Origin of the sequence: Nostoc parmelioides FACHB-3921 (assembly GCF_014696625.1) — a bacterium.
In the GTDB taxonomy this organism is placed as follows: domain Bacteria; phylum Cyanobacteriota; class Cyanobacteriia; order Cyanobacteriales; family Nostocaceae; genus Trichormus; species Trichormus parmelioides.
In genome coordinates, this window is record NZ_JACJQL010000004.1 from 115,343 (window position 1) to 173,013 (window position 57,671).

The window sequence follows — 57,671 nt, forward strand, 5'->3', positions numbered from 1 at the left end:
CTAATGGTGACTTATCGAAGAAAATTACTGTAGATGTGAAGGGGGAAATTCTGGAGTTGAAAAACACCGTCAATACAATGGTGGATCAACTGAACTCCTTTGCATCAGAAGTTACACGGGTGGCGCGGGAAGTAGGGACGGAAGGGAAGTTAGGCGTACAAGCAGAAGTCAGAGGGGTGGCGGGGACTTGGAAGGATTTGACTGATAATGTCAACCTGATGGCGGGGAACCTGACAGCCCAGGTAAGGAATATTGCCGAGGTGACAACGGCTGTAGCTAATGGCGACTTGTCGAAGAAAATTACAGTCAATGTCAAAGGTGAAATTTTGGAGTTGAAAAACACCGTCAATATCATGGTGGATCAACTTAATTCCTTTGCATCAGAAGTTACCAGGGTAGCGCGGGAGGTGGGCGCAGAAGGAAAATTAGGCGGTCAAGCAGAAGTCCGAGGCGTGGCGGGTACGTGGAAGGACTTGACTGATAGCGTCAATTTCATGGCGGGGAGTTTGACAGCGCAGGTAAGAAATATTGCGGAAGTGACGACGGCGGTAGCTACTGGCGATTTGTCGAAGAAAATCACTGTGGATGTGAAGGGCGAAATTTTGGAGTTGAAAAACACCATCAATACAATGGTGGATCAACTTAATTCTTTTGCCTCAGAAGTTACAAGAGTGGCGCGGGAAGTAGGGACGGAGGGGAAACTAGGCGTACAGGCAGAAGTCCGAGGGGTGGCGGGTACGTGGAAAGACTTGACTGATAATGTGAATTTGATGGCGGGGAATCTGACGGGACAGGTGCGGAATATTGCGGAAGTTGCGACAGCGATCGCCAATGGTGACTTATCGAAGAAAATCACTGTGGATGTGAAGGGCGAAATTTTTGAGTTGAAAAACACCATCAATATCATGGTGGATCAACTGAGTTCCTTTGCATCGGAAGTTACACGAGTGGCGCGGGAAGTAGGCAGCGAAGGGAAGTTGGGTGTACAAGCCGATGTTAGGGGTGTGGCGGGTACGTGGAAGGACTTGACTGATAGCGTCAATTTTATGGCGGGGAGTTTGACGGCGCAGGTAAGAAATATTGCCGAAGTGACGACGGCGGTAGCGACTGGCGACTTATCGAAAAAAATCACCGTCGATGTGAAGGGCGAAATTCTCGAATTAAAAAACACCGTCAACACGATGGTAGATCAACTCAACTCCTTTGCTTCGGAAGTCACCAGGGTAGCGCGGGAGGTGGGAACAGAAGGGAAATTGGGTGTACAAGCAGAGGTGAAGGGTGTAGCGGGGACGTGGAAGGACTTGACTGATAGCGTCAATTTTATGGCGGGGAGTTTGACAGCCCAGGTAAGAAACATTGCGGAAGTGACGACGGCGGTAGCCAATGGCGACTTGTCGAAGAAAATTACCGTGGATGTGAAAGGGGAAATTTTAGAGTTGAAAAACACTATTAATACAATGGTGGATCAACTCAATTCCTTCGCCTCAGAAGTGACAAGGGTAGCGCGGGAGGTAGGTAGCGAGGGGAAATTGGGTGTACAAGCCTACGTCCGGGGTGTGGGCGGCACGTGGAAAGATTTGACAGATAACGTCAACTCAATGGCAGGGAACCTCACCGCCCAGGTCAGAAATATTGCGGAAGTCACGAAGGCGGTAGCCAATGGCGATCTGTCGAAGAAAATCACCGTGGATGTGAAAGGGGAAATCCTCGACTTAAAGAACACTATTAATACAATGGTGGATCAACTCAGTTCTTTTGCCTCAGAGGTGACGCGGGTAGCGCGGGAGGTGGGAACCGAGGGCAAATTAGGCGGTCAAGCCTTGGTGCAAGGTGTGGCGGGGACGTGGAAGGATTTGACAGATAATGTCAACTCAATGGCGGGGAATCTCACAGCCCAAGTCCGGGGTATTGCCAGAGTGGTGACGGCGGTGGCGAATGGCGACTTGAAACGTAAACTGATGTTAGATGCTAAGGGAGAAATTGAAACCTTGGCGGAGACAATTAACGAAATGATTGATACCCTAGCCACCTTTGCCAATCAGGTAACAACAGTGGCGCGGGAAGTGGGGATAGAAGGAAAATTGGGCGGTCAAGCCAAGGTTCCAGGGGCGGCGGGGACGTGGAAAGATTTGACCGACAACGTAAATGAACTAGCGGCTACCCTCACCACCCAATTAAGAGCGATCGCCGAAGTGGCTACAGCCGTCACCAAGGGCGATTTAACTCGTTCCATTGCTGTAGAAGCCCAAGGAGAAGTGGCAATTCTCAAAGACAACATCAACCAGATGATTGCCAATCTGCGGGAAACAACCCAGAAAAACACCGAACAAGATTGGTTAAAGACCAACCTTGCCAAATTCACCCGAATGCTGCAAGGTCAGCGCGACTTAGAAACCGTATCCAAACTAATTCTCTCCGAACTTGCACCACTGGTAGGCGCACAACACGGCGTATTCTACTTAATGGAAGGGGCAGAAAATCAAAGCTACCTACAACTACTCAGCACCTATGCTTACCGAGAACGCAAACATCTAGCTAACCGCTTCCAATTAGGTGAGGGTTTAGTTGGACAATGTGCTTTAGAAAAAGAGCGAATTTTGCTAACAGAAGTACCGAGTGATTATGTGAAAATTAGTTCTGGTTTAGGCGAAGCCAACCCCCTCAATGCAGTAGTGTTACCAGTATTATTTGAAGGACAAGTCACGGCGGTGATTGAACTAGCCTCCTTCCGCCGCTTTAGTGAGATTCATTTGACATTCTTCGACCAACTCACCGAAAGTATTGCGATCGTCCTCAACACCATCGCCGCCTCGATGCGTACCGAAGAATTACTCAAACAATCCCAATCCCTCGCCGAGGAACTACAAACCCAGCAAAGCGAACTCCGCGAAACCAACAAGCGACTAGAACAACAAGCCCAATCACTCAAAGCTTCGGAAGATTTACTACGGGGACAGCAAGAAGAACTACAGCAAACCAACGCTGAGTTAGAAGAGAAAGCAGAATTGTTAGCTATACAGAAAAAAGAAGTTGAACGGAAGAATCGAGAAATTGAACAAGCGAGACGGTCTTTAGAAGAGAAAGCCGAACAACTCGCCCTGTCATCCCGATATAAATCCGAATTTTTGGCGAATATGTCCCATGAACTGCGGACACCTTTAAATAGCTTATTAATATTGGCGAAATTGTTGACTGATAACGTCGATGGTAATTTGACAGCTAAACAAGTCGAATATAGCCAAACAATTTACTCAGCCGGCAATGAACTATTAGCCTTAATTAACGATATTTTGGATCTAGCCAAAATCGAATCGGGAACTATGTCCATCCATGCGACCCCAATTCCCTTGTCAGAGTTGGCTGAACAAATTGAACGCGGCTTTGGGCAAATAGCGCAAAATAAAGGACTGACTTTTGCAGTCGAATTAGCCCCTGAGTTACCAACCACTGTTAATACAGATATCAAACGCCTACAACAGGTGTTAAAGAATCTCCTCTCCAACGCCTTTAAATTTACAGAACGTGGAGAAGTCCGCCTCAGAATTGAAGTAGCCAAGCCAGGATGGAATTCCAACCAACAACCTTTTAACTCTGCTCAAAATGTCATTGCTTTTGCTGTGAGTGATACAGGTATTGGTATTGCAGCCGATAAGCAAAAGATTATCTTTGAAGCATTCCAGCAAGCTGATGGTACAACTAGCCGCAAATACGGCGGAACAGGTCTAGGGTTATCTATTAGTCGAGAAATTGCTCATCTTTTGGGTGGTGAAATCAAACTTACTAGCCATCCTGGTCAAGGTAGTACATTTACCTTCTATTTACCGCAATTTAGTGCTGAATCTACGCAGATTCACGCAGGCGCAATGAATCGGTTTGGTGGTGAATCTACGCTGACCAATGCAGACGCGATGAATCGCGTCTCTACAGGGTACGGGTCAATGCTTCTTGACGATCGCACTACAATTACCAATCCATCCGCAGATAATAACATTCTCCTAATTATTGAGGATGATGTTAATTTTGCCCGTATCTTAGTAGATATGGCACGACAACATGGTTTCCAGGTACTAAGCGCTCAAAGTGGTACAGCCGGACTGAAACTAGCCAAGGACTTTCAGCCAATGGCGATTTTACTCGATATCCGCTTACCAGAAATGGATGGTTGGACAGTCCTAGACCGTTTGAAACATGACCCCACAACCCGCCATATTCCCGTACACATCATGACCGTGGAGGAAGGAAGGCAACGGGGTTTACAATTAGGAGCGATCGCCTATTTACAAAAACCAGTCACCAGTGAAGCTATATCCGAAGCCTTAGACAAAATTAGAGGTTTCGTAGAACGTCGGGTGAAGAATTTGTTGGTGGTTGAAGATGACGAACTACAACGCCAAAGCATTGTGGAACTTATTGGTAATAGCGATGTAGCCACAGTTGCCGTCGGTACAGGTGCAGCAGCCTTAGAAGCCATTCGTACTCAGCAATTTGATTGCTTAGTCCTCGATTTAGGTTTACCTGACATGACAGGTTTTGAACTCATGGAACAGATTAAGCGAGAAGCCAATGGCGCAACCTTACCAATTATTGTGTACACCGGCAGAGAAATTAGTAAAACCCAAGAAACAGAACTCAGACGGATTGCTGAGACGATTATCGTCAAAGATGTGCGATCGCCCGAACGTCTCCTAGATGAAACCGCCTTATTCCTCCACCGCGTCCAAGCAAACTTACCCACACCTAAACGCCAAATCCTCGAACAACTGCATTCTCAAGATTATTCCTTAGTTGGTAAAAAAGTCCTGATTGTAGACGACGATGTCCGCAACATCTTCGCCCTCACCAGTATGCTGGAACGCTACCAAATGCAGGTAATATATGCTGAAAATGGCAGAGAAGGAATTAGCTTATTAGAGAATACGCCAGATATTGACGTGGTGTTAATGGATGTAATGATGCCCGAAATGGACGGTTACGAAACCATGCAGCTAATTCGCCAACAAGAGCAATTTAGAGCCTTGCCAATTATTGCCCTCACCGCCAAAGCCATGCAAGGCGATCGCGATCAGTGCATCGAGGCCGGTGCTTCTGACTACATTGCTAAACCAGTAGATACAGAACAGCTACTGTCTCTATTGCGAGTTTGGTTATACCGTTGACGACAGAGTTTGTCCCTGTATAACTAAAACTGAGCAATGAGCATGATGTAATACGTAATTACTCACACTACCTAATAAAAACTCACTAAGTCCAGCACGGCCACGCCGACCAACCATAATTAGGTCAGCCGACCAGCTACGGGCTATTTCACATATTGTCCGACCTGGGTCACCCATCTTTTGGGTAAATCCAGCTTTCACACCTATATTAATAGCTGCGTCGGTGAGCGATCGCAACCACTCTAGTTTTTCCTGTTTAAGTTTTTCCCAATGCTGGATATAGTTATCCATTGATTCTGTTTGCCAACCTGGATAAGTAGTATCTGGTTGCAAAAATATCGGAGTAATATAGGGGTCTTCCACAGGAGATATAACGTGCAGCAACATGATTTCAGCGTTGCTTGCTTTGGCTAAATTTACACCCTGCTCAAAAATATATTGCCCTATCTCAGAGTTTTCTACTGCTACCAAAATTTTCTGATACATAATATATAGCTGTTGACCGAACAAAAAAAGGATACAAGCCCCCGGATTTATCTGTGGGATCTTTAATTTTGAATTTTGAATTTTAAATTTTGAATTTTGAATTGGAGCGACTTGACAGACTAGAAAGCCTTGTGTGGTCAGTACGTAGGGTGGGCAATACCCACCACCATAATAAGGTGGGCATTGCTACGTGTATTTCAAAAAGTATGAACCCTATCGGAAAACCCTAAATTTCCGCACCCGCTTTTGCTTCAGCACCCATTGGGGAAACGTAATCGCGGAAAAGAGTAATCTGCTGTTCAAAACCTAAGCCTTTGATTCCTTCCAACAGTTCTTGGGATTCTGAAGACAGTGTATAACCGGCAGGAAAAGGAACTATAGTTGCATTTTCCATACCTTGAGATAAAAGATACCAAAACAGCAGCTTAGTGGTATCACCCAGAGAGCCGTATTCGCGGCTGAGTTGGTTATCTACACGCCGAATTAAGTCGCGTTGTAGTTGCAATTGCTGTTCATGATTCAATTCTTTGACTTGATTAAATAAACCTTCGGCAATTGCTGGGGAAACGGTGCTAGCGCCAGGGGCTGCTGGTGTAATTGCGCCGCCCATTTCCTTGTAGATAAACCAAAACAAAGCCAATTGTTCGTCTACATCCAATTTTTGCCATGATTGGACATACTTACGAATAGTGGGATCGCCTGTTTGTGTAAAAGTCATAATGATTACGATTGCTATGAACGAATGTCATTAGCAACCGTAACAAACACAAATTAGGTGTTTAACCCTACTCAGGACATAAGTAACTCGACCAAAAAGAAGAATAATTCAGGAAACTATCAAATTTTCCTCATACTTCAGCGCTGAATAGTGTTGGCTGACTGGTTAAATAACAAGTTTCGAGACTTTTCAATATCTAACGCCTGATTTTTAAAGGCTTCGGCTTTTTCATAGGCGCGAATGACCGCCGGACGTATTTGAATTGTCTCGAACCAACGTTTGAGATGGGGAAAATTTTCTAAGTTTTGGCTTTGGCGTTCATAAGGCACAATCCAAGGATAAGCGGCGATATCGGCAATAGAGTATTCACCAGCGACAAACTCTCTATCTGCAAGGCGTTTATCCAACACTGCATATAAGCGCCCTGTTTCATTGACGTAGCGGTTAATGGCATACTCAATTTTTTCAGGTGCATAACTACTAAAGTGGTGGTTTTGTCCGGCCATTGGGCCTAGTCCTGCCATTTGCCAGAATAGCCATTGTAGAACCTCTGTACGTCCCCTGATACTTTGGGGAATTAATTTTCCGGTTTTTTCTGCCAAATACAACAAGATAGCGCCAGACTCAAACACAGAAATCCCTGCACCCCCATCTGCTGGTTCATTGTCAACAATGGCGGGAATGCGATTATTCGGGGAGATTTTGAGAAATTCTGGCTGGAACTGGTCGCCAGCACCGATATTTATGGGGATGATGTTGTAGGGTAAACCGACTTCTTCTAAGAAGATAGTGATTTTGTGACCGTTGGGAGTTGTCCAATAGTAAAGGTCAATCATGGTTGTGTCTTTAATTTTGTTAGTTTCTGCACCGATATTTTAAGTGTTTTACTCCTGACTATGGCTTTGTCAGGCTGTTATCTTTGATCAGATCAATTACAAGCTAATGAGAACTTGATGATGAGACTGCATTACAACAAAACTTTCAGTTATATGTTCATTCCCTTAGGGTTATTAAATTTAACTTTCGGTAGCATTCTCCTAGTTAGAGGTCAATTTAGCATTAGCATCATCATTGGAATTATCATTATCTTCTTAGGGTGGGCATATTGGCATAGGCCTTATATCACTGTCGAAGATAAACAGTTTATTATTCACACACCTTTAGGATGGCCACAACGCGTCTACGGTTACAATGCTCCTGAAGACGTAAAAATAGCGCACAAGCAGATATTACTCAAACAAGACGGTGAGTGGAAACGCTTACCTATTTCCAAATTAATTATGCAGCCAAAAGATTGGTTAACGTTGCAAAAGCGATTTGGTGAGGACAGAGGCTAAAGAAGGGAAATATTTTTATCAATGCGATCGCTTCTCATGGATAATTAGGCGATCGCATATTTTATATCAATAAGTGTAGGGTTGTACAAGTGTACAACCCTACGACGGAATTAATCATGGAACAACTAGACATTTAGTGGCTGTCTATTGCTGGCTAATGCGTAATTACTTGTAGCGTTGCTATCTTCAAAATTGTTGGCAAATGCTAGCGATTCTTCACCAGTAATCAATCTTGAACCACGTTTGCGGGTGAAGTAGTTCCACGCCCACTGAATCATGACTAATAGTTTGCTGTCAAACTCAATGAGGAAGTAGATGTGAATTAATAGCCAGAATGCCCATGCAGAGAAGCCTTGCAACTTGACTAAGCCTAAGTCTACAACGGCTGCATTTTGCCCAATCATCGCTAGGCTACCGTGATCATTATATTTAAAGACTGGCAGAGTTTTACCTTGCAAGCGTTTTTTAATCAACTTGGCGACGTATTCACCTTCTTGGATGGCGACTGGTGCAACACTAGGAAGAGGTTGACCGTTTTGGTGCGAGAAGTTGGCTAAGTCTCCCACAACAAAAATATTTTTGTGTCCTTTAATACTTAAGTCTGGTTCTACCATGACTCGTCCGGCGTGATCGCATTCTACCCCGGTTCGTTCGGCTAAAACTTTCCCCATCGCCGATGCTTTCACACCTGCTGCCCATAATATAGTCTTGGAGGTTATTGTTTGCAATTCATCGCCTTGCTTAAAGGTAACGATGTCGTTTTCAATACTTGTCACTCTTGTTTTTGTCTGGACAACCACACCGAACTCTCGCAGAGATGTTGTGGCTGCTTGGGATAATTCTGGTGCAATGTGTGGGAGGATGCGATCGCCACCTTGCAATAGTAATATTTTGGTTTCTGAGGTGTCGATGTTGCGGAAATCGTCTTGCAGAGTCTTATATGCTAACTCAGCGATCGCCCCTGCTAATTCTACTCCTGTAGGGCCACCGCCCACAATTACAAAAGTCAATAAAGCCCGACGTTTTTCGGGGTCAGTTTCTTTTTCTGCGGCTTCAAAGGCTGTAAAGATGCGGCGACGCATTTCGATAGCATCTTCCACAGTTTTCAAGCCAGGCGCTAATTCTTGCCAATTATCTTTACCAAAATAGGAATGCTTTGCACCTGTGGCGACAATTAACGTATCATAATTTACTACTTTATCACTCAGAATAACTTGTTGTGCTTCTGGATTAATATCATTTACTTCTCCTAGCAGCACTCTTGTATTCTTGCTTTTGCTGAGTACAGATCGCAATGGTGCGGAAATATCAGCAGGTGATAGCGTGCCTGTTGCAACTTGATATAAAAGTGGCTGAAATAAGTGAAAGTTACGTTTATCGATGAGAGTAACATTTACATTAGCTTTCGCCAGTGCTTTTGCTGCATACAGTCCACCAAAGCCACCACCAACGATTACAACCTGATGTGGTTCAAGTGAAGCTACCATAATAAAAATTTCCTTGCGTTCAGAGAAATGTAACTATTCTTAATTGATTTGTAACAAAGTTATGAGATTTGTTACCGCTTGTTTTGAACAATTGTAAAAATAATTAAATTAATCAAATTTACTATTTACAAGACCTTATGGTCTATCTGTTATATTGAAACTCTTATTTTGTAGTAATTCTAAAGTTTATCTATTGGGTATACTTGACAAAATCATGTTTAATATTCTTGCCAAAAATATGTTTTTGTTGAGAATAAATCTCTAACTAATTATGTTGATTAATTGTGAGCGAATACTCTCAAATATATTAAGAAACATATGTAAACGTATAAGCTAAAAATAATTGTGGAATAAGTATTTTGCCTCCATCAAGCAAGATACCTATTCCACAAATTTCAGGCTAATAAGTAATTAGAAAGAATGAATTACATCTGGGGACTGGGGAATGGGTTAAAAGTTTTATTGTGTCTAGATTGTATCATCTATTGATGTCCTAACACTACTGGCGATAGCTATAAAAAGTTATACCAATTTGAAAAAAAATGCGACAAATAAACCATTTGTAGAGACGCGATTCATCGCGTCTTCTTCATCCAAAGGATTCATCGCATCTTCACCTAAGGATGTTTTGCAATCATTAATTGAATTGGTATTAAGTATTTTTAGGATGGGTATTGCCCCACCAAAACCATAGTAAGGTGGGCATTGCCCACCCTACTTTTATCACTTTGGTCACACGGTAACTATTTTAAGCATTACCAATTACCTATTTAATCCTAGACATTAACCGGCAACCTCTTTTCTGTAGCCTGATAATGACCGTTATTGTTGACAGCTTTTACCTCTAAAGCCACTTCTTGGCCTGTAATCAATCTAGCACCACGATTGCGAGTCACATAATTCCATACCCATTGAATCATGACTACTAACTTATTATCAAACTCAATGAGGAAGTAGATGTGAATCACTAACCAGAACAACCATGCAAAGAAGCCTGTAAGTTTGATGAAGCCTAAATCTACAACGGCTGCATTTTGTCCAATCATCGCTAGACTACCCTTATCAGCATAGTTAAAGGCTGGTAGAGTTTGACCTTGGAGGCGTTTTTGAACCAATGCGGCGACGTATTCACCTTCTTGTTTAGCGACGGGTGCAACACCAGGGAGGGGTTTACCATTTTGGTGAGAGAAGTTGGCTAAGTCTCCCACAACAAAAATATTGCTGTGTCCCTTAATGCTTAAGTCTGATTCTACGATGACTCGGCCGGCGCGATCGCATTCTACCCCAGTTCGTTCAGCTAAAACTTTACCCATAGCTGATGCTTTCACACCTGCTGCCCATAATACAGTCTTGGAGGCAATTTGTTTTACTTCTTCACCTTGTTTGAGGGTGACGATATCATTCTCAATATTTGTTACCAAGGTTTTTGTCTGGACAACCACACCCAACTTTTGCAAAGATGCTTCCGCTTCCTGGGATAATTCGGGTGCAAAAGGAGGGAGGACTCTATCTAAACCTTCTAGGAGAATGACTTGGGCTTCTGTGGTATCGATTTTGCGGAAATCTTCTTTAAGGGTTTTGTAGGCTAATTCTGCGATCGCTCCTGCTAACTCTACACCAGTAGGGCCGCCACCGACAACCACAAAGGTCAACCAAGCACGACGCTTTGCTGGGTCTTTTTCTTTCTCGGCTGCTTCAAAAGCTGTAAAGATGCGGCGGCGCATTTCTATCGCGTCTTCTACAGTTTTCAACCCAGGTGCAAACTCTTCCCAGTTATCTTTACCAAAATAGGAATGCTTTGCACCAGTGGCGACAATTAAGGTATCGTAGGGGATTTTTTCATCACCCATCACTAATTCTTGTGCTTCTGGGTCAATATCGCTCACTTCTCCCAGCAATACTTGGGTATTCTTGCTTTTACTTAATACTGCGCGTAAAGGCGAGGAAATATCTGCTGGTGATAGCGTCCCTGTTGCAACTTGATAAAGTAGTGGCTGAAATAGGTGAAAGTTCCGCTTGTCGATGAGAGTCACGTCTACTTTAGCTTTAGCCAGGGCTTTTGCTGCATACAATCCACCAAAACCGCCACCGACAATCACAACTTTATGTGGTGGGTTGTTATCAAGTGCTTCAACCATAAGAATTATTTCCTTGTGTTACGACTGCTGTAACTATTCTTAACAAATTTGTATCAAAAATGTCACAATTATTTCTGTTTATTTTGAACATATAAAAAATTGCTTAAAGTTACCAAAAAGACAAACATTAAGTAATTTAAGTTACATAGTTGTATTAGTTATCATTTTGGGTGATAAGCTTTATGCAGTTGACGGGTAAGAATCCCCGCTTTGTTATAGGCAAAGGTAATTAGGTTTTGATACTCGTTATCAAAAAGTTCTTCCGTAATTAAAATTAGTTCATCAATATTCTGCTGTTCAGGGGAAATTAGAATATTTTCTCCCAAGAAATTCGGGAATAGTAGACGAATGGTTCATCAAATCACATCTAACAACCGTTAGCAAACCAGTCAATAACAGCGTGAAAAAATGATGGTTGACAATTTTGGTAACTAAAATCTCAGCTGACTCAGCTGATTGAAACTATACCAATTGTGGCAATTCGCTGTTAAACTCTCTTTACCTACCCTGGGTTCTGGGAATATTCTAAATTTTCCCTGAGACTACTTGAGAATTTTTCATTAATTGATACACTTGTTCTTCATTAACATTCAGTTAACTAGCACTGCATGGTGCATATTAAGCGCGTAGAACTTACCAATTTCAAATCCTTCGGCGGTACTACCTCCGTCCCATTGCTGTCGGGGTTCACTGTCGTATCTGGGCCTAATGGTTCGGGTAAGTCTAATATTTTGGATGCGCTGTTGTTTTGTTTGGGATTAGCCAGTTCTAAGGGGATGCGAGCAGACCGCCTACCCGATTTGGTTAATAATACTCAAACGGCGAAAAGTCGCTCGGCGGTGGAAGCTGTGGTGACGGTGACGTTTGATTTGTCTGATTTGGTGGATGTCAGTAGTCAGTTGTCCGTAGTCAGTGGTGAAGAAGAATCACAGGATGAAACGCCTAGTGTAAATGGGAATGGTCATAAAGCTACAGAATGGAGTGTAACCCGGAAACTGCGGGTAACGCATCAAGGTAGTTATACGTCGAATTACTACATCAATGGGGTTTCGGCGACGCAGACAGAGTTACATGAGGAGTTGGAGAGGCTGCGGATTTACCCTGAAGGTTATAACGTGGTGTTGCAAGGGGATGTCACCAGCATTATTTCCATGAAGGGGAAGGAACGGCGGGAAATTATTGATGAGTTGGCGGGGGTGGCGGCTTTTGATAGGAAGATTCACCAAGCCAAGGGAACTTTGGATGAGGTGAAGGATAAGGAAGACAGTTGTCGGATTATTGAGTCTGAGTTAACTTTACAACGCGATCGCCTCTCCCAAGACCGAGCGAAGGCGGAGAGGTATCAAAAGTTACGCACGGAGTTTTTAGAAAAGCAATGTTGGGAAGCGGTATTATCTTGGCGTTCCCTACAAGCACAGCAAGAGAAGTTAGTTACAGATATTCAAGCAGGCGATCGCCATTATGGGGAACTGACAACTCAGCTGGCAAGCTTAAATACAGAAATTAACCAAAAAACGGCTGAACTGGAACAGCTAAATGCTCATGTGAAAGCAATGGGGGAAGAGGAACTGCTGGCGGTACAATCTACCCTAGCTACCCAAGAAGCGGAACGGAAGCAACTCCAGCGTCAGCAAACGGAGTTAGAAACGGCTTTGCAAGAAACTACCAGACGTTTGACGCAAACTCAGCAAGATATTCAACAACATCAACAAGGTTTGGGTGAACTGGCGCAAGCACAGGATTTAGAAAGACAGTCCATTGTTTATTGTCAGCAGCAACGGGATGAAGCACAACAAGCTTTGGAAAAGTCCCGTGAAGTAGCCGCAGAAATCGCCTCAGCCTCGGAAGCCTGGGTACAGCAACAAACAGCGTTAAATCGGCAAATTGAGGCTGTACTGCAAACTTTGGAACCACAGCGCACGGAACAAGCGCAACTGCGGGAACGGAATCATCAGTTACAGCAGTTAATTGGGGAGCAAACCGAGTTAATTGCTAATTTAGAACCGCAATTAGCTGAGAAACAAGCTGATTGTGAGCGCATAGAAACAGAATTTAACGCTTCTGGTGAACCCATCCAAGATTTAGCCCAAAATCTTGCAGCCACAGAACAAGAATTACAAATCCAGCAAGATACCCAAAAGCGGTTATTGCAAGAACAACGGGACAAACAACGTCAACTAGATAGAATTGAGGCGCAAGCACAAGCACAGCAAGAGGTACAAGGAACCCAAGCCAGTAAAGTGATTATCCAGTCAGGAATGCCTGGGGTCTGCGGCTTGGTGGTACATTTGGGACGGGTAGAACCCAAGTTTCAATTAGCGTTAGAAATTGCGGCTGGGGCGCGGTTGGGACACATTGTGGTAGAAGATGATGGTATAGCAGCAGCCGGGATTGAACTACTCAAACAAAAACGGGCTGGGAAAGCAACGTTTTTACCGTTGAATAAAATTCAGTCTCACAAATTTACCCAGGATGCGACGCTGCGTTTAGCCAATGGCTTTATTAACTATGCTGTAAATTTGGTAGACTGCGATCGCCGTTATAAAGACATCTTCAATTACGTCTTTGGTAATACTGTAGTCTTCGCCAACTTGGATACGGCGCGGAAAAATCTCGGCTTATATCGCATCGTCACCTTGGATGGGGAATTACTAGAAACTAGTGGCGCGATGACTGGGGGAAGTAGTAACCAGCGTTCCTCCCTCCGGTTTGGTAACACCGAAGCCGCAGAATCAGATGAAGCGATTGGTTTAAAACAGCGTTTAGCCGATATTGATCGGATTTTAAACCGTTGTGGTGATGCGATCACCAATTTATCTATCAAAACCAAACAACTATCCCAAGAACTCACGGAAACTCGACAAGCACGGCGAGAACAGCAGTTACAGCTGGAACAGTTGCAAAAAGATATTAAAACTTTAACAGCCCAATTAGCAGGGACGCGATCGCAACTCACCCAAAACAGCGAGAAATTTACCACAGCCCAATCTCGCCTGGAAATTCTGGATAGGGAGTTACCAGGACAAGAAAGCCAATTACAACAACTACGCCACACCTTAGCCGAGTTAGAAGCCTCCCAAACCCCCAGCGAATGGCAACAAATTCAGGCGACAATTAAAACCCAAGAACAACAAATACAACAACGGGAAACCGCCTTTAGGGAAGCCGAACAACGCTTAAAAAATCTAGAAAATCAACAACAGCGTTTACAAGAACGCATCCAAGAAGCCCAACAACGCATCACCGAATATCAAACTCAACAAACCACTTCTACAGACGCAATTCATCGCGTCTCCCAACAAACCACAACCATAAACGCACAAATCACCCAAACCCGCGCCAAACTCAGCGAACTAGAACAACACCTGGGCGTAGAAAAACAAAAACGCGACACAATTGAACAAGAAGTGAGATCGCACCTCCTGCGTCAGCAACAATTAGAATGGGAAATTCAAAAGCTGGAAGAAACCCAACTCAAACGCCGGGAAGACTTAACCGCCTTACAAAGCCAGTTACAGGAACTAGTACCAGAACTCCCCAACCCTTTGCCAGAAGTCCCAGACAAGGTAGACTTAGAAGAATTGCAGAAAGAATTGCGATCGCTCACCAAACGTCTCCAAGCGATGGAACCTGTGAATATGTTGGCGTTAGAAGAATACGAACGCACCCAAAAACGCCTAGAAGAACTCACCCAAAAATTACAAACCTTAGAAGGAGAACGCACCGAACTACTCCTACGCATTGAAAACTTCACCACCTTGCGCCAAATCGCCTTTAAAGAAGCCTTCGACGCTGTAAATGAAAATTTCCAATCCATCTTCGCTACCCTGTCCGACGGCGACGGCTACCTGCAACTAGATAACCCAGAAGACCCCTTTAACAGTGGCTTAAACTTAGTCGCCCACCCCAAAGGAAAACCAGTCCAAAGACTCGCCTCCATGTCCGGTGGTGAAAAATCCCTCACCGCCTTAAGCTTTATCTTTGCCCTGCAACGCTATCGCCCCTCACCCTTTTACGCCTTTGATGAAGTAGATATGTTTTTGGATGGGGCAAACGTAGAACGATTGTCAAGAATGATTAAACAACAAGCCCAGCAAGCCCAGTTCATAGTTGTGAGTTTGCGCCGTCCGATGATAGAATCAGCCGAACGCACAATCGGCGTTACTCAAGCACGAGGAGCTTATACTCAAGTTTTGGGAATTAAGTTATCATCCTCGAATACATCTGCTTGAGTTTTTGTTAATAATAGTGTATAGATAAACCGGATTCGAGATCAGGACTCCGTATAGAATGACCTCTGAACAAATAATTAGGCGTTCCGACATATTAAATACGCAGGTAATTACCCGCGACAACGGCAAACGGTTAGGAATCGTCAGTCAAGTTTGGGTGGATATTGATCAAAGAGAGGTTGTGGCTCTTGGTTTGCGAGACAGCCTGATCTCCATCTCTGGTCTGCCCCGCTATATGTACCTTAGCAGCATCCACCAATATGGCGATGTGATCTTAGTTGATAACGAAGATGTCATCGAAGATATTGAAGTTGAAGCCTTCAGTAACTTAATTAACTGGGAAGTAATCACCGAAACTGGCGAAGTTTTAGGTAGAGTGCGGGGCTTTAGGTTTGAAGCCGAAACAGGTAAGCTCAACACCATAGTCATCGCCTCCTTGGGACTCCCCCAAATTCCCGACCAATTCTTAAGCACCTACGAAATATCCATAGAAGAAGTAGTCAGCACCGGCCCCAACCGATTAATCGTGTTTGAAGGAGCTGAAGAACGGGTAAATCAGTTAACAGTTGGTGTCCTCGAACGCCTGGGTATTGGTAAAGCGCCTTGGGAAAGAGACGCAGACGAAGAATACGGCTATTCTGCACCCCGCGCCGTTGCACCATCAAATCAGCTACCTAGCGGCGTACCCTTACAGCCACCAAAACCCAAAGTCCGCACCCCCGAACCCGTAGCCGAGGAAGAATGGACTGAGGACTACATCGAAGAAGAAAGACCACAGCGCCAAGTCATGAAGGCGCGCCAATACGAGTCAATTCAATACGAAGAAGACGAAGAAGAAGACAACTGGAGTGAAGCCACAGGTAGAGACAGGTATCAGCCCCCGGCTCAACCCTACAGCAAACCCTACACCGAAGATTACGACGATTATGATGATGATGTAGAAAGTGATGCTTGGGAAGACACACCACCCCAACCAGTGAACATTCCCAAAAAAGTCAAAGAAAGACAACCAGAATACGAAGAAGAAGGCGGATATTAATTTATTGGTGATTTCACAAGACCAAAATAACGCCAAATAACCATGTAGAGACGCGATTCATCGCGTCTTCTTCTGTATTAGTTTTAATGGCTAATGCAACGTTAAGGATTAATAGCAGAATTAGCCATTTTAATGAGAGAATTGCGATCGCCTGCCTTCAGTCCAAAACTATACTGCACTCCTTGTTGTCGCCAAGTCAAAGTCGCATCAGAACAATTAGCCCCACAACGAAAATCCACAAAATAGCCAGCAACACCCTTAGCTAAAGCCACCCGTTTCCCCGTAAGGCGCGGTGTTGAACGCGTGACAGCCTCCGCCGAAACCACACCCAAACGACAAGCCGTCCCACCAGTACAGTCAGGACTGAAACCCAAGAGAATGTCATATTTCTTCGGTGTAGAAGTTTCAAGAATGGCGTAAATCGGATTTGTCCCATCGGACTCAGGAATATACTTAGGCAATAAAATCTTAATTTGACTCTTTTGCTTTAACTTCGGCAGAATCGGCTGAAAAACTTTATGTGGCTGAGAATTAACAGTTCTAGCTGGTCGTTGTGCTAATAGCTGCGGTTGACTCGTATTAGCTATAGCCGAAGGATTGAGATTATTAATACCGACTAATACCAGTAATATCGATAAATTAGTCAGACTTTTTAAGCCAAAAATCATAAAGTAAGACCTATTTCAACGGGTGTATTTAACTTATATTTCCCATTTTTTTAGACTAAACGGTGTTCATACTCACCTTCAGTATTCTTAATCTCAGCCCCAGCAGTACCTATTTCTACTTCCAATGATATAAGTTTATGTAATTCTGAAATATTAAAGTGAAAGATTAATTCAGATAGAAAATTATGACAACCGAGCAAGAGCTTCAATCTCTTTTTAATACCTTAGACCGTGATCAAGACGGCAAAATCTCCATTAATGAGCTTTTCTTAAGTCCTGGTTTAAGTGCAGTCATCTCATCAGAAACGAGTACCAGTAGCCCCCAGGAGTTGTTATTACAGTATGATTCGGACGAAGACGGTAGCATTACCTTTGAAGAATTAAAGAAAGCAGTTGAGAAAGCAAGTAATCTAACCTAACACTGATGAGAGTCGATGCCTAGATCGCTCTAGGACTCCTCTCAATACGGTTCGGAGAAGCAGGGGAGGAAAGAGGGAATGAGGATAGGTCGTTTATTTAGGGAGTAGCCAGTAAAGCAACCCCCACTAACAGACGATACAATGGCATTCAGTATCCTGCCGTCCATCCCCTGCCATGTTCCCAGTCATATATTCTGATGAGTTTCTAGATCACAAAACTGGCAAATATCACCCAGAAAGTCCAGAACGTTTGACAGCAATTGTTAATGCAATAAAACAAGCTGCGTTTGCGGAAAAAATTACCTGGGTTGAACCGACACCAGCCCTAGAAAACTCATCTGTAATGCCGCTTCTGGTAAAGGTTCATAGCCCAGGTTATGTGAATAAGGTCAGGGAAATCGCTACTACTGGCGGCGGTTATTTGGATGGCGATACACCAGTCTCACCCCGTAGTTATGATGTGGCTTTATTGGCGGTGAGTGCTTGGTTAAACGGGATGGATGCTGTGTTAGAGACAGGAAATCCGGCTTTTGTGCTGGCGCGTCCACCAGGACACCATGCAGAAGGCGATGCAGGGATGGGATTTTGTTTATTTTCTAATGCAGCGATCGCCGCTTATTATGCCTTAGAACAGCCAGGAATTAACCGTGTCGCCATTATTGATTGGGATGTACATCATGGTAATGGTACACAGGCGATCGTGGAGATTAATCCTCAAATTGCTTACTGTTCTCTCCATCAGTACCCCTGTTATCCTGGGACAGGTAGAGCTACAGAAAAGGGTTTCCATAATAATGTGTTAAATCTGCCCGTACCACCTGGTAGTGATATTTCTGTATATCAGCCATTATGGGAAAAAAAGATAATGCCGTTTTTAGTAGACTTTCAGCCAGATTTACTGATTGTTAGTGCTGGTTATGATGGTAATGCTGACGATCCTCTAGCTAGCGTCAATTTGCAACCAAAAGACTATGCTTTATTCACTAATTATTGTTTAGGAATAACCCGTAAAATGTTATTTGGCTTAGAAGGTGGCTATGATTTACCTACACTTTCTCAGTCTGTTTTAGCAACAATTGCCAGTTGTTTAGCTTAACATTCAATTCTTCAGCCTACATCTTAAACTACGGTTTATCTATCAAGTTTTAGTTGAATACTGGAAATGGATGTAGTATAACTGTGATAGTACCATATACTTCCAGGGATAAATGAGCCATCAAAGTACGCGCCCACATCATACTTGGGTGCAATCTCATCATCCTGTACCCTCAGAGACGAAATCGCTACATCAGTGCCATAAAGAGCCGATGTTTTATTATTTTGCTTATGGAAGTTGTATGTGTCCGGTGGATTTGAAGCGATCGCTTGGTGAGAACACACACCCTTATATTATCGGCCCTGGAGTATTAAAAGGTTATCGTTTGGGATTTTATCTCTATTTACCAAGCCGTAAATGTGGCGTTTTAGATATAGTTAAAGACCCCAAAGCCAGTGTTAAAGGCGTACTCTACCAACTACCCTTACGCTTAAGTGAATACTTAGATCAACGTGAAGGTGTATCCCAAAACCTCTATCGTCATGAATCAGTAGAGATTCACAGCCACAGTCGAGTATATCAAGATGTTCGCACATACGTAGTGGTGAATAAATCAGAGGAAGAAGTTGCACCTAATGACTGGTACTTCAATGTTGTTCTCAGGGGCGCAGTCACCTGCGGACTACCTGAAGAATATTGCTGGCATTTATTCAATCATATGCACAAGTTACAGCAGCGCCATCAAGAACAGAAATTTAGGCGATCGGCATGAAAAGTAACAATAAGACGAAATACTAAAATTTATCATGTTATTGATTGTGTTTATTTTTATTAGTAATACTTTGAGCAATTAGCAAAAATAAAAAGAATATTATTGAGAGTTTTATGTCTATTCATGTGACGTTTTAATGTCTAATTAATTGCCTTTATTTACATACATAAATTTATCTAGATCACATATATTTGTTATTAGTCATCTTTAAATTAAATATCTCTCAATTCAATTCTTGTAAAGAGTAAGCTGTTACGCATTTAAATTGTATATTTCGCACTCAGGTTGTCAAAAGTCCAAAGTCCACAGTCCAAGCTAGCCTTTGATTCTGGACTCTTGACTATGGACAGCCCTGACGCAAGAATATTTGATTTAGGTGCGTATCACCTTATATCCAAATATCTAACAAATCAAGCTCAAACCCTAAAAACATAGGATTTATATGAAATTATTTTCTGGCGCTATTGGCTTGATCTTGAAAGCTAGTCTAGCTCTAACAGGTTTTATTGCTTGCTTAAGCTTGGCATCAACTCCAGCATCAGCCCAAGCAATAATAGAAGACCCAATCTCCGACTTCAGTTCTGGAGAGCCTGCTGTCTTTGCAGGTGCAGCCGTGTATCTTACTCCTGGTGCTTATCTATCAACTATTGCGGCTGAGGCGGTCGCACCGAAAGGAACTTATTTTGCAGGATTTAACGGTGCGTATACAGTTACAGCATTTTCGTATATAGATCCTATTACTCATGCAGCATATCCAGCCCTAACACTGCATACTGGTGGACTAGCCAAACTTCCATACGAAACAGGCGGGTCTATTAGGGCTGCTGTAGTGGAAAGACTCAGATATGGCAATCTCACATTAGATGAATTTACATCACTTGTTAGGGCTGCTGTTGGTAATGATGGTTTGGAATAGGGTTGGGGATTGGGGACAAAAAAGTAAAAAGTAAAAAGGCAAAAGTTAAAACAAAAATCTTTTACCTTTTTACTTTTGCGTTGAACTGGGGATTGGGGGCTAAGCGCAGAGGGGAAAAGGAAATTATTACCAATTACCAATTACTAATTACATATTTTTGATTTCCCATAAAAAAGACGCAAAGTGATTCTTTGCGTCTTTTTGGTGAGTTTAGGGAAATTAGAAACTAAATGTGGTTCTCAACGCACCAATAACAACATCATCATTGTTATCATTGTGGTCTGGTGATGTTAGCCAGATAATGCCTGGTGTGATGGTGATATTGTCACTGACTTTGTATTGATAAAAAGCTTCCACATGATAGGAAGTATCTCTATCTCTGTCTAGTCCAGCAATGCTAGAACTTGTGACTTTTGGTTCCATCCCGGCAATGATACCGGCTAAGTTACCTTTTTTCCCAAGGTCGGGGAAACCAAGAGTAACAGCATAGTTCCAAATATCAACATCTCCACGATCGCCTGTCAAGATGCGGCTATTGGTGTAACCAGCCCATCCACCCAAGACTAATTTTTCACTGAGACCGATAGAAGCTTGGAGACCATAGGAATTGCTGGAGAATCTTTCGCCTAAACCTTGGAAGGTGGTTGCAGCGTTGCTACCAGTGGCTAGAGGTTGGCGATAAGAATTGATATATGTTAAACCAACACTGATGCGATCGCTTGGTCTAACTGTCAGTTGCGCTAATGCACCATAAGCGCCATCAAATAAACCGTTTTGGGGTGATGGGTTATTTGCTGTACCGCTCAAATAACCCAAGCTCAAGGCTAATTTATCACTAAACTGGTGAGTGACACCCAGACCAGTACCACCTATCTGCCCATAAATCGGGTTACGTGTACCAAAGGTAGTTAAAGCACCAAAAGCACCATCTCCATCAAATATGTTGACGGTACTGGTGAGGTCGTCTGCTGCGCCGCCAACAGCAATGAGCTTGGCTTGGGTGTTTTTGCCCAAGGGAAAGCCATACCACAAAGTACCAATAGCAGCATTAGTACTGGGTTCAACGCTAGCGAAGAACAGGTTACCTTCTGGAGTATTAATGTCGGGGCTAGTAATGTTGTTAGCTTCAATTCTGGTGAACAAGGTATCTTGCCCAGTGAAGCTGGAGACAAGTTCTAATCGCGCCCGTACTCCCAGAGTGGTATTTGTATCAACGATATCTGCATTATTGACGCGATCGCCTGATAAGACATCGCTGATAACTGATACTACTTGTCCTTGCAGCTTTGTTGTGGTTGAGAATTGATTGGCTTCTAATTCCGAGGTACGCGCTTCTAAAGCATCAACTCGACCTCTCAATGTGGCTAGTTCCGCAGAAAACTCTTCTTGTAGCTTTTGTAATGTAGCTAAGTCTTCTTTTGTGACTAACTCCGCCGTGGCAGTAGCTATGAGTTCATTGACTCGATCCAGACAAGCGTTCAAGCCTGCGGCAAATTCATACCTTGTGAGGGCGCGATTACCACGATATGTCCCATTGGGATACCCTGCGATACAACCATATCGCTCTACCAGTGATTGCAATGCTTGGAAAGCCCAGTCTGTAGGTTGTACGTCAGAAAATTGAGAAACTGAGGTAACTTGTGACATTACCTCTTGTTGAGTAGCTAGTTCTGCATTAGCTATTTTTGAGGTTTCATTTATTTCTGTTGTGGCAGGGGTTTCTCCTGCAAAGGCCGCAGCGCCAGAAAATAGCATTGTGCTGCAAATTACTGGGTTAACCAGCCAATACTTCCATATTTTCTGCATTTTTCTCCTCACACTTTACTCACACACATCTTCTTCTTGGCAATAGATATACCAAGTTCATTTGAAATAATATTTACTTCAAAAGTATTCCCAAGATATTAGCAGCACTTAGCAATTTTTGTCACATTAAAAGTCAAGAATTCGTAATTCATCCATTTTATGTAAAGAGAACATCTTTCAACCAGTACATTCGGTGGAGTGAGAGATATGTAACACAACACTCGCAAAACACTCCGGTGATTGCTGGCAAGAAATTTATTGTCTTCAGTATATGAGAATGAGAATTATTATAATATAGCAATGTACAATAAGTATCATTTTCAAAATCTGTGTTGATTGTGGCGACAGCCGCGTCAGCATCCTTATGGAGGGTAAAATACAGTGATTTGGACTCACATCAGAAGTAAAATAGGTAAACAGCACAATGGCATGGTGTCCTTAATAGCCTTGCTAATGTTGTCCATGACGGTTGGTTGTGACCAATCGAATAGTAATCAGGGAACAACTGCCCAACAATCGCCAACAGCACAGGAAGCTGCTTCTAGTCCATCAGTGCAGCAGCCAAAAACTAAAGTAGTAGCAACGATTTTGCCAACATATTTATTTACCAAAGCTGTAGCTGGAGAAGCCGCAGATGTATCGCTTTTAATCCCACCTAACACGGAAGTACATGATTACCAAGCAACACCGAGTAATGTGAAAGCGATCGCCACAGCTAATGTTTTAGTCAAAAATGGGTTAGGTTTGGAAGAATTTCTCGACAATACTGTAAAAAATGCCCAAAATCCTCAATTAACCCAAATAGATGCCAGTAAAAATATCAAAGTTTTAAATGAAATTTCACCTGTTGTAGAAACAGGAACGAAAGACCACGATCATGACCATGAACATTCTGAAGGTAATCCCCACGTTTGGCTAGATCCAGTGTTAGCAAAACAGCAAGTAGTGAATATTCGGGATGGCTTAATTGCGGCTGACCCAGCAAATAAAACTACCTATCAAGCTAATGCTGAGGCTTATATGAAAGAGTTAGACAATTTACATAATGAGTTTCAGCAAACTTTGCAGAAAACTCCTAATTGTACATTTATTACTTTCCATGATGCCTTTCCTTATTTAGCTCAACGCTATAATTTGCGGCAAGTTGCTGTCGTGCAAGTTCCTGAAGATCAACTTTCACCAACAGATGTACAAAAAACAGTCAACACAGTTAAAAAATACAAAGTAAAAGCTTTGTTCAGTGAACCAGGTGTAGACAACAAATTACTCACCAGTTTATCCAAAGATTTAAATTTAACTTTGCGTTCTCTCAACTCTTTAGAAAGTGGTGATACCAATCCCCAATATTATTTCCAAGCAATGAAAGATAATTTGCAAACCCTAGAAGCGGGTTGTAAGTAAAATTATGACTTGGGTGTATCTGATTTATATTATTGGTAAATGAAAATTGCTCTGATGCTGATTTTTTATTAATTTGAACCAGTCATATACTCCTGATAATCACCCACAAACGACCATAAAAATATCTTGACTCATCACCTATTTTCCAGCTAGGACTAATGAATTCGCCCATTTTAAAAGTAGAAAACTTGACAGTATATCAAGGTAATTATTTAGCTATTCGAGATGTTTCTTTTAATTTATTAGCAGGAACAGACACAGCGATAGTCGGGCCTAACGGCGCTGGTAAAAGCACTTTGGTAAAAGCAATTTTAGATTTGATTCCTCGCAGCGTCGGTCAAATTGAAATCTTTGGTCGTCCCATAAATAGGTTAGGAAATTTACGCCATCTTTTAGGCTATATGCCACAAAATTTTATTTTTGACCGCAGTTTTCCTATCTCTGTTGAAGAATTGGTGGGACTAGGATGGGTGGCTGAAGCTCGCCATCAGAGATCTGCATTTTTCTCCAAACTAAGAATTCAAAGCCGGGAAAAATCAGCAGCGATCGCCGCCGCTCTCAAAAGAACCGATACTTACCATCTGCGAAATCAAGCGATCGGGACTCTTAGCGGCGGTCAGCTAAAGCGGATTTTATTAGCTTACTGTTTGGTCATACCTCGAAAAATATTGGTTTTAGATGAAGCCTTTGCGGGAGTTGATATGCAGGGTGCAGCCGATTTTTATGCCATGCTGAACGAATTAAAGCAGCAGGAAGGTTGGACTGTTTTGCAAGTTTCCCATGATATTGATATGGTCAGCCGCCACTGCGATCGCGTGCTTTGTCTTAACCAAACCGTTGTTTGTACTGGTCAGCCAGAAATAGCACTTTCACCCCAAAACTTATTAGCAACTTACGGCCCTGGCTTCAGTCGTTACGAACATCACCATTAGGAAAAATCACAATATTCAAGTAGACAAAACTCTTTTATTTATTGATTTATTTATTGATTTAGAGTTAATCTTTCTCGTCCAAATGTTCCGCTACAGCCTGATAAAGCTCCAAAATATGGTTATCATGTAGGCGGTAAAATACATGACGACCTTGCTTACGGTAACTGACTAAACGCATGGCACGTAAGTTTCTTAATTGATGAGAAACAGCAGATTCGCTCATTTCTAGTAGTGTTGCTATATCACTGACACATAGCTCTTTTGTTGCTAAAAAGGAGAGAATGCGTAATCGATTAGCGTCGCCTAAAAAACTAAAAAAATCAGCCATGCGCTGTGATTTTTCAATACTCAAAACTTCTTTTATTAGAGGTGTAACACTACTTGCATTTATTTCCTCTACAGTAAAATTTGTGTGAGTCTTAATCATGTGAATTTGTTAACTACAATTATTTAATTTGGGAATAGTTAAATTTGGAATCGACGTTTAAAAAATTTATTAACAAGAGTAGATGATATATACAATTATATACTTTAATCAAATTAAAAAATTTAGAAATTAAGAGATATTTTGTAGTAATGTGTGGTAAAAGTACCCACTAGCTTGAATATGGATGCAATGAATTTTGATAATAAAAATCAACAACTGATTGTATGCTGACTAAAACCTTCTACCTCCTACCTCATAACTCTTGCTGTTTAATCGCTGTGGCTAGTGTTCCAGATTTGGTGAGTTTACTGCAATTCCCTTTTATGCAACGGGCGATCGCAGGTGCTGTTTTAATGGGAGTATTAGGGGGTTTACTGGGCAGTTTTGTCACCTTACGCCAGCTATCATTTTTTAGTCATGCCGTTGGTCACGCAGCTTTGGTAGGCGTAGTGTTGGGTGTGCTGTTGCAAGTTAACCCTACTTCCATGCTATTGCCCTTTACTTTAGTGTTTGGTGTTGTAGTCCTTTATTTAATCGACCAGACGGATTTAGGTAGTGATAGTGTACTCAGTATAGTTCTCTCTGGTGCATTGGCGATCGGTGTTATTCTCACTAACCTAATTCAAGGATATCGCGGTAACTTAATCGGGGTCTTGTTTGGCGATATTCTGGCTATCGATAGCACAGATTTAATTTTGACATTTCTCGTACTGATCGCCAGCAGTGTATTTTTACTTTCAACCCTACGACAACAAATTTTATTAACCTTGAACTTAGATGTGGCAAAAGTTCAGGGTGTTCCTGTTCAATTGTACCGTTATGGGTTTGTAGTCTTACTTTCATTGGCAGTAGCTGTGGCTATTAAAGCTGTTGGTGTCCTGCTAGTAAACGCCTTTTTAGTGATTCCGGCTGCTACCGCTAAGTTAATGAGTCACCACTTTCAGCACTTTCTTGTCATGTCAATGCTAGTTGGTGCTGCCAGTAGCATCATTGGCATTTTACTATCAGGTGCTTTCAATCTCGCCTCTGGCCCTAGCATTGTTCTTATCCAGGTGTTCCTATTTGTGATTGTATTTATTTGGGTAAAGTTGTACTTCAAGGCTGCATAAATCTTTTTTGCGAAAACTATTGCCAAATCGTTTTATGTTTGCTACATTGATTAATCGTGGTCAAGAAAAAAACAAGCCGGGATAGCTCAGTTGGTAGAGCAGAGGACTGAAAATCCTCGTGTCACGAGTTCAAGTCTCGTTCCTGGCATTTAAACAAACCCCCTGAAATCGTTCGATTTCAAGGGGTTTTTGCTTTATAAAGGCTGATTAATCAAGAAAAAAATTCTACATCTTAGAAAAACTTTGGGTATTTTTTGATGTCTTTAGGCAAAAAATGGGTGTAAATTGTGTGTAAAAGGGATAGAGTAGAGCTTAGGTTGACCGCTATAAACTAAAATATTTAAATCCCAATAATTTTCAAAAATTTGCCCCAACAGCCGTAAGAGATGATTTATCAAGTAAAGCTTAAATCGTAGTGGTGTAGCAAGCTTAAAATGATGTATTAGAAGTAAGGTTGGGTTGTAGCAAGATCCCAGGGAAGGGTATGAAGTTAAACCCAACGTTGGGCTTGGTTTTGGGTTTCCTTACGTCAACCCAACCTACGGTTTTGTTGCCACATTTTAGCCTTGACACACCACTACTCAATACTTACTTTATAAATAGGCTCTCAGACGCTACTGGGTGCGTGAATTGCAGTTCGCGACAACTACCAATTGGTTGTGCAACTTAATTTCAAGCGGGGACAGTTTTGGCTAAATCATCACCAGCAATAATGGTTGACATGAAAGTATATTTGTTATTCAACTGGTAGCGACGGTCTTGTTTAATGATCTGCATAAATTCTCTATGTCCCTGACGAGTTTGTCCTACCAAACAACCAGCACTGGCTTTATCAACGAATTTATTGTCATAACCCCAATGTTGATTAATTCCGAAATGAGAACCAATATCTTCAGGATCTCCAGTCCGAAATCCATCTTTATTACGATCGCGATGTACTTTAACTACACGAGTTTGAACCAGTGCTTCGTGAGGTTCAGAGTTACCATGCGTTCCTACTTGCCAAGATTGATACTGCCCAAATGCAATTCTCGCTGCACCTTGGGGATTCATAGGCTTGACGACTGTGTAATGATGTCCTGGTTCTGTGGTAGCTAGCCAGTTACCCACAATTTGCGGAATTCCCGTAGCGATTTCAATCACAATCCGGCGATCGTTCCATTCATTGAATTTATCAGCATTGGGTACACCATCAGCGTTAGCACCTTCAATATACACAACGTTGTATCTCTGTTTACCTCTAGCAACAAAGTAATCTTTACTTTGCATATACTTAATAATTCTGCTAGCTAAATTATTACTCAACTGCAAAGGAATAACTTCTTTAACTTCCATTAAAGCTTGGATAGTTGCTTTACCTAGAACCGCCTCTTCTATTTTCATGAGTGATTGGAAGTCTTGGAGTGCCTGAGTAGAAAACCGTCCAAATTTACCATCAGCAGGTGGATCTAATAAACCTAAGTCAATTAATTGTTTTTGCACTTCTTTTGCTAGTTCAGAGTTATTTTCTAAATTCTCTAAACTAACATTTTCTTGTGTACCTATTATTTCTGCTAATTGCATGGATGTAATCCTCTAGTTGAATTTCCTTGATATCGCCAACCAATATTTTGAATGGCTGTTATTTTTTAATAGTTGTATTGTTAAGTGACTTATGCACTTATAACTAATTAATCAAAAGATACCAGGACAAAAAGTCCTGGTATCTTTAAAGATTTAAACTAAAGCTATAGGATATTTATTTGATTTCAGGTAACAATAGTTTTAAGATGGCGGCTGCTCCCACTTGCTCAGAAATAGCATCAGCACTCCACTTATTATCAGCAACATATTTACCTTTAGTGTAGTGATGCGTACCACTCCAGAGATAAGGCGTTAGCACATCTGGATGATGCTGTCTATAACCAAAACCATTGTAAAGTTCGAGCCGCCATAACTGAGCAGGAATACTCCAATCTTGCGCTTTATGGAAATCTTTCATAATCAGTGCATCTGCTGCACTTTCTTCCCAAGAATAGCCAATATCCCAACCATTTTTAGGGGGATTTAGTGGGCGTTCTTTGGGAACATTATGAGTCCTAGCTTTCAGCGAATCACCATTATGAAGATGACTGTTAAAGTTTAAAGATGCCTCCATGTTATGGATACAGCCGATAAAATACCAAGGAATATTAGTTGCTGAAGCTACGCTTTCATAGCGATCGCGTTTCGCTTGAATGTTCAAGACAACTTTTTTAGTCCGTTCTAGCCACTCAGGTCTAATCTGACAGCTATTCCACAGGTTTTCATACTCTGGTTTGAGGACAGAAAGTCTCGTAATGTTAATTGATTGCATGGTATCAGTTGATTAATAGAATGAAGATATTTGACAAAATCTTATCGTTCTGAATCAGATTCAGATTCTGCCGAACACTGATTTTATAGGTGTTATCAAAATCAGCTTATGCAGTATTGTTCTGAGAGGATGTCTTAAAAGTTATCTTGTCTGTAGTAAAAAATTTTAGATTACCCTAAATCTAGGGTGTTGACTCTGCGCCTTTTTAGAGGGTCAAAATCCATGCGAAATATAGGTCATTGCGTTGGGGTAGCGTCTTTAATTGTGTCCGACGACTTATGACACTGCATCAGTTGAAATATCTTGTTTGTATTTATGACTGACCCAAAAATCAATATTGTGAAAAACTATGACCGCTAATGTAATCCGAGCTTTAACCCCTATAGTGTTAGCAGCCATTGGCGGAGCAATTGGTTTTATAGTTCTATTAAACTCTGGAGATAAAGATTCTGTTAAAGTGACTGCGGGGATGGGATTGGCGGGAACAGCAATAGCTGCCGCAGCCGGACTAGCTCAACCCAATAAAAATCCAAATAAACCTGAAGAAACACAAGAATCCTAAGCAAGTGGCCAAGGAGTTGAAAACGCCAGGTAATCAGAGAATAGTTCGCCAGCCGAAAACCATCATAGCTAGCCAAATAACCGCAATTTAGCTGCATATGTTCAAAATGCTGACATTTAGTTATTTAATGCAAGTATGTGACTTAACATCTCACCTAATGCGAGGTAAAGCAGTAAATAAATATGAATGCTGCATCAATATCAAGGTACTGGACAATTTGGCGTATTAATCTTGCTAATCAACAAGTAGGATATCAACAGTCTGACCTATCTCAAGCACGGGATTTTTTTCGGCAACAAGTTCATGATTGCCAAAATGATGACATCCAATCTACCCTGCTAGGTAATTTTTATGCCAATCATCTGGCTGAAAAGGATTTGCTCAATCGTGGCCTTGCTGGTTTGTGTCTACGGTGCTATGTTTCCTACCCGATTCTGAAAGCCTGTCAAAAAATTGATAGTCTGTTTAGTGGTGAAAAGTCTTTCAGCTATCAAGATTTATTAAGCTGTGTGCTAGATGATGATGGTAACAGGTTAGTGATTTTGGATAGCGATCGCAAAACTCAATTAGTCTTAGATGAGCATGGTGTTCCTCACACAACAACTTATAAATTGTTTACGGTGGAAGTCTTACGCAAGTTTAAGCATGACTCTCAATCAAGTATGAGTCTAGATAATTGGACTTACTTGCAAACTAGACAAAATCCAGAACTGAGAAAGTTTCTAGCAGAATTTGGTTTTCAGCATCATAGTGATTGGTCATTATTAAACCGAGTTAGATCCAAACAACTAGAACTTTTAGCCAAGCGATCGCGCCAATTAATAACGGTATTTCATGCGGTCTACAGACGAGATAGACGTGAAAGAAAACAGATAGAAGTGGGAAAATGTCCAGATCCCACTATTTCCCAGTTGCAGGAAATGCTGACATATTTGCAAGAACATGACATCATCATCAAGACTACAGATGAGTTAAAAAGAGAACTCAAACAAGTAGCAAGTCAACTGCGACAATATGATATTTGGAGTTATAGAGAACCTCTAGAAATTCCAGATCATGATACTGGCATATATAAACCCAGAAAAGATTTACCCACGGTTTATTACGATGAATCACATTTAGAACAACAAGAAATTATTGAATTTCTACATCAACAATTACAATTAATTTTGTCTGAGGCGATATCCCAAGAAATTAGTCAGTCAATTGCCAAGTTACAAAACAGTAAAAGTTACGCTCCGCTAGCTCAAAAGTATCTTCCTGGGTTACAACTATATTACTGTGATTGTAAGTCTTTAAAGGAAATTCAACTTCTTTTGGGCATGACAAGTTGGGATCAAACACGACGAATATTAAACCCTGGTGAACTTTTGAGTAAAGTACGTATATTAACGGTACAGAAACTACTCGATACTATGTTAAAAAAAGCTCATACTAAAGGTTTAACCTCAATTCCTCCTGAACCCGAATATCTGAAAACCTTGGCTGAACAAATAGAAAATTTTGTTGATGTAGAAGTTTTTATAGAAGCAGGAGAAGAAATTAGAGCCGGCAGAAACCGTTCGCTTGATAGTGTATATGCTCAAAAACTTCAGAATTACTTGGAAACCCAAATAATTGCTATTTAGCCAACAAAATCACAGCAGTTTACAACTACATGATGTACAAGAATGGGAAATAAAAAAACACATTTTTACACCTTCTTTACTTTGATTAAGCTCAATAAAAACCGCCTATCTGCAACCGGATATTTTTGTGCAAAACCTGGATAAAAATTGCTGTATTTTATATCACGTAGATATTTAATTCAATTGAAATTGAGGAGACAACTAATGATTAATAATCATGATAATACCCATAAAATGAGATTATTATTGCCAGAATCAATTTGGTTAGAACCAGAACATTTTGACTCAGCAAAAAACGCCAGTGAGCAGGTAATTGGTGAATTAAAACAGTGGAAAACATATTTAAATGCACTGGCATCATTAGGATTTACTAAATGGCTCAAAGAACACCTACCAGAACAAATTATCAAACAAAACAATCAAATTATTGATAATTTCACTCATATCCAATTAGGTGAATTCAAATTTTGTTTAATCGTTACAGAACATCTACTAGATGAACTAGTAAACATACCTGAAGATAATATTATTAAGCCGGAAGCGACCGCTCATTTATATGTTGTAGTTGAAGTATTAGAAGAGCAAGCAGAATTAGTTCTTCGAGGGATTTTACGTTACGACCAACTAGTTAGTTATAGAGATAGGATGAATTTACAACCAACGACAGGTGGTTATCAACTACCACTAGGGGAATTTGATCCAGAGCCAAATCACATTTTATTTTATTGCCGTTTCTTAGATGCTAATGCGATTCCTTTACCTGTGTTAACGACCGTCAACAACGAAGATAATTTAATACAATTTTTGCCTAAAACTAAAACTAAATTGAGCCAATGGTTAAGGGGTATTTTTCTCGATGAATGGCAGTCAATTGCTGCACTAATTAATCCAGATATTAATTTAGCTTTAAATATCAGAAATAATGCTGATAGCATCAAGCGGGGTAAAATTATTAACTTAGAAATGCAACTTGGCAACTATCCTGTTGTCATGTTGGTCAATATTAAAGAAGAGGCTGAAGAAAAATTACGTGTATTAATCCAGTTGCATCCAAGCGGCGAAACAAAATTTTTACAGCCTAATCTCAAGCTGACTTTACTATCAAAGGCAGGAAAATCGCTGTGTGAAGTTATATCTAGAAGTCAAGATAGTTATATTCAACTTAATCCTTTTCATGGAGAAGTAGGAAAACAGTTTACTATTGAGGTCAGCTTAGACAATATTAGCATTAAAGAAAATTTTGAACTATAGGATAGATTAATATCATCTTTTCAAGTTTAAATAATTAAATTAATATTTTATTATTAATTAACATATGTAATTATCAAGTATTAGCACTGTCACAAGCAGAAAAAAATTAATTTTTTTTGTATTGAGAATGTTAATCCTCTGTTGCTTTGTCCTATGGTGTACACACAAATGATTAAATCACTGCCCATCATTTTTTGTAGGGTGCGTTGTGTGTTGTCGCCTAGCGCAACGCATCATCCAAGATTTTCGGTGCGTTAGGACTAGCGTCCATACAACACCCTACCAGATTAAAACCAATATGGGTAGTGCTTTCGGACTTGCCAGAAGAATTTACCCGAATAGAATCAAGACTTTAGCACTGACGCATCAATTACAATATTTCGTAACAATGACAATATTATTTCTTTAAAGATAAAAAACCTACCAATATTCATTAAGAGAAAAGTATCATTTTTACAAAAAATCTAGCATAAATAGGCAAAAAGTCATAAATTCAGGTTGTATATAAAAGTAGCTTTACTCAACCTATATAATCATCATGAGCAAGATAGTGGTCATAAATTTGGGTAATGGTGATTTGTATACTGGATTTCCCAGCGTGACGACTCAACTTTGGTCAGCAGGTCATCATACGCCAGAACAGTTTCTTGGTAGCTTACCATCTGCACCAAATTTGCTAGAACTCTATAGAAATTGGCGTACAAATTATCAAGCTTTATGTACTCGTCAACCAATGCGTTCTGCATTGTTAGAGGAAGATGACCAACTGGAAATAGAATTAGGCGCGATCACAAACGTGTCTCTACTCGATTTTGATGAATTGTGTAAACAGCTACGAGATAATATTAATACTTGGCTGAAGTCTGTAGAATTTCTGGAAATTGAAAGAAAATTGCGATCGCAACTTAACCGCAATGAAGAAATTCGCGTAATTTTAGAAACCAATGATGACAGCTTACGGCGGCTACCCTGGCATTCCTGGGACTTTTTTCGAGATTATCCCCAAGCCGAACTAGGACTTTCCCGGACAGAGTATCAACGAAGAGATGCGACACAACCCCTATACAACAGAAACAAAGTCAGAATTTTAGCTATTTTGGGCAATAGCCAAGGTATTGACTTGCAAAGAGAAGCCGCTTTTCTGAAAGACTTAAAGCATATCGCCGAAGTTGTCCAGCTAAATCAGCCCTCACGTCAAGAATGCAACAGACACCTTTGGGACTCTTTAGGTTGGGACATCTTATTTTTTGCAGGTCATAGTCAAAGCCAGGGTGACACAGGCGTAATTTATATCAATGACAATCCCATAAACAATAGCCTGACAATTGGAGAATTAGAGGAAGCTCTCACCGCAGCCATTGATAGAGGTTTAAAGTTAGCTATTTTCAACTCCTGTGATGGACTGGGATTGGCCAATGCTTTGGGAAAACTGCATATTCCCCAAGTGATTGTCATGCGAGAACCAGTGCCAAATTATGTCGCCCAGCAGTTTTTCCAAAATTTTCTGGAAGCTTTCGCTATCAAGCGTCAATCTTTATATTTAGCAGTACAACAGGCACGCAGACAGTTACAAGGATTAGAAGATGACTTTCCCTGTGCTTCTTGGTTGCCCGTAATTTTTCAAAACCCATCTGTAGAACCACCAACTTGGTTGCAATTGGGCGGCATACCCCCTTGTCCGTATCGTGGTTTATTTGCCTTCCGAGAAGAAGATGCACACTTATTTTTTGGCAGAGAAGAATTCACAGCTGATTTAGTCAAGGCGGTGAAAAGAAAGCGGTTTGTGGCTGTAGTGGGGGCTAGTGGCAGTGGTAAGTCTAGTTTAGTGTTTGCTGGGTTGACTCCCCAGTTACGACACGACCCGAATGTGCAATGGCAAATCATTTCTTTTCGTCCAGGGAAAAATCCCTTTGAAGCTTTGGCGACTGCATTAGTGAGTTTACAACAGTGTTGTTCCTCTTTTTCCCTAGAAAACATACTGGAGTTACCAGAAGACAGTACCACGACTCGCTTACTAGAATTAGATTTAGCGATCGCCTTAGAGCAAAACAACCAATTACTACACACCATTCTAGAGAAGTTTGTCCAGCATGAATTTGGCACTCGTTTACTACTCATAGCAGATCAGTTTGAGGAACTTTACACCCTTTGTCCAGAACCACAACGTCAGCCTTTTTTAGATTTATTACTCAATGCTTATAGTTTCACTCCCGCCTTCACCATCGTTTTAACTCTGCGGGCTGACTTTTACAGTTATGCTCTTTCTTACCGCCGCTTTAGTGATGCCTTGCAAGAAGCAGTGCAGAACCTTGGCCCCATGAATAGAAATGAATTGCGTCGGGTGATAGAAGAACCTGCCAAAAAAATGCAGATAGGACTAGAAGCAGGATTAACCAATCAATTAATCGACGAGATAGACCAACAGCCAGGACATTTACCTTTACTTGAGTTTGCCCTTACCCAGTTATGGTCAAAACAGCAAAATAGGCTCTTAACTCATCAGGCTTATCAAGAAATTGGTGGTGTAGAAGAAGCCTTGGCTAACCATGCTGAGGCTGTATATGCCCAGTTAAACGAAGCAGACAGGCAAAGGGCGCAACAAATCTTTATCCAATTGGTACGTTTAGGAGATGAGACAGAAGCTACCCGACGGTTGACAACTCGTGAGGAAGTGAGGCCAGAAAACTGGGATTTAGTCACACGTCTAGCTTCTTCACGTCTAGTAGTGACCAACCGTAATGAGTCCACGGCAGAAGAAACAGTAGAAATCGTCCATGAAGCGTTAATTAGAAGCTGGGGACGACTGGAACAGTGGCTAATTGTGGATGGTGACTTTCTACGCTGGCGAGAACAATTACGGTTAGCAATTCGCCAATGGGAAAATAGCGGACGTGATCAAGGGGTGCTATTACGAGGTAAGGCCTTGATAGATGCCCAAGAATGGCAGTTACAACGCGCACAAGAACTCAATACAAATGAAATCAGATTCATTAATCAGAGTACGGAACTGAAAGAACTTGAGGTTAAACAGCAGCAGCACAGACGTAAACTAGCGATATCATGCCTAATCACTGGTATAGTTTTAAGCCTTGGTCTGGCTGGGCTTGCTTTATGGCAAGAACAAAAAGCACGGATTAGTGAAATTAAAGAAACCAGGACATCAGCCGAAGCCTTACTTAATGCAAATCGAGAATTGGATGGGTTAATTGCCAGTATTAGAGCTGGTAGACGCATCAAAGGAACTGAGGGAATTGATGTCAAAACGCGCACTCAAATTACCGAAACTCTGCAACAGGGCATCAACTTTGTCAGAGAAAAAAATCGTTTGGCAGAACATGATGGAATGCTAGAGAGTGTGAGTTTTAGCCCTGATGGTAAATTTATTGCCACCGCCAGCCGAGATAAAACAGTCAAAATTTGGAGTCTTGACGGCAAAAAACAGTCAGTCATACTGCGAGAAAATCAAGGAAAGGGTTTCAATAGTGTCGCCTTCAGCCCAGACGGTACACTCATAGCCACCGGCAGTTGGGACAACACGGCGAAAATTTGGAGTCGAGATGGTAAACTCCTCTCCACTCTTGAGGGGCATAAAGAAGCAGTTTTGGAAGTCGCCTTTAGTCCTGATAGTCAGCTACTTACTACTGCTAGTTGGGACAACACAGTTAAACTCTGGAGTCGGGACGGTAAACTCCTGCACACCCTGGAAAGACATAAAAATAAGGTCAACAGCGTCACCTTTAGCCCAGACGGAAAGCTAATTGCCACTGTCGGTTGGGACAATACCATGAGACTCTGGAATCTTGACGGTAAGGAATTGCGAACTTTTACCGGACATAAAGATATGATTTGGAGCGTCAGCTTTAGCCCAGATGGAAAGCAAATTGCTACAGGCAGTGGTGACAGAACTGTCAAAATTTGGACTTTGGACGGAAAAGAACTGCGAACCCTCATAGGTCATCAAAATGGGGTGAACAGTGTGACATTCAGTCCCGACGGCAAATTGATTGCTACAGCTAGTGGTGACAAAACTGTCAAACTTTGGAACCGCAACGGTCAAGAACTAGAAACCCTTTACGGACACACTGATGCAGTTAATAGCGTCGCCTTTAGTCCTGATGGCACATCCATCGCTACAGCTGGTAATGACAAAACCGCTAAAATCTGGAAACTCAACAGTCCTAACAGCATTATTGTTCGGGGTCATGAAGATGAGGTCTTCGACCTAGTATTTAGCCCAAATGGTAAGTACATTGCTACAACTAGTTGGGATAAAACCGCCAAACTCTGGAGTATTGCAGGAGATAAACTTCAAGAACTGCGAACTTTCAACGGGCATCAAGGCAAGGTAAATAAGCTGAGTTTCAGCCCAGATGGTAAGTACATTGCTACGACGAGTTGGGATAAAACCGCCAAACTCTGGAATCTAGATGGTAAATTACAGAAAACTCTTAAAGGACACAAAGATACAGTTTGGAGTGTCAATTTCAGCCCAGATGGTCAGTTAATTGCTACGGCTAGTGAAGACAAAACTGTCAAACTCTGGAATCGAGACGGTAAATTACGTCAAACTCTTACAGATCATACTGGTGTAGTTAATAGCGCAGTGTTTAGCCCAGACGGTAAATTCATTGCTACGGCTGGTTGGGACAAAACAGTGAAAATATGGAGTATTGATGGTCGATTACAGAAGACTTTAACGGGACATACAAGTGGTATTAACAACGTCACCTTCAGCCCAGATAGTAAACTTATTGCTAGTGCTAGTTGGGATAATACTGTAAAAATCTGGAATCTTGATGGCAAAGAATTGCGAACTCTGCGAGGACATAAAAATGTAGTTCACAATGTTACCTTCAGCCTAGATGGTAAACTGATTGCCACTGCCAGTGGTGATAATACCGTAAAAATGTGGAACCTTGACGGTCAAGAACTGCGTACCTTGCGAGGCTATAAAGATGCGGTTTGGAGTGTGCGCTTTAGTCCTGATGGTAAAACTTTAGCCACAGGTAGTAGATATGATATCGTGGTTTGGCGTTTATATCTAGATAATTTAGATAAACTACTAGTGCGTGGTTGCGATTGGGCGCGAGATTATTTGCAGAATAATCCTGATGTGAACCCTGATGAAAAAAGTTTATGCGACGGGATACGCCCCATCGCCCAACAATGAATGATGAAGTAACATATTTGAGACTCTCAACTCGTGAAAGTCTCAAATATGTTATTCCTATTTCACTAAGATTTGTACTTCCATAGGTTGGAGCGTTACTTTCATGACTCTTACTGGCCAATAATTCTTTTTACCATTAACTTCTGTGATGTTGACACCGTGATGTTCTTCAACTTTTTCCGGTTCAATACTGTTATCCCTAGATTTATTGCTAAATAAAATCTTGAAAGTAGGGTCTTCTGCATGGAGATTGTAATCAACAATTACATAAACAGACTGAGTAAGTTCTGTGTTTGTATTTGCTACCAGAACTACTTCTGTCTCATTCAAGATGCGAGAGAACGCCAGGACACCAGACGGGTAGGGAGAAACGCCATAATCTTTGCCATCGCCAGATACAGGACGGAAATACTGACGACCATAGCGCAGTGCCGGATGGCTCTTGCGGTGTTCCGATAATTTTGCAATTGTTTTATAGAACGAGTGGTCTTGCTTAAAGCCGCCGCCTGGTTTACCCCACAAAGCTTGACGAACTACGAGATCACCAAATGGGATATCCCCAACAGCACCATTGAGTCCCTGTTCTGTGCCGTAGTATATGCAAGGTATCCCTTGTAAAGCAAACAAGCAAGTAATAGCTAAAGTTACTTGGTCATCAAATCTGTGAGAATTTGCAGAGTCACTGTAGTAAAAGCGACTCTTCAAATCATGGTTATCAAGGAATGTCACCAAAAATTTGCTGACATCTCCATGCGAACTGATAATACCGCGAAGATTTTCCTTACGCTTTTCATAAACGTCAGCCAGTGCTTGAGGTGGGATTGATCCTTTTAACACATCAGGGAGTTTGAAGAATAAAGGAAAATCAAGTGCCGCATCAACACCTAATAAATCACCTGGTTCTGTGGCTTTACGACCAATAAATCGGCTAATTTTCTCCTCTGTATTGTTTGGAGCAGCCCAAATCTCACCAAAACTAAAGAAATTTTTCTTACCAATGCTTAAAGCAAATTCGTGCATAGAATTACCAAAAATTCTGGCGAACTCTGGCTCAATAAATCGCAGAGTATCAATGCGAAATCCATCAATATCAAACTTGGCAATTAAATATTGATGAATCCGAATTAAGATATTACGTACTTCTGGAATATCAGTAACTAACTCCCGTAAGTCACTAAAATCACCACCTTGTTCCGTATCATCCTTAGTTCCTCTCCTGCGAAAAAAATCATTTTTGCAAAGTTCTCTAGGCCATACTGCTGCATCATGATCTGCTTCAGTTGGTGCATTCTCCCATTCTAGGTTTGCTGTTCCGTCAGTGTTATGCCACCGAATAGGATATGGTTGCTCAACAAAACCAGCCCCCTTACCCTCCTTAGATTCATCATAAATTTTGTCATTAATAAAATAACTGAAAACATTGCCGACATGATTCAATACAATATCAAAAATTACATAAATACCGCGTGCATGAGCTTCATCAATTAGGGCTTGTAATTCTGCTTCTGGGTTATCTTTGTTACTAGCAAATCGCGGATCAATTTGTAAAAAATCTTGAATACCGTAGCCGTGGTATGTATCTTTATACTGGCAATTTTTGAAAGGAGGAGTTATCCAAATCGCTCCTACTCCTAATTTTTCTAAATATCCTAATTGTTGACGGATACCTTCAAAAGTACCACCTTGGAACACCACACCTTCTCTACCTAAAAAACGATCGCCGTCAAAAGCATTCCAAGACATTTTAGGCGGAGCAGATGGATTATTAAAGCGGTCTATCATAATAAAGTAAATCCATAGATCGCGCCAATCGGCTGGTGATGGAAAAGGCGAAGGAATTTCTTTTACCTCATCGCCAACTTGGACACTTTTCGTAGCTTTGTTCAGAGCATTACATTTAGCCTGATGGAAGATATCATAAACTTCTCTGGCGTAAATTGAGTTAAGCATTCTCTCTCCTTAGATATGTAAGATATTATTTCTGTAACTAAATAGAGACCTGTATTGTGAGCTTATGCAGTTGCTAAAAAGATACACTTAGTAAACTCACAAGTTTTCATCGTGAGTGCCTATAGTAGTGTGTATATTATTACTCTGCGTTAATAAATTAAGTGCATTCATAATGGGCGGAGAACAAAATCATTGGCTCTTATTTCCCATCGTAAAAATATGTATATATTTTTACATTGTTTATTTTCAGACCAGATTAATTATTCCGACTGCATAAGCTAATTTCGGCGACACTTATAAATAATCAGAAGAAAGATAAACGAAATCAACTCATTACTCAATTTAGTTAAGTTAAGAGTTTAGTTCATAGCTATATTTTTTATATCTATAAATTTATAGCTAGATTATCTATAATCTTCTATTTACTTTATCCATGTCATGAGAGAAAACAAATGAATACAAACTTCAGTTTGGTAAATTTTTTTAGTTTCATCAAAGACAACAATAAAGACCTCAATCCAGACCATTATCAGATTGCCTTTCGCCAAAATGGATTAGGTGTAAAGATTGTTTTGAAGTATATTCAAGGAAATCCTGATAAAGAAACTGTAGTAGGAGAAATAGGACTCTAACAATAAATCTGTAGAGTTAAAAATTATTTATTGTTGAGGTAAAAGTAGTAAATTAGTTTAACTATGTAGTTCAGTTAATTTGCTCAATTTAACTCATTTGCACTGAATATGAATATGGTATGGAGCCGAGATACCTGGCTCTATGCCATTGCCTAATGAAAATGTTTTTGTAAGAATGTAATTTCAGTAGAATAAAGGGCATGGAGAAAAAAGCATGAAAAAGCAATGGCACACCCTTTTAATTTAGAAGTTCACGAGAGTATTGAGTATTTGTCAAAAAGCCTGGAAAATGCGCTTTATACCCTTATACCCCTATACCCTTGTCCAAACCATTGATCTTTCGTTTTCATGCGTAAATTTTAATTTGTGTTGCTGATTGAGGGGATAATTTTTATCTCACGCATACCGCTAAGGCGGAACCCGCAGGGTAGGCGCAAAGGCGCATTCGCCGTAAGGCGTTCCCGTTCGCGTTCGCGTCTCCGTTCGCGTAGCGTCCCGCAGGGAAGGAGAAGGGTAGAATCAATATTTTGCTGTGTATAAAAGTCTCAATTCATCCCGCATTTATGCAATGCCTTCTAATTAATTAGATACTGTCCACCAAGCTAAGGCATAGGGTTGAACGGCTTCATTAAGCTGTTTCTGGAACTGGACACGTATTTTATAGTTTCCATTAGCAGGAACAGGGCAGAAAATATGTTCTACACTATCAACTTCACTAATGGAAGCACAAACAACACCAGAATCTATATCATTTGTATCAGCTTTTACTAAATAAAGATCGAGGTTATTCAGTTTGCGATCGCGGAAATTTTCACCTATATCAAATTGCTGATTTTTATTAGTATCGTTTAATTCTACCAAACGGTTCCAACTAAGAGTAATAGCGACAAAACTATCTTTCTTAAGTGGTTTTGTTAACGCATAATCAACAGACTTTCCTATCTCTACTTGTCGATAATCCCAGCCAATCCCTGGAACTGGTGCTGTTGGTTGCCATTGACCAGCGCTAAATTGCTGATAAGCACGAAACGCATTTAAATGACCGGTTCCCATTTGGGCATCCAAGGGAATTTTAGGGTCTTGGTAGGCATCAGAAGCCAACCAATCTTGGCTTTGTTTATCAATAAGTGTGCGAGTCATGCCCAAACGTAAACCATCACCACTATCTTGAATCTTTTCGGCTGAATTGAGTAGTACCGCTTTCATTACTTGCTGACGACGGCTATCAATACTCCAGTTTGGTTTTTTGGTACGTAGCTGTCTATCACCAAATTCTTGTAGCAAAGCCACGGTAGCTGTGAGATGGGGTGCAGCAAAACTTGTTCCTGTGACCTTGTTCAACTTGCCATCGGGATTGAGCATAGTAATATTACTACCAGGCGCGACTATACTCACGGCGCGACGGCCATCTATATTAAATTCTTTACCAGCCAAGCGACCGCTAACTCCTTGGTTAACGCCGGCTAGGTTAGAAACGTCAACTTTATTAAAAATTCCCCCTCTTCGGGATGAAAAAGCCACGTTTATTCCGTTAAAATTATCTGTAGGGATAGGAATACCACCTTTACCCTGATTGCCTGCGATCGCATACACGACATCATGAACACGACTCGACCAGTCAACACATAAGGTAAGTAAAGCATTCCCATCTAAAACAGCCTCTGGTCGGGGGTCGCGGTTGAGAGGTTCACCAAAGCTAAAGTTAATAGCGCGGACATCACCACCATTTTGTGATGCTATGTGCTGGGCTGATAAACACTCTTCCGGTTGACCCATATTCTTTGTAGAACCTACCGCCGACGAATATAATTTAGCTGCCGGCGCAACCCCAGGTAAACCTTTGTCCCTACTGACCATCACACCAGCCACGTTATAAGCATGGGGGTCAACACCATTATTAGATTTAGCTGGGCCATTGCGTAAAAAAACAGCCGCCAGTGAAACGGCACGATTTTTAGACACAGCCTTATCCCAACCAAACATTCCCGGACGACCGATTTCTACCTGACCGATAGCAATCTTGCGACCAAGCAAATTATAAGGAGGTTGGTGTAACTTCAAAGCATCAATACCGCTATTTCCTAAAGAACTTTGTAAAGCCGCAGCCAACACAGGCACACTTAAACAAGAAGCACTTAAACCACAAATTATCCAAGTTAGTTTTTTCATTGTTATTAGTCAGTTGTCATTGGTCAATAGTCAATAGTCAATAGTAATTCTCCCCCTGCTCCCCTGCTCCCCTGCTCCCCTGCTCCCCTGCCATTTTCTAAAATTCTCAATATTTTGTTACAGTATTTTGTTACAATGCTTACAGACGAGGACGCTTAAAAACCCACCAGCCATGACCCAAAACCGATCTGAAAAACCCATAGTAATCTCTCCATCTATCCTATCAGCCGACTTTAGCCGTTTAGGTGACGAAATTCGGGCTGTAGATGCAGCTGGAGCTGATTGGATTCATGTTGATGTAATGGACGGTCGTTTTGTACCTAATATTACGATAGGTCCTCTGGTAGTGGAGGCAATTCGTCCAGTTACAGCTAAACCTCTGGATGTCCACTTGATGATAGTGGAACCAGAAAAGTATGTAGAAGATTTTGCTAAAGCAGGCGCTGACATCATTTCTGTTCATTGTGAACATAATGCTTCACCACATCTGCACCGCACCCTGGGACAAATCAAAGAATTAGGTAAACAAGCAGGTGTAGTACTCAATCCTGGTACACCTTTAGAACTAATCGAATATGTTCTAGAACTGTGCGACCTCATACTAATTATGAGTGTTAACCCAGGCTTCGGTGGTCAAAGCTTCATTCCTGGCGTAGTACCCAAAATTCGCAAGCTACGTCAAATGTGTGATGAACGCGGTTTAGATCCCTGGATTGAAGTAGATGGCGGACTGAAAGCTAACAATACTTGGCAAGTTTTAGAAGCAGGCGCGAATGCAATTGTAGCTGGTTCTGCTGTATTTAACGCTAAGGATTATGCAGAGGCGATTACCAATATTCGCAACAGTAAGCGTCCTACACCAGAATTAGCTAAGGTTTAATTTAGTTTCTCAGATTTGACAAAAAAGGCGATCGCTTGTGCGATCGCCTTTTCTTATGATGGGTATTTACACCTCAAAATCTATTTGCGGCTACCTAGCCACTTAGCTGCTGCAATTCCGATCAAGCCTGCAACTACAGGGTTGCTGAGGAATTTCATAATTCCTGGCTGTTCAGCTAAAACTTCGCGGAAAATGTCGGGGTGGTTGTGATAGGCAAAGGATGCAAGTTTGCTGACATCGTCAGCGTTCATACGGCTGGCGTGGTGAGTACTAAGTCCTAGTTGTTGTTCTAGGTGTCTATCATCTAATCCCCGTTGCTTGAAGTGTTTGAAAAAGGCGCGGGCGACATCATCCCGTTCGTTGGGTTTAATTTGGGCGATCGCTTTTTGTAATTCTGGTTCCATTTGACTGGAAGGAATCTGATGAGGCTGGAAAGACCGATCAAACAATTGACGACGCTGATCTGTGGTTGTCCGTTGAGCGAAATCGTCAAAGGTTGCGTATTCAGTTGCAGGATCACCCGTTGGGCTATCTAAAGACTCCACATTACCTTCAGCCAAATCTCTCATGATTTGCCGTCTGTATTCTTCGCTACTTGTCACTTTTCTCTTCTCCTTAATTAAGGCTAATTCAGCGATTAGGTATACTGAATTTGGTTAGTCTGGACATCGTACTTAGCCGTCAAAATTAACTTTTTATCAGGCCCATACACGAGAACAGTTAAATCTTGATTGGGGAAGTTTTTGCGGAAACCTTGGGCTAAAGATTTTACTAGAGGTCGCACTTCGTTAGGACGTACTTGACGCGAAATTACAACTCCTAACTTGTTGTTATCGCGGACGTAAGCATCTTGGATTAATCCTTGAGAAGTCTGTACAACCCAGTTACCAAAAGTTTGTCCAGATGGCGAGTTTCCCCTCTCTAATTGGGAATAAGCTGTACCACTACCAATTGCTGATGGGGTGCTTGTCCGGTCAAGTTGAGCTACATTCCCACCACCACAAGCAGTTGTGAGCATCAACATGAAAACTAAAACAACAGTAGTCAAGATTTTTCTGCTCTGCTGAACCCAACTCATTGTTTATCCCTCCCATTTACATGAAATTTATAACAACTTATTTCTTTAAAAACCTATTTATTAAGGTTATTCATGTGATATTTTTCAAATAATTAGCTTAGAAAAACCTTTTGAATAAATGTAGAGATATGATGAATCACATCTCTACAACCGCCTTATGAATTAGCCTCCATCTCCCAAACTAAACTTTTTACCAGTAGGTAATAAAAAGACTATTGTCTTTTGTCAAATCACCAGAGAATCTAACCTAAATAGTTTTAGTCAATTTTTTTCTTTACGTTGTCCTTAACATCTTCAACAGCGTGACGGACTTCGCTCTCGGCTTGTTTAGCTTTGCCTTCAGCTTTATCTTCCGGGTCACCTGTTACATTACCTAAAGCTTCTTGAGCTTTACCTTCAATATTTTTACCAGTGGCTTTTGCTCTATCTTCTAAGCTCATTTCTCTCTCCTGAATTTTATAGATTTTCGTTTCAAAGTTATTAGTAAACTTTGAACTGTTTGTTATTACATTTACAAAGTAGCTTAAAATTTTTGCCATAGCCTTCTGCCACAAGATACATTGATCTACTATGCAAAAAGAGTGAAAAAATGAAAGCTAAACACAAAATCCCCGGCTTTTTATAAAAAGTCGGGGATCTGATTTATCAAAAACCCAGTTACTTCGTGTAACTGGGTTAGCAAGTTATATAAATTAATGGAATTATTTTCTGGACTAATCTATAAAACCCATCAGACTATCAGAATCATCAATAGTATTTGATGCAACCGGACGATCGCCCATCGACGAGTAGGTGCTAGACAAAACCAAGGAACTGGAAGCAATTGGACGAATTCCAGAAAGGTTAATACTGTCTACGATATTGAATGTATGGGCTGTAATCGGACGAAGTCCCATTATATCAATTGTTTCAACTACTTCCAAAGTACTAGTACTAATTGGACGTAATCCAGCAACGGAAATTGTTTCAGCTACCTGCAAGTCACTACCGGCAATGGGGCGTATTCCTGAAACAGCGAGTGTTCCAAGAACTTCTTTTTTATCGGACTTCTCTACTGATAGTTCAGTGCTTGGCTCGACTTGCTCTTTATTCAAGCTCTGACCCTGATTATTTTCTACTTCCACTGTTGTTTCTCCTTTGAGCTTGGCGCGTTTTTGCCGAGGACTGACCGTTTTGCCGGTACTGCTAATGGTCATAATTAAACACCTCTGGGTTATTAACTTAACTTTACAATACTTAAGGAAAAATCAAATTATTTCCTATATAAGTGAGTTTACCCTTAAAGAACCTTGCATATATATAAGTATCTTCAAAAGTGACATATAAGTAAACTTAAATTCTGAAAATTTGTAAAAGAAAATTGCTAATTGAAAAGGTAGGGGAGCAGAGGGAAGAACAATTACTATGGGCTGTTGACTGTTAGCTGTCGAGTAGGAACTCAGTACTTAGCACTAGCCTAATTAATTTGTCGCTAACATGAGATAGGGTATCTTTAGTACAGATGTATGACAGAATTTGCTCTGCAAGCTCCCTTTAGTCCGACAGGCGATCAACCAAGCGCGATCGCCCAGTTAGTTGCTAGCATCGAAGGTGGCAACCGTTACCAAACCTTATTAGGTGCTACGGGAACAGGTAAAACATTTTCCATCGCCGCAGTGATTGAGAAAATTGGGAGACCAACGCTAGTTCTGGCGCATAATAAAACCTTGGCGGCGCAACTATGTAATGAATTGCGCGAGTTCTTTCCCAATAACGCCGTTGAATATTTCGTCAGTTATTACGACTACTATCAACCAGAAGCCTATATTCCCGTTACCGATACCTATATTGAAAAAACGGCTTCGATTAATGATGAGATTGATATGTTACGACATTCAGCTACGCGATCGCTATTCGAGCGTCGTGATGTGATTGTTGTCGCTTCTATTAGCTGTATTTACGGTTTGGGTATCCCCGCCGAATATCTCAAAGCTGCTATTCCTCTGCAAATTGGCATGGAAGTAAATCAGCGTGAGATTTTGCGGGATTTAGCATCTGTACAATACAGCCGTAACGATGTGGAAATGGGAAGGGGACGTTTCCGTGTCCGGGGTGATGTCTTAGAAATCGGCCCTGCTTACGAAGACAGGATTATTCGGGTAGAATTTTTCGGCGATGAAATTGACGCAATTCGCTACATTGACCCCGTGACAGGGGAAATTATCAACAGTTTACAAGCAGTAAATATCTATCCTGCACGTCACTTTGTTACACCAGAGGAACGTTTAGAGGTAGCTTGTGAAGATATCGCCTACGAATTAAAACAGCGCAAAGGAGAATTAGAAGAAGCTGGCAAATTGGTAGAAGCGCAACGCATCGACCAACGCACCCGCTACGATTTAGAAATGCTGCGGGAAGTAGGTTATTGCAACGGCGTAGAAAACTATTCCCGCCATTTAGCAGGAAGACAAGCAGGGGAACCACCAGAAAGTTTAATTGATTATTTTCCTAAAGATTGGCTGTTAGTAATTGATGAATCTCACGTTACAGTCCCGCAAATTCGCGGAATGTATAACGGCGACCAAGCCAGGAAGAAAGTATTAATTGAACATGGCTTTAGGCTTCCTAGTGCTGCTGATAATCGTCCTTTAAAAGCAGAGGAATTTTGGCAAAAAGTTAACCAATGTATTTTTGTTTCTGCTACCCCAGGAAATTGGGAATTAGAGATTTCTGAAAATCGCATAGTTGAGCAAGTAATCCGTCCAACTGGGGTAATTGATCCAGAAATTTCCGTGCGTCCCACAGAAGGACAAATTGATGATTTGTTAGGAGAAATAAAAGATAGAATCGACCTTCATGAAAGGGTATTGATTACCACTTTAACTAAGCGCATGGCGGAAGATTTAACAGAATATCTGCAAGAACACGGCGTAAAAGTGCGGTATTTACATTCAGAAATTAATTCTATTCAGCGTATTGAAATCTTGCAGGATTTACGCCAAGGTAGCTTTGATGTGTTGGTGGGTGTGAACCTACTACGGGAAGGTTTAGATTTACCAGAAGTTTCCCTAGTAGCGATTATGGATGCTGATAAAGAAGGTTTCTTACGCGCGGAACGTTCTTTAATTCAAACCATTGGCAGAGCAGCAAGACACATCAGAGGACAAGCTATTTTATATGCTGATAATTTAACCGACAGCATGATTAAAGCTATTGAAGAAACAGACAGACGGCGCGGGATTCAAATGGCATATAATAAGCTGCATGGAATTACACCACAACCGATTGTCAAAAAATCGAGTAATGCAATTTTGTCTTTCTTGGAAGTGTCTCGACGGTTAAATGCAACAGACTTAAAAGTTGTCGAAGAACATATCGATGAATTGCCGTTAGAAGAGATTCCCAATTTAATTGACAAGTTAGAAGCACAGATGAAAGAAGCATCAAAAAAACTGGAATTTGAAGAAGCGGCAAAATTGCGCGATCGCATCAAGCAATTGCGAGATAAATTAGTAGGCAGATAATTTGTAATTCAAGAATGGTTGGGTTGTGCTGCTCTTAACCCAACCTGCTTTGATGGCTATGAAGCTTATACAGCAATCACTTTAGCTCATTTGTCGCCCCTTGAAGTCTGTACTTATCGTACAGACTGTCCTGTAACTGAAAATAGGGTATCAGAGTAGTCAAAAATATCAGGATTCACTTGTAATACCGTTTCTTCTCTTCATGTAGCTTGCCTGGCGTAGCCATAGATGTGTTTTATTTTGGACTGTAGAGACGTTGTATGCAACGTCTCTACATCATTTATTTGGTGCAACTTCATAGAGAATTGGTATAAGGTCGATAGGTAATATGAGACTATACCCAGCATTATGAGTAATGCGATTAAATTTTATACAAGCAATGGTGTCAAGGAACTTTGACAATTGTATTGTTATCTGATTCTTAACTGGGAAACCGAAACACAATCATCAAATTGATGAGGTTTAAACAGTAGCTTATCCTATGCTGAACAACACCCCATAACCAGACTCAATTAAATAAATTACTATTCTGTTTTTCGTCTCAATAAGTTTGGCTTAGTTTGAGGCTACTATTACAATGGAGACTATTGATCAATGAGGGAAACCCATGACCCAAGTGGTTTTAGGAGAAAACGAAGGTATAGATTCAGCGCTACGTCGGTTCAAACGTCAAGTTTCTAAGGCTGGTATATTAGCTGATGTTAAGTATCATCGGCATTTTGAAACACCGTTAGAAAGACGCAAACGCAAAGCAGTGGCAGCAAGACGCAAGCGCCGTTTTTAAATAAACCTATTTTTTGGTTTGGATAGGCGGTGTTGCTTGAAGAAATGGACTAAGAACTAATAACAGTAAGTTGCCACTATTGTGACAATCATAAAGTAAGATGTGCCGAACCCCAGCGCGGGGTATGAGTAGCTCATCTGACTGATAAATAAGTCTTATATAAGGTGTGACTTTGGTTGGATTGGACAAGCCATCGTCGTTAACCACCAACCAATGTTCAACACCTAAAAACTGGCGATCGCTTTAAGATTTAGGAGCCTCGACAGTATAACTATTGCAGCGATTCATCGCCTTTTCTACGCCTTGTTTGAGACTCGATTCTACACATTCAACTACGAACTGCAAGACAAAGGACATAAGTTGAGTTTCGGTGGCGGAAAATTTTCCTAACACATGAGAAACTGTTTCTGAGTTATCGCCATTCACGGCATTTTTCGGTTTACCTATACCAATGCGTAAACGGGGAAAATTTTGCGTGCTAAGATGAGCGATCGCACTCTTCATGCCATTATGCCCCCCAGCCGACCCAGACAAGCGCAGGCGAGTCTTGCCCAAGGGCAAGTCTAGATCATCATAAATCACTAACACAGATTCACCTGACAATTTATACCAGCTTGTTACCGCTTGTATCGCCTGTCCTGAGCGATTCATATATGTTAGTGGCTTCAATAGGCGAATTTTTATACCTCCAGGGGCAGTACCTTCACCGTATTGACCCTGGAATTTGCGATTTTCAGCCAAGGAAATATTCCAAGCACGAGCAAGAGCATCCACAGCCGCAAAGCCAATATTGTGGCGAGTTTGGTCATATTTAGGCTCTGGGTTCCCCAAGCCAACAATGAGATGGGGAATCACCAAAGCGGTTTGCGTTACAGGTTCTGTCATCTATCTTGTTTACAATCAACCGCTTGCTGCACTTCCTTAGGTAACAGGGGAAGAACCAGCACTATCCTGCTCAGATTTCACCGATTCGATTTGCTTGGGTTCAAGTTCAGCAGTCGTCTTTACAGCCTGTTCCAATTGTTCAGCTTCGCGCTTGAACTCGCTCTGAAACTCATTAGAGGCCTCTTGAAAACCGCGAATTGCTTTTCCCAAACTCCGACCAATTTCTGGCAATTTTTTTGGGCCAAAGATGAGTAGCGCTACTACCATAATTAGACCCATTTCCGGTAAACCAATACCAAATATATTCACGCGGGTTCTCCTGTTAAGTGTTTGGGCTTGGGGACTGGTGATTGGGTACTGGGAACTAGGTAGAATTTCTCAGCCTACTCCTGACCACCCTTTTTTATAGACTAGGACTGACGCAACTAAGTTGTCTGTTGAGACTGGGTGTAAGGGTGTAGGGGTATAGGGGTTTTAAACATTTATACCCTTATACCTTTGTCCAAACCCTCGATTTTTCGTTTTCATGCGTAAGTCATAGAGACTATATTCAAAAAGTTATCATTATTCTTATTCAAGAGTAACGTTTTCCGTATACCAACTACAAATAGAACTCAAAAATTCAAAATACCCTACGGGAAGCTAAAGCTACAAAATTCAAAATTCAAAATCAATTTTTTACACCCCTAAACCCCTAAACCCCTAAACCCACAAAAAAACCCGGAAAGGCCGGGTGTGGGCTAACTAATTAGTTAGCTTGATTATTGTGTGTTGATAGCTACCAGCCAACTCTGACATCTTGAATCAAGATTGATTTGTTGTAGAGTTGCAGAATAATTAGCAGAAACACAAGAAACAGGGCCATAAAAACACCCATTACAGGGGTAGTTCCCCAGCCTGGAGCCACTTTACCATACTCAGAATTTAAAGGTCGCAGGATATCTCCCAACCTAGTGCGTTGTGCCATAGTTCACCTAAGATTAGTTGCCAAAGCTTTTTTTAATCTTCTGTAATATTCTATAAGAATAACATTCATCATCTATAACTCACTTATGGAACCCGCAATAGTTCTTATCATTTCTGTTGGCGCTGCTCTCGTCGCTGTGACTGGGTATGGGATTTATACCGCTTTTGGCCCTCCTAGCAGAGAATTGTCAGATCCTTTTGAAGATCATGAAGACTAGACAGGGGGTGGGAAATTGGGAGTGAAGAATGAGGGAATCCTTATGCTCCCTCCTCAAATCTCTCGTTTCCTTCCTCGTACCCAAGTTCTAGCCTTTGACTTCTAAAATTTTAAAAGTGCCAATTTTCCAAGGTTCAATTGTGGAGATTTGTTGCCCAGATGAGAATTGGCTAGTGGGGCGTTCCAGTAAATCTACTGGAGTACCCAAGGTTAAGTTTAAATCGCTCTGCAAATATAACTCTGTAGTCACACCATGAGATTCATAAAAGCGCAGAATTAATTGTTGCTGGTCGTCTTCCGATGGTTTTATAGCCATTAAGACTAGATTTTCTGCTGTTAAGTTTACAAAACTTACTCTGTCTCTCATGTTGGGTGGGTAGTGGGAAGTTAAGGGTTGGGAGTTGGGAACTGGGTTGAATATTACTTGCAGGGGGATGTTTAATTCATATCCCTTTTGTACTGTGTGGGCTGATTCCCAGCTATCAGCGTGAGGATACACAGTATAAGTAAATTCGTGTATGCCTGTGTCGGCTTCTGGGTCAGGCCAAGTAGGGCTACGAAGTAAGGTTAGCCTTAATAGCTGGGGTTGACTATCGTAACCATATTTACAATCATTCAGTAAACTCACACCGTAAATACCCTCATCTGTGTCTGCCGTTAAATCAGCCCAACGTAAAGCTGGGACTTCCCATTTTGCTTTATCCTGTGGGTTTTGGGGTTGAGTTGGGCGACGAATTGCACCGCAGGGAATTTCGTAAGTGGCAAAGTCGGCTGTAAGGTTGAGAGGAAAAGCGGCTTTTACTAAAACGTGCTTTTCTTGCCAATTGACTCTGGAAGCGATTTTTAATTGGGGTGAACCGACTTGCAAGATATAGTCTTGACAAAATTCCGACTCACCTAATTGACGCACTACGCGGAGGCGATTCTGTACAGCGCCTTGTTCTAGCCACTGGATAGATTTGAGGTTGGTTGCTGGTAGGGGATGCTGACTATAATTGGGGTCGATGTTCCAAGCATCCCAATATTGACCACTGTCTTTAAAAGCCTGTAGTTGATTACCTGCACCAGACAATATTTCTCGTTGATGAGTTTTGTCATAGATGCTTGATAAATCTCCAGTATCAGGATCTACGATAACGCGCAGGTGTTCATTTTCGAGAACATAGTCTAGGGATGTGGGTGATGTGGGTGATGTGGGTGATGTAGGGGAAAGCCAAAAGAGGCGATAGCCTACAGAGGGAATATCCTTGGCGTGGAATAGTATGGTTGATGGTTCAATTAACTGGGAAATTATTTGTTCGCCAGTAGTATCGTAGACTTGCCATTGTTGGTTAGGTGGTGGTGGGGGTAGGGTGACTGATACTACCTCAGAGCGCTGCCAGTTGAGAGAATTGAAAACGAAAATGGGTAAACTATCGGCTTTTGGTGGCTCTGTTGGGGTAAAGTGAGATGCGATCGCCTGTAATGATTCCTCTAATATTTTGCTTCCTGTTTGTTCGACTTGCTGCCATTCGGGCAAGGCATCTATATATACTTGGGTAATGGAAGAACCAGGTAAAATATCGTGGAATTGGTTAAATAATACTTGCTTCCAAGCTGTTTCGATTTCGTCCTTGGGGTATGTCACACCACAGATAAAAGTTGCCAAGGTAGCAAATAGTTCTGCTTGGTATAGTAAATTTTCTGAATGCCGATTCCAGCGTTTTTGGTCTGCGTGGGTAGTGTAGCAGCCACGATGGAATTCTAAGTATAGTTCGTCGTTCCAGGTGGGGACTGTTGGCTGTTTAGTGTTGGCTGTTGACTGAATTTGCTGGAGATACTTTTCGGCGGTGATAAATTCTAAGTCTGGGAAAAAAGGTGAGGTTTGCCAGCGTTGGGCGGTTTCTAACATATCACGGGTGGGGCCGCCGCCGTGGTCGCCGACACCAGGAAGCCATAAAGATTGAGTTAAACTAGTTTGGGTTTGCCACTCTAGAGAATAGGCTGCCATTTTGATGGGGTCAATGCCTTCGCCTATGGGTGCAGACATGACACTTAATACTTGACTACCGTCAGGCGATCGCCACCAAAAAGCGCCATAATCAAATTTAGTAGTGTCGTTCCATCGTAGTTTTTGGGTGACGAAATACTCAATACCCCCATTCGCCAAAAATTGCGGTAGGGTTGCACAAAAACCAAAGGTGTCGGGAACCCAAACTACGGTCGTGAGTTTGCCGAATTTTTCTTGGAAATAGCGTTGACCGTATAGTAACTGACGGACTATAGATTCCCCAGCGATTAAATTGAGGTCAGGTTCTACCCAAAAACCGCCGATAACTTCCCATTTTTTGGCAGCTACAGCTTGTTGAATTGCTGTAAATAAATCTGGGCGATGTTCTTCAATCCAAGCATACAGGGCTGGGGTGGAATGACAAAAGATTAACTCTGGAAAATCTTGTTGTAGTTTGAGGACTGATGCAAAAGTGTTTTGGGCTGCATTCCAAGTTTCACTAACTGGCCATAGCCATGCTAAATCTAAGTGGGCGTGACCTAATAAATAGATTTGAAATTTTGGGTCGCTGATAGAAAGATGATTTATCAGGTTTTGGCGGAGGGTAATTAGAGATTCTGGGTTGGAGGGATTAATTTCTGGGATTGCTGCTGTGAGGATATTTAACTTTTCTGGGGCGAACTTTTCTAAATAAAGTTGTAATATTGCTAACTCATCGGCAATAAAACCTGGGTCAGGATGATTATAATCTGTAGACTCGTAGACAAGGAGCGATCGCACTAAAGCACCATCACAATGACCAGGACTCGCTAGCCGCAAAGCCACTACAAATTCTTGTCCTGGTGATACTTCCCGACTAAGTAAAACTCTAGGGGAACAATCAAATAAATCTCCCTCCAGTACTAATTCCCCGTTCACGTATATTTTGGCAGAGTCCGCCCACCAAAGTAGGGACAGCCGCAAAGACAACCCCGCTAAAGGATAATCATGTAAACTCTGGGGAACTACGAATTTCTGTTCTAGCCACAGTACTTGCTGTCCACCACTCCAAGCAATGTTACCCTTAGTGTCTAACTCTACAGGTTGCCAATTGGATACACTAGATGTAGCAACGTCAGTAATTTCTCTGGTCGAGTCCTGGTATAACCAAGTAGATTGAACATTAACTTGACAACAACTGCGTAATTGCTCAATTGCGTCTGAGATTAAATTTGTCTGAGATTGAGATACTGTCGGGGTCATATATTCGCTAAAATCAAAGCACTTACAAGAATTATTTAGATAGTAGTCAGAAGTCAGAATTGGGAATAAAGTTGTGTAAAACTGTTGGCAGGCTAGATTTTCCTACTTTATCCTTGACGAGAAAAGTAAAGCTGAGAATTTTTGGCTTTTCCATCTCTGGCGGTTATTATGTCTATGCTGAATCCTGTATTCTAAATTTTGAATACATTTATATTGTTGGGCGGGAGTCTCAAAAATTAACAAGGCTCACACTAATTAGTTACTACCATGTCATCTGGTTCTTCTGGTCGTTATCAAAGCAGATTATTTAACTTTGTCAACCAGCAATCTCGGCGGTTGACGGAAAATTGGGGAAGTACCTTACGGAATTTACAAGTTGCGACTAAGTGGGGTGTGTCAGCATTACTTTATCCTGTGTTGATGTTTTTGCAGTCATCTGATTCATCGGTGAAAAAGTTAGACACCAAAGAACCAGAACTGCTGAAAAGGTTACAGCCTCATGATACTGACTTATTTTCCCCAACTCCCCTAGCGACCGATAGACCTATTCAGCGTGTATTAGAGTCTGTCCAATATTTATCACCAGAAGAAACCGATATTACGGCTTCCACCACATCCAAATTTGCCAAGATTTTGCAGTCGTTGCAAGCCAAATTTCTTACCCATCGCCCAACAAAACAAAATTATTCTCAATCCCTAACTATTTCAGACGCAACGTTAGCAACCGTTAACCCTTCCCCTCTAGAAAACCCACTCCAACGCCATCTACCGATGGTTAGAGGAGTAGCATCAGATGTAGTCAATCGTCAGTTGGTACTAGTCAGTGCTGAGAACCAGATTCTCGATATTTTGACACCGCAACAACAAGCCAAATTAACAGACAGAATTCTCAGCGAAGTAGCTGAATATTGGCATTCTTGGCAATTAACTGAAGCGCAACAGCAAGCCCATTTACTACCAGAAATTAATCGGTTATTAGCAAAGTTGACAGGCGAAAATATGAGCAAAACGCCTGTAATTGCTGAGGGAATTACCAAAAGAGTCCTGAACACAGGTAAAATGGTAGCTCTACTAGATGCAGCGATCGCTAAATTAGAACAAACTGCCATAGTCCCGACACAGCAACGCAGTCTAGAAATAATGCGAGTTGCCCAAACTCAAGTCAACATCTTTCTTTATGGCAAAGAACAGCTAAACTCTAGAAAAGAAATAGTAGCTAGTCCTGAGAATATAGTTACCCAAAAACAAAATATTTCAGCTTTAATTGAAGCAGCCGTTAATTACTTCTTTGGTGTACCTAAATATAAAGTATTAGAGTCTAGTTTTTTTGAGCAAAAATTACCTGATAGTTATCAGTCACCACATGAGTATTTCACAAACGACCCTTGGCTAGATTGGACTGATTTGTATGATGATGCTGAAAATCTTACAGCAAAGATTATGCAATCATCAACAACCAAATCCAGTCTTCCTCCTCATAAATCGGCTGGTTTCTCTGGTCAGAAAAAACAGCCTACACCACAACAAAAATCAGCCTCTAGTTTACTACAAAAGAAAAAACACACATATAGAAAAGTTGCCTCAACAAAACAAATCCCAGCTTATCTCTCACAACAGCAACCTTATTCCGACGCAAACCAAGCAGAAGCCCAACCAGATTGGATAGAAACGACAGCGACCGTACTAGGCTATGAAAAGCACCTATTGGAATATATTCTGGAATGGTTAGACCGTGCTATTCTCTGGATAGAAAAAATATTGACAAATATTTTTTACTTTTTGCAAGGTTTATTGCGGGGTAAATGAAACTTAATTACCTAGTGAAGTTACTATTTTTTGGTAATGGGTAGTGGGTCGTTAGCTTTTACTATTAGCTATTACCAATGACTGATTAATAAGCCCCACAAACTTAATTAGGTTCACAGGCACAAGATATACACTTTCACCACAGCATATGGTTAAGAAAATGTCGCAGTAGTTTTGAGCCTGTTGGTTCCTGATAATCTGTGGGTAATAAATCCTGCATTGCTTCTTGCAACTTATGTAACGCTACATCTACTTCTTGGCGGTTTGGTCTGTTAGTTTGGTCAAAATACAAAGGTTCACCAATCCGAACAGTTAATTCTTTGCGCCAATATAGGTCGTGAGTGCCGATTAAAGCTATTGGTACTATGGGTACGCCAGCTCGTAAAGCATAAATCACAGTCCCTCGTTTTAGGGGGAGATGTAACTGACCCTCCACATTTCCCAGCCGTCCTTCGGGAAAAAGAATCATCCCGTCCCCTTGGGCTAAAATTCCTAAAACAATGCGGTCTATCTGTCGCAGTGTAGGTATATCTCCCCCGGTGGGTACAGTTTCTTCAATGGTTTGGGCTAATTCTGTGAGGTCTTGTCTTCCTGCTTTAGCTGCTTGAATGACAGCGATTTCTTCTTTCCATATCCGGGCTAAGGGAATCACCCCTCCAGCAAAACCCAAAATAAAACGCTTCCACCATTTGTTGTAGAGGGTACGAGCATCGCCCACAATATAGTAATGGGGTTGGGCGGGTATTTCCGCCAACAGCAGCAGAGGGTCGAGATGGTGCAGATGATTAGCTGCGATAATAGCCGATGTTTGGGGAATTTTTTCCGAGTTTTCGACGTGTACCCGAAAGATACCATGAATGAGCGATCGCAATACAAAACGACGTATCCCCGCATCAACTCTAGGTTCCATCAGCCCTTGATGCCTAGCTTCCAAACCAGCCAGAGTTTTAGCAATTATCTCACGCACGGAGCGATCGCCTGCCGCCGCCACCCCTTCTTGTACCCGCTTAATAGTTGCAGTCGTTAAGGATGGTAAGACTTCTGTTCGCGTACTAATTTCTGGCTGGTCGTTGGATTTCACTTCATTTAAGCCTGACTGAGCAGATTTGTGAAAAAAACGTTTGATCAGCTAATAATTATTTAAATTGTATTTCTTAATTTTGAATTTTGAATTTTGAATTTTGAATTTTGAATTGATTCATGGTCTACCACAACGAAGGCGTATTTAAAAGTGTCGATGGACTTGAGCTTTTTTATCAGAATTGGTATCCACAAGGCACAGCAAAAGCCATCTTGGTGATTGTGCATGGACTCGGAGGACACAGTGATAAATATAGCAATATCGTCAACCATCTAACAGCCAAAGAATATGCCGTTTATGGCTTAGATTTACGCGGTCATGGGCGCTCGCCTGGACAGCGTGGTCACATCAACGCCTGGGCTGATTTTCGCGGTGATTTGGGCGCTTTTCTAGAGCTAATTCAGACCCAACAGCCACAATCCCCAATTTTCTTACTAGGGCATAGTTTAGGTGCAGTAGTTGTCTGCGACTATATTTTACGCTGTCCCCAAGAAGCCGCAAAATTACAAGGTGCGATCGCCTTAGCGCCAGCCATCGGCAAAGTCGGCGTGTCGAAATTCCGCTTACTTGTAGGTAAATTGCTTTCGCAAATATGGCCGCGCTTCTCCTTAACCACTGGACTTGACCTCAGTGCAGGTTCACGAGACGAGAAAGTTGTAGCTGCTTATGCTCAAGACACCCTACGTCATAACCTTGGTAGCGCCCGTTTAGCTACAGAATACTTTGCCACCGTCGCCTGGATTCATGCTCATGCACCTGACTGGCAAATCCCCCTGCTGATTCTTCACGGTAGCAGCGATCGCATCGCCTCCCCCGAAGGCGGAGAAATTTTTTACAAACACGTAGGTTGTTCAGATAAGTTACGTATCGAGTACCCGCAAGCCTATCATGACCTACAAGCAGACCTCAACTACCAACAAGTCCTAGCTGACCTAGAACATTGGCTAGAACATCATTTGCCATGAATCAATTCAAAATTCAAAATTCAAAATAAATTCTTCCCCTGCTTCCCTCGCTTCCCCTGCACACCAAAGCGATTGGATAGTTTTTTAGTGAGAATTCCCCTCTTCTGTTCCCAATCCCAAAATTTTTTCCCGACCTATTGACATCGCCTGAAAAATCAGTTAATTTATAAAAGGTCTGAGATTGATGCCCCCATCGTCTAGAGGCCTAGGACACCTCCCTTTCACGGAGGTAACGGGGATTCGAATTCCCCTGGGGGTACTAAAAAATTAAATCTAAACTTTCTAAGTTTAAAGACTTATAGATTAAGTTAAATCCCTTCAAGATTACTCCTGAAGGGGTTTAAATTTTTAACTAGAGACTCTGGATAGCTAAAGACTCAACTCTTTGGTAAATTGCCAACAGATTAGACCTAAGATCCTGACTCAGACGACGCTCAATAATAGTGATTGGCATAGTCAACTTAGGCCAAACTTGGATTGTGTAACACAGATCAGTAC

The 57,671-nt window shown here is 41.5% G+C and carries 45 protein-coding genes and 2 tRNA genes (2 of these 47 running past the window's edge); 24 read left to right on the forward strand and 23 right to left on the reverse strand.

Going from position 1 to position 57,671, the window contains the following annotated elements:
- Positions 1-5,156 carry the 3' portion of a HAMP domain-containing protein gene (locus H6G14_RS04825; protein ID WP_190565989.1) on the forward strand. The gene continues 643 nt to the left of window position 1, outside the view, so 5,156 of the gene's 5,799 nt are visible here — the last part of the coding sequence; its start codon lies off the left edge, out of view; the stop codon is at positions 5,154-5,156.
- On the opposite strand, the gene H6G14_RS04830 is transcribed toward H6G14_RS04825, so the two are convergent.
- The 3 genes from H6G14_RS04830 to H6G14_RS04840 all read right to left on the reverse strand — a co-directional run bounded on the left by H6G14_RS04830 (position 5,145) and on the right by H6G14_RS04840 (position 7,196).
- A complete protein-coding gene (locus tag H6G14_RS04830) occupies positions 5,145-5,642 on the reverse strand; it encodes a universal stress protein (protein WP_190565990.1) in 498 nt (165 codons plus the stop codon). The two genes, H6G14_RS04825 and H6G14_RS04830, sit on opposite strands and share 12 nt — an antisense overlap.
- Positions 5,643-5,868: 226 nt before the next feature.
- Complete coding sequence (locus H6G14_RS04835) at positions 5,869-6,360, reverse strand: orange carotenoid protein N-terminal domain-containing protein (protein ID WP_011321357.1); 492 nt, start codon at positions 6,358-6,360, stop codon at positions 5,869-5,871.
- 137 nt (positions 6,361-6,497) lie between these two features.
- Positions 6,498-7,196 (reverse strand): glutathione binding-like protein, encoded by a 699-nt coding sequence (locus H6G14_RS04840; protein ID WP_190565991.1) that lies wholly within the window; start codon positions 7,194-7,196, stop codon positions 6,498-6,500.
- Positions 7,197-7,313: 117 nt separating this feature from the next.
- Here H6G14_RS04840 and H6G14_RS04845 point away from each other — a divergent pair, with 117 nt between their 5' ends.
- Entirely contained in the window at positions 7,314-7,697 is a 384-nt protein-coding gene (locus H6G14_RS04845; RefSeq protein ID WP_190565992.1) for a hypothetical protein, read from the forward strand.
- A 125-nt stretch (positions 7,698-7,822) separates the two neighbouring features.
- Here H6G14_RS04845 and H6G14_RS04850 read toward each other — a convergent pair whose 3' ends face one another.
- The 3 genes from H6G14_RS04850 to H6G14_RS04860 all read right to left on the reverse strand — a co-directional run bounded on the left by H6G14_RS04850 (position 7,823) and on the right by H6G14_RS04860 (position 11,648).
- On the reverse strand, positions 7,823-9,184 hold the full coding sequence (locus H6G14_RS04850) for an NAD(P)/FAD-dependent oxidoreductase (protein ID WP_190565993.1): 1,362 nt from the start codon (positions 9,182-9,184) through the stop codon (positions 7,823-7,825).
- Between the two features lie 776 nt (positions 9,185-9,960).
- A complete protein-coding gene (locus tag H6G14_RS04855) occupies positions 9,961-11,322 on the reverse strand; it encodes an NAD(P)/FAD-dependent oxidoreductase (RefSeq protein WP_190565994.1) in 1,362 nt (453 codons plus the stop codon).
- Between the two features lie 161 nt (positions 11,323-11,483).
- Positions 11,484-11,648, reverse strand: coding sequence for a hypothetical protein (locus H6G14_RS04860; protein ID WP_190565995.1), 165 nt, complete (start codon positions 11,646-11,648; stop codon positions 11,484-11,486).
- Positions 11,649-11,930: 282 nt separating this feature from the next.
- Here H6G14_RS04860 and smc point away from each other — a divergent pair, with 282 nt between their 5' ends.
- Positions 11,931-15,554 (forward strand): chromosome segregation protein SMC, encoded by a 3,624-nt coding sequence (smc, locus tag H6G14_RS04865; RefSeq protein ID WP_190565996.1) that lies wholly within the window; start codon positions 11,931-11,933, stop codon positions 15,552-15,554.
- Between the two features lie 58 nt (positions 15,555-15,612).
- The gene (locus tag H6G14_RS04870) at positions 15,613-16,593 is read left to right on the forward strand and encodes a PRC-barrel domain-containing protein (RefSeq protein ID WP_190565997.1); all 981 of its coding nucleotides are present in this window, start codon (positions 15,613-15,615) and stop codon (positions 16,591-16,593) included.
- Between the two features lie 101 nt (positions 16,594-16,694).
- Here the strand turns inward: H6G14_RS04870 and H6G14_RS04875 are convergent, their stop codons facing one another.
- A complete protein-coding gene (locus H6G14_RS04875) occupies positions 16,695-17,261 on the reverse strand; it encodes a hypothetical protein (protein WP_190565998.1) in 567 nt (188 codons plus the stop codon).
- A gap of 185 nt (positions 17,262-17,446) precedes the next feature.
- On the opposite strand from H6G14_RS04875, the gene H6G14_RS04880 reads away from it, so the two are divergent.
- The 4 genes from H6G14_RS04880 to H6G14_RS04895 all read left to right on the forward strand — a co-directional run bounded on the left by H6G14_RS04880 (position 17,447) and on the right by H6G14_RS04895 (position 20,404).
- On the forward strand, positions 17,447-17,680 hold the full coding sequence (locus H6G14_RS04880) for an EF-hand domain-containing protein (protein ID WP_190565999.1): 234 nt from the start codon (positions 17,447-17,449) through the stop codon (positions 17,678-17,680).
- A gap of 175 nt (positions 17,681-17,855) precedes the next feature.
- The gene (locus H6G14_RS04885; protein WP_190566000.1) at positions 17,856-18,776 is read left to right on the forward strand and encodes a histone deacetylase family protein; all 921 of its coding nucleotides are present in this window, start codon (positions 17,856-17,858) and stop codon (positions 18,774-18,776) included.
- Between the two features lie 112 nt (positions 18,777-18,888).
- On the forward strand, positions 18,889-19,488 hold the full coding sequence (locus H6G14_RS04890) for a gamma-glutamylcyclotransferase family protein (RefSeq protein WP_190566001.1): 600 nt from the start codon (positions 18,889-18,891) through the stop codon (positions 19,486-19,488).
- Positions 19,489-19,930: 442 nt separating this feature from the next.
- On the forward strand, positions 19,931-20,404 hold the full coding sequence (locus H6G14_RS04895) for a hypothetical protein (protein ID WP_190566002.1): 474 nt from the start codon (positions 19,931-19,933) through the stop codon (positions 20,402-20,404).
- A gap of 219 nt (positions 20,405-20,623) precedes the next feature.
- Here H6G14_RS04895 and H6G14_RS04900 read toward each other — a convergent pair whose 3' ends face one another.
- On the reverse strand, positions 20,624-22,210 hold the full coding sequence (locus H6G14_RS04900; protein WP_190566003.1) for an iron uptake porin: 1,587 nt from the start codon (positions 22,208-22,210) through the stop codon (positions 20,624-20,626).
- 381 nt (positions 22,211-22,591) lie between these two features.
- On the opposite strand from H6G14_RS04900, the gene H6G14_RS04905 reads away from it, so the two are divergent.
- Both H6G14_RS04905 and H6G14_RS04910 read left to right on the forward strand, forming a co-directional pair.
- Positions 22,592-23,611 (forward strand): metal ABC transporter solute-binding protein, Zn/Mn family, encoded by a 1,020-nt coding sequence (locus H6G14_RS04905; protein WP_190566004.1) that lies wholly within the window; start codon positions 22,592-22,594, stop codon positions 23,609-23,611.
- A gap of 158 nt (positions 23,612-23,769) precedes the next feature.
- On the forward strand, positions 23,770-24,543 hold the full coding sequence (locus tag H6G14_RS04910) for a metal ABC transporter ATP-binding protein (protein ID WP_190566005.1): 774 nt from the start codon (positions 23,770-23,772) through the stop codon (positions 24,541-24,543).
- 64 nt (positions 24,544-24,607) lie between these two features.
- Here H6G14_RS04910 and H6G14_RS04915 read toward each other — a convergent pair whose 3' ends face one another.
- On the reverse strand, positions 24,608-24,970 hold the full coding sequence (locus H6G14_RS04915) for an ArsR/SmtB family transcription factor (protein ID WP_190566006.1): 363 nt from the start codon (positions 24,968-24,970) through the stop codon (positions 24,608-24,610).
- Positions 24,971-25,194: 224 nt separating this feature from the next.
- Here H6G14_RS04915 and H6G14_RS04920 point away from each other — a divergent pair, with 224 nt between their 5' ends.
- Positions 25,195-26,079: a metal ABC transporter permease gene (locus H6G14_RS04920; RefSeq protein ID WP_190566007.1), complete on the forward strand. Its 885-nt coding sequence runs from the start codon at positions 25,195-25,197 to the stop codon at positions 26,077-26,079.
- A gap of 75 nt (positions 26,080-26,154) precedes the next feature.
- Positions 26,155-26,227 (forward strand) — tRNA-Phe (locus H6G14_RS04925).
- 524 nt (positions 26,228-26,751) lie between these two features.
- On the opposite strand, the gene H6G14_RS04930 is transcribed toward H6G14_RS04925, so the two are convergent.
- Both H6G14_RS04930 and H6G14_RS04935 read right to left on the reverse strand, forming a co-directional pair.
- Positions 26,752-27,642 (reverse strand): peptidoglycan-binding domain-containing protein, encoded by an 891-nt coding sequence (locus H6G14_RS04930; RefSeq protein WP_190566008.1) that lies wholly within the window; start codon positions 27,640-27,642, stop codon positions 26,752-26,754.
- A 175-nt stretch (positions 27,643-27,817) separates the two neighbouring features.
- The gene (locus H6G14_RS04935; protein ID WP_190566009.1) at positions 27,818-28,414 is read right to left on the reverse strand and encodes a hypothetical protein; all 597 of its coding nucleotides are present in this window, start codon (positions 28,412-28,414) and stop codon (positions 27,818-27,820) included.
- Between the two features lie 349 nt (positions 28,415-28,763).
- Here H6G14_RS04935 and H6G14_RS04940 point away from each other — a divergent pair, with 349 nt between their 5' ends.
- From H6G14_RS04940 to H6G14_RS04955, 4 genes are all read left to right on the forward strand, one after another.
- Positions 28,764-28,976 (forward strand): hypothetical protein, encoded by a 213-nt coding sequence (locus H6G14_RS04940; protein ID WP_190566010.1) that lies wholly within the window; start codon positions 28,764-28,766, stop codon positions 28,974-28,976.
- 182 nt (positions 28,977-29,158) lie between these two features.
- Positions 29,159-30,604: a hypothetical protein gene (locus H6G14_RS04945; protein WP_190566011.1), complete on the forward strand. Its 1,446-nt coding sequence runs from the start codon at positions 29,159-29,161 to the stop codon at positions 30,602-30,604.
- A gap of 204 nt (positions 30,605-30,808) precedes the next feature.
- Positions 30,809-31,855 (forward strand): DUF1822 family protein, encoded by a 1,047-nt coding sequence (locus H6G14_RS04950; protein ID WP_190566012.1) that lies wholly within the window; start codon positions 30,809-30,811, stop codon positions 31,853-31,855.
- A 538-nt stretch (positions 31,856-32,393) separates the two neighbouring features.
- A complete protein-coding gene (locus H6G14_RS04955; RefSeq protein ID WP_190566013.1) occupies positions 32,394-37,025 on the forward strand; it encodes an nSTAND1 domain-containing NTPase in 4,632 nt (1,543 codons plus the stop codon).
- Positions 37,026-37,082: 57 nt separating this feature from the next.
- Here the strand turns inward: H6G14_RS04955 and H6G14_RS04960 are convergent, their stop codons facing one another.
- Positions 37,083-38,975 carry an alpha-amylase family glycosyl hydrolase gene (locus H6G14_RS04960; RefSeq protein ID WP_190566014.1) on the reverse strand — a complete coding sequence of 631 codons (1,893 nt, stop codon included), beginning with the start codon at positions 38,973-38,975 and terminating at the stop codon, positions 37,083-37,085.
- 452 nt (positions 38,976-39,427) lie between these two features.
- On the opposite strand from H6G14_RS04960, the gene H6G14_RS04965 reads away from it, so the two are divergent.
- Entirely contained in the window at positions 39,428-39,607 is a 180-nt protein-coding gene (locus tag H6G14_RS04965; RefSeq protein ID WP_010994838.1) for a hypothetical protein, read from the forward strand.
- Positions 39,608-40,186: 579 nt separating this feature from the next.
- On the opposite strand, the gene H6G14_RS04970 is transcribed toward H6G14_RS04965, so the two are convergent.
- Positions 40,187-41,776: a S8 family serine peptidase gene (locus tag H6G14_RS04970; protein WP_190566015.1), complete on the reverse strand. Its 1,590-nt coding sequence runs from the start codon at positions 41,774-41,776 to the stop codon at positions 40,187-40,189.
- Positions 41,777-41,948: 172 nt separating this feature from the next.
- On the opposite strand from H6G14_RS04970, the gene rpe reads away from it, so the two are divergent.
- Positions 41,949-42,656, forward strand: a complete 708-nt coding sequence (gene rpe, locus H6G14_RS04975) for a ribulose-phosphate 3-epimerase (RefSeq protein WP_190566016.1) — start codon at positions 41,949-41,951, stop codon at positions 42,654-42,656.
- Positions 42,657-42,736: 80 nt separating this feature from the next.
- On the opposite strand, the gene H6G14_RS04980 is transcribed toward rpe, so the two are convergent.
- The 4 genes from H6G14_RS04980 to H6G14_RS04995 form a co-directional block, all read right to left on the reverse strand.
- Positions 42,737-43,258, reverse strand: a complete 522-nt coding sequence (locus H6G14_RS04980) for a hypothetical protein (RefSeq protein WP_190566017.1) — start codon at positions 43,256-43,258, stop codon at positions 42,737-42,739.
- Between the two features lie 35 nt (positions 43,259-43,293).
- A complete protein-coding gene (locus H6G14_RS04985) occupies positions 43,294-43,734 on the reverse strand; it encodes a hypothetical protein (protein WP_190566018.1) in 441 nt (146 codons plus the stop codon).
- 257 nt (positions 43,735-43,991) lie between these two features.
- Complete coding sequence (locus tag H6G14_RS04990) at positions 43,992-44,174, reverse strand: CsbD family protein (RefSeq protein ID WP_190566071.1); 183 nt, start codon at positions 44,172-44,174, stop codon at positions 43,992-43,994.
- Positions 44,175-44,447: 273 nt separating this feature from the next.
- Complete coding sequence (locus tag H6G14_RS04995; RefSeq protein ID WP_190566019.1) at positions 44,448-44,930, reverse strand: hypothetical protein; 483 nt, start codon at positions 44,928-44,930, stop codon at positions 44,448-44,450.
- Between the two features lie 309 nt (positions 44,931-45,239).
- Here H6G14_RS04995 and uvrB point away from each other — a divergent pair, with 309 nt between their 5' ends.
- On the forward strand, positions 45,240-47,237 hold the full coding sequence (uvrB, locus tag H6G14_RS05000; protein WP_190566020.1) for an excinuclease ABC subunit UvrB: 1,998 nt from the start codon (positions 45,240-45,242) through the stop codon (positions 47,235-47,237).
- Between the two features lie 607 nt (positions 47,238-47,844).
- A complete protein-coding gene (gene rpsU / locus H6G14_RS05005; RefSeq protein ID WP_011321122.1) occupies positions 47,845-48,021 on the forward strand; it encodes a 30S ribosomal protein S21 in 177 nt (58 codons plus the stop codon).
- Positions 48,022-48,264: 243 nt separating this feature from the next.
- Here the strand turns inward: rpsU and pth are convergent, their stop codons facing one another.
- From pth to psbH, 3 genes are all read right to left on the reverse strand, one after another.
- Positions 48,265-48,906, reverse strand: a complete 642-nt coding sequence (gene pth / locus H6G14_RS05010; protein WP_190566021.1) for an aminoacyl-tRNA hydrolase — start codon at positions 48,904-48,906, stop codon at positions 48,265-48,267.
- Positions 48,907-48,942: 36 nt separating this feature from the next.
- Entirely contained in the window at positions 48,943-49,215 is a 273-nt protein-coding gene (locus tag H6G14_RS05015; protein ID WP_190566022.1) for a TatA/E family twin arginine-targeting protein translocase, read from the reverse strand.
- A 469-nt stretch (positions 49,216-49,684) separates the two neighbouring features.
- On the reverse strand, positions 49,685-49,873 hold the full coding sequence (gene psbH, locus H6G14_RS05020) for a photosystem II reaction center phosphoprotein PsbH (protein WP_010995020.1): 189 nt from the start codon (positions 49,871-49,873) through the stop codon (positions 49,685-49,687).
- Positions 49,874-49,958: 85 nt separating this feature from the next.
- Here psbH and psbN point away from each other — a divergent pair, with 85 nt between their 5' ends.
- Positions 49,959-50,090 carry a photosystem II reaction center protein PsbN gene (psbN, locus tag H6G14_RS05025; RefSeq protein WP_010995021.1) on the forward strand — a complete coding sequence of 44 codons (132 nt, stop codon included), beginning with the start codon at positions 49,959-49,961 and terminating at the stop codon, positions 50,088-50,090.
- An 87-nt stretch (positions 50,091-50,177) separates the two neighbouring features.
- Here psbN and H6G14_RS05030 read toward each other — a convergent pair whose 3' ends face one another.
- Positions 50,178-53,321 carry an alpha-mannosidase gene (locus H6G14_RS05030; RefSeq protein WP_190566023.1) on the reverse strand — a complete coding sequence of 1,048 codons (3,144 nt, stop codon included), beginning with the start codon at positions 53,319-53,321 and terminating at the stop codon, positions 50,178-50,180.
- Between the two features lie 267 nt (positions 53,322-53,588).
- On the opposite strand from H6G14_RS05030, the gene H6G14_RS05035 reads away from it, so the two are divergent.
- Positions 53,589-55,127, forward strand: coding sequence for a hypothetical protein (locus H6G14_RS05035; protein ID WP_190566024.1), 1,539 nt, complete (start codon positions 53,589-53,591; stop codon positions 55,125-55,127).
- Positions 55,128-55,263: 136 nt separating this feature from the next.
- Here H6G14_RS05035 and H6G14_RS05040 read toward each other — a convergent pair whose 3' ends face one another.
- Entirely contained in the window at positions 55,264-56,208 is a 945-nt protein-coding gene (locus H6G14_RS05040; protein WP_190566025.1) for a 1-acyl-sn-glycerol-3-phosphate acyltransferase, read from the reverse strand.
- A 119-nt stretch (positions 56,209-56,327) separates the two neighbouring features.
- Here H6G14_RS05040 and H6G14_RS05045 point away from each other — a divergent pair, with 119 nt between their 5' ends.
- Together H6G14_RS05045 and H6G14_RS05050 are read left to right on the forward strand one after the other, a co-directional pair.
- Positions 56,328-57,173 (forward strand): alpha/beta hydrolase, encoded by an 846-nt coding sequence (locus tag H6G14_RS05045; protein WP_190566026.1) that lies wholly within the window; start codon positions 56,328-56,330, stop codon positions 57,171-57,173.
- 186 nt (positions 57,174-57,359) lie between these two features.
- Positions 57,360-57,432: transfer RNA gene (locus H6G14_RS05050), tRNA-Glu, on the forward strand.
- A 93-nt stretch (positions 57,433-57,525) separates the two neighbouring features.
- Here H6G14_RS05050 and H6G14_RS05055 read toward each other — a convergent pair.
- On the reverse strand, positions 57,526-57,671 hold the end of the coding sequence (locus tag H6G14_RS05055; protein WP_190566027.1) for an SRPBCC family protein. It continues 463 nt past the right edge of the window; 146 of the gene's 609 nt are visible here — the last part of the coding sequence; its start codon lies off the right edge, out of view — the gene reads right to left on this strand; its stop codon occupies positions 57,526-57,528.

Coding starts and splice junctions, on each gene's coding strand:
- H6G14_RS04830 (WP_190565990.1), bottom strand. CDS start 5,642: ATGTATCAGAAAATTTTGGTAGCAGTAGAAAACTCTGAGATAGGGCAA.
- H6G14_RS04835 (WP_011321357.1), bottom strand. CDS start 6,360: ATGACTTTTACACAAACAGGCGATCCCACTATTCGTAAGTATGTCCAA.
- H6G14_RS04840 (WP_190565991.1), bottom strand. CDS start 7,196: ATGATTGACCTTTACTATTGGACAACTCCCAACGGTCACAAAATCACT.
- H6G14_RS04845 (WP_190565992.1), top strand. CDS start 7,314: ATGATGAGACTGCATTACAACAAAACTTTCAGTTATATGTTCATTCCC.
- H6G14_RS04850 (WP_190565993.1), bottom strand. CDS start 9,184: ATGGTAGCTTCACTTGAACCACATCAGGTTGTAATCGTTGGTGGTGGC.
- H6G14_RS04855 (WP_190565994.1), bottom strand. CDS start 11,322: ATGGTTGAAGCACTTGATAACAACCCACCACATAAAGTTGTGATTGTC.
- smc (WP_190565996.1), top strand. CDS start 11,931: ATGGTGCATATTAAGCGCGTAGAACTTACCAATTTCAAATCCTTCGGC.
- H6G14_RS04870 (WP_190565997.1), top strand. CDS start 15,613: ATGACCTCTGAACAAATAATTAGGCGTTCCGACATATTAAATACGCAG.
- H6G14_RS04875 (WP_190565998.1), bottom strand. CDS start 17,261: ATGATTTTTGGCTTAAAAAGTCTGACTAATTTATCGATATTACTGGTA.
- H6G14_RS04880 (WP_190565999.1), top strand. CDS start 17,447: ATGACAACCGAGCAAGAGCTTCAATCTCTTTTTAATACCTTAGACCGT.
- H6G14_RS04885 (WP_190566000.1), top strand. CDS start 17,856: ATGTTCCCAGTCATATATTCTGATGAGTTTCTAGATCACAAAACTGGC.
- H6G14_RS04890 (WP_190566001.1), top strand. CDS start 18,889: ATGAGCCATCAAAGTACGCGCCCACATCATACTTGGGTGCAATCTCAT.
- H6G14_RS04895 (WP_190566002.1), top strand. CDS start 19,931: ATGAAATTATTTTCTGGCGCTATTGGCTTGATCTTGAAAGCTAGTCTA.
- H6G14_RS04900 (WP_190566003.1), bottom strand. CDS start 22,210: ATGCAGAAAATATGGAAGTATTGGCTGGTTAACCCAGTAATTTGCAGC.
- H6G14_RS04910 (WP_190566005.1), top strand. CDS start 23,770: ATGAATTCGCCCATTTTAAAAGTAGAAAACTTGACAGTATATCAAGGT.
- H6G14_RS04915 (WP_190566006.1), bottom strand. CDS start 24,970: ATGATTAAGACTCACACAAATTTTACTGTAGAGGAAATAAATGCAAGT.
- H6G14_RS04920 (WP_190566007.1), top strand. CDS start 25,195: ATGCTGACTAAAACCTTCTACCTCCTACCTCATAACTCTTGCTGTTTA.
- H6G14_RS04930 (WP_190566008.1), bottom strand. CDS start 27,642: ATGCAATTAGCAGAAATAATAGGTACACAAGAAAATGTTAGTTTAGAG.
- H6G14_RS04935 (WP_190566009.1), bottom strand. CDS start 28,414: ATGCAATCAATTAACATTACGAGACTTTCTGTCCTCAAACCAGAGTAT.
- H6G14_RS04940 (WP_190566010.1), top strand. CDS start 28,764: ATGACCGCTAATGTAATCCGAGCTTTAACCCCTATAGTGTTAGCAGCC.
- H6G14_RS04945 (WP_190566011.1), top strand. CDS start 29,159: ATGAATGCTGCATCAATATCAAGGTACTGGACAATTTGGCGTATTAAT.
- H6G14_RS04950 (WP_190566012.1), top strand. CDS start 30,809: ATGATTAATAATCATGATAATACCCATAAAATGAGATTATTATTGCCA.
- H6G14_RS04955 (WP_190566013.1), top strand. CDS start 32,394: ATGAGCAAGATAGTGGTCATAAATTTGGGTAATGGTGATTTGTATACT.
- H6G14_RS04960 (WP_190566014.1), bottom strand. CDS start 38,975: ATGCTTAACTCAATTTACGCCAGAGAAGTTTATGATATCTTCCATCAG.
- H6G14_RS04965 (WP_010994838.1), top strand. CDS start 39,428: ATGAATACAAACTTCAGTTTGGTAAATTTTTTTAGTTTCATCAAAGAC.
- H6G14_RS04970 (WP_190566015.1), bottom strand. CDS start 41,776: ATGAAAAAACTAACTTGGATAATTTGTGGTTTAAGTGCTTCTTGTTTA.
- rpe (WP_190566016.1), top strand. CDS start 41,949: ATGACCCAAAACCGATCTGAAAAACCCATAGTAATCTCTCCATCTATC.
- H6G14_RS04985 (WP_190566018.1), bottom strand. CDS start 43,734: ATGAGTTGGGTTCAGCAGAGCAGAAAAATCTTGACTACTGTTGTTTTA.
- H6G14_RS04990 (WP_190566071.1), bottom strand. CDS start 44,174: ATGAGCTTAGAAGATAGAGCAAAAGCCACTGGTAAAAATATTGAAGGT.
- H6G14_RS04995 (WP_190566019.1), bottom strand. CDS start 44,930: ATGACCATTAGCAGTACCGGCAAAACGGTCAGTCCTCGGCAAAAACGC.
- uvrB (WP_190566020.1), top strand. CDS start 45,240: ATGACAGAATTTGCTCTGCAAGCTCCCTTTAGTCCGACAGGCGATCAA.
- rpsU (WP_011321122.1), top strand. CDS start 47,845: ATGACCCAAGTGGTTTTAGGAGAAAACGAAGGTATAGATTCAGCGCTA.
- pth (WP_190566021.1), bottom strand. CDS start 48,906: ATGACAGAACCTGTAACGCAAACCGCTTTGGTGATTCCCCATCTCATT.
- psbH (WP_010995020.1), bottom strand. CDS start 49,873: ATGGCACAACGCACTAGGTTGGGAGATATCCTGCGACCTTTAAATTCT.
- psbN (WP_010995021.1), top strand. CDS start 49,959: ATGGAACCCGCAATAGTTCTTATCATTTCTGTTGGCGCTGCTCTCGTC.
- H6G14_RS05030 (WP_190566023.1), bottom strand. CDS start 53,321: ATGACCCCGACAGTATCTCAATCTCAGACAAATTTAATCTCAGACGCA.
- H6G14_RS05035 (WP_190566024.1), top strand. CDS start 53,589: ATGTCATCTGGTTCTTCTGGTCGTTATCAAAGCAGATTATTTAACTTT.
- H6G14_RS05045 (WP_190566026.1), top strand. CDS start 56,328: ATGGTCTACCACAACGAAGGCGTATTTAAAAGTGTCGATGGACTTGAG.